Origin of the sequence: Kitasatospora cineracea (genome assembly GCF_003751605.1) — a bacterium.
Taxonomy (GTDB): Bacteria; Actinomycetota; Actinomycetes; order Streptomycetales; family Streptomycetaceae; genus Kitasatospora; species Kitasatospora cineracea.
The window spans coordinates 2,208,262-2,260,897 of the sequence record NZ_RJVJ01000001.1 but is presented as its reverse complement, the minus strand read 5'-3'; the positions used below and the strand labels follow the sequence as shown (position 1 = coordinate 2,260,897).

At 71.0% G+C, this 52,636-nt stretch carries 66 protein-coding genes (2 of these 66 running past the window's edge); 10 read left to right on the top strand and 56 right to left on the bottom strand.

The window, feature by feature from the left end; translation table 11 throughout:
• A protein-coding gene (locus EDD39_RS10505; RefSeq protein WP_123555041.1) for a class I SAM-dependent methyltransferase crosses the window boundary here: on the top strand, positions 1-735 show its 3' portion. 444 nt of this gene lie to the left of the window's left edge; the window shows 735 of its 1,179 coding nt (coding positions 445-1,179); the start codon falls outside the window, past its left edge; it ends in the stop codon at positions 733-735.
• On the opposite strand, the gene EDD39_RS10500 is transcribed toward EDD39_RS10505, so the two are convergent.
• From EDD39_RS10500 to tsaB, 5 genes are all read right to left on the bottom strand, one after another.
• Positions 711-1,595 (bottom strand): polysaccharide deacetylase family protein, encoded by an 885-nt coding sequence (locus EDD39_RS10500; protein ID WP_123555039.1) that lies wholly within the window; start codon positions 1,593-1,595, stop codon positions 711-713. The two genes, EDD39_RS10505 and EDD39_RS10500, sit on opposite strands and share 25 nt — an antisense overlap.
• Positions 1,596-1,676: 81 nt before the next feature.
• Positions 1,677-1,922, bottom strand: coding sequence for a hypothetical protein (locus EDD39_RS10495; protein WP_425269674.1), 246 nt, complete (start codon positions 1,920-1,922; stop codon positions 1,677-1,679).
• 11 nt (positions 1,923-1,933) lie between these two features.
• Positions 1,934-3,019, bottom strand: coding sequence for a tRNA (adenosine(37)-N6)-threonylcarbamoyltransferase complex transferase subunit TsaD (tsaD, locus tag EDD39_RS10490; protein ID WP_123555035.1), 1,086 nt, complete (start codon positions 3,017-3,019; stop codon positions 1,934-1,936).
• The gene (gene rimI / locus EDD39_RS10485; RefSeq protein ID WP_123555033.1) at positions 3,012-3,491 is read right to left on the bottom strand and encodes a ribosomal protein S18-alanine N-acetyltransferase; all 480 of its coding nucleotides are present in this window, start codon (positions 3,489-3,491) and stop codon (positions 3,012-3,014) included. The genes tsaD and rimI overlap by 8 nt, the downstream gene beginning before the upstream one ends.
• A 54-nt stretch (positions 3,492-3,545) precedes the next feature.
• On the bottom strand, positions 3,546-4,193 hold the full coding sequence (gene tsaB / locus EDD39_RS10480; protein ID WP_030457386.1) for a tRNA (adenosine(37)-N6)-threonylcarbamoyltransferase complex dimerization subunit type 1 TsaB: 648 nt from the start codon (positions 4,191-4,193) through the stop codon (positions 3,546-3,548).
• Positions 4,194-4,345: 152 nt separating this feature from the next.
• On the opposite strand from tsaB, the gene EDD39_RS10475 reads away from it, so the two are divergent.
• Positions 4,346-4,915 carry a L,D-transpeptidase gene (locus EDD39_RS10475; RefSeq protein ID WP_123555031.1) on the top strand — a complete coding sequence of 190 codons (570 nt, stop codon included), beginning with the start codon at positions 4,346-4,348 and terminating at the stop codon, positions 4,913-4,915.
• A 53-nt stretch (positions 4,916-4,968) separates the two neighbouring features.
• Here EDD39_RS10475 and EDD39_RS39465 read toward each other — a convergent pair whose 3' ends face one another.
• The 7 genes from EDD39_RS39465 to glmS all read right to left on the bottom strand — a co-directional run bounded on the left by EDD39_RS39465 (position 4,969) and on the right by glmS (position 12,143).
• Positions 4,969-5,130, bottom strand: coding sequence for a hypothetical protein (locus EDD39_RS39465; protein WP_162869986.1), 162 nt, complete (start codon positions 5,128-5,130; stop codon positions 4,969-4,971).
• Positions 5,131-5,232: 102 nt separating this feature from the next.
• Positions 5,233-5,742, bottom strand: coding sequence for a tRNA (adenosine(37)-N6)-threonylcarbamoyltransferase complex ATPase subunit type 1 TsaE (gene tsaE / locus EDD39_RS10470; protein ID WP_030457388.1), 510 nt, complete (start codon positions 5,740-5,742; stop codon positions 5,233-5,235).
• Between the two features lie 61 nt (positions 5,743-5,803).
• Positions 5,804-6,955: an alpha/beta fold hydrolase gene (locus EDD39_RS10465; RefSeq protein WP_123555030.1), complete on the bottom strand. Its 1,152-nt coding sequence runs from the start codon at positions 6,953-6,955 to the stop codon at positions 5,804-5,806.
• Positions 6,956-6,958: 3 nt separating this feature from the next.
• Positions 6,959-8,143, bottom strand: coding sequence for an alanine racemase (alr, locus tag EDD39_RS10460; protein ID WP_051816404.1), 1,185 nt, complete (start codon positions 8,141-8,143; stop codon positions 6,959-6,961).
• A 155-nt stretch (positions 8,144-8,298) separates the two neighbouring features.
• Positions 8,299-9,738, bottom strand: coding sequence for an NAD(P)H-hydrate dehydratase (locus EDD39_RS10455; protein ID WP_123555029.1), 1,440 nt, complete (start codon positions 9,736-9,738; stop codon positions 8,299-8,301).
• Positions 9,739-9,852: 114 nt separating this feature from the next.
• Positions 9,853-10,221 (bottom strand): holo-ACP synthase, encoded by a 369-nt coding sequence (locus EDD39_RS10450; RefSeq protein WP_123555028.1) that lies wholly within the window; start codon positions 10,219-10,221, stop codon positions 9,853-9,855.
• Between the two features lie 65 nt (positions 10,222-10,286).
• Entirely contained in the window at positions 10,287-12,143 is a 1,857-nt protein-coding gene (gene glmS / locus EDD39_RS10445) for a glutamine--fructose-6-phosphate transaminase (isomerizing) (RefSeq protein WP_123560303.1), read from the bottom strand.
• Between the two features lie 99 nt (positions 12,144-12,242).
• On the opposite strand from glmS, the gene coaA reads away from it, so the two are divergent.
• The 3 genes from coaA to EDD39_RS10430 all read left to right on the top strand — a co-directional run bounded on the left by coaA (position 12,243) and on the right by EDD39_RS10430 (position 15,943).
• A complete protein-coding gene (gene coaA / locus EDD39_RS10440; protein WP_123555026.1) occupies positions 12,243-13,235 on the top strand; it encodes a type I pantothenate kinase in 993 nt (330 codons plus the stop codon).
• Positions 13,236-13,467: 232 nt separating this feature from the next.
• Positions 13,468-14,787, top strand: a complete 1,320-nt coding sequence (locus EDD39_RS10435) for a glycosyltransferase family 2 protein (protein WP_123555025.1) — start codon at positions 13,468-13,470, stop codon at positions 14,785-14,787.
• Complete coding sequence (locus EDD39_RS10430; protein ID WP_148089424.1) at positions 14,780-15,943, top strand: glycoside hydrolase family 26 protein; 1,164 nt, start codon at positions 14,780-14,782, stop codon at positions 15,941-15,943. Before EDD39_RS10435 ends, EDD39_RS10430 begins: the two co-directional genes overlap by 8 nt.
• A gap of 85 nt (positions 15,944-16,028) precedes the next feature.
• Here the strand turns inward: EDD39_RS10430 and EDD39_RS10425 are convergent, their stop codons facing one another.
• From EDD39_RS10425 to rfbB, 44 genes are all read right to left on the bottom strand, one after another.
• Complete coding sequence (locus tag EDD39_RS10425) at positions 16,029-18,179, bottom strand: acyltransferase family protein (protein WP_123555021.1); 2,151 nt, start codon at positions 18,177-18,179, stop codon at positions 16,029-16,031.
• A gap of 137 nt (positions 18,180-18,316) precedes the next feature.
• Complete coding sequence (locus EDD39_RS10420) at positions 18,317-19,534, bottom strand: glycoside hydrolase family 26 protein (protein ID WP_148089423.1); 1,218 nt, start codon at positions 19,532-19,534, stop codon at positions 18,317-18,319.
• Positions 19,524-20,642 (bottom strand): DUF3824 domain-containing protein, encoded by a 1,119-nt coding sequence (locus EDD39_RS10415; RefSeq protein ID WP_123818202.1) that lies wholly within the window; start codon positions 20,640-20,642, stop codon positions 19,524-19,526. The genes EDD39_RS10420 and EDD39_RS10415 overlap by 11 nt, the downstream gene beginning before the upstream one ends.
• Before the next feature lie 122 nt (positions 20,643-20,764).
• The gene (gene glmM / locus EDD39_RS10410) at positions 20,765-22,129 is read right to left on the bottom strand and encodes a phosphoglucosamine mutase (RefSeq protein WP_030457399.1); all 1,365 of its coding nucleotides are present in this window, start codon (positions 22,127-22,129) and stop codon (positions 20,765-20,767) included.
• 136 nt (positions 22,130-22,265) lie between these two features.
• Positions 22,266-22,772, bottom strand: coding sequence for a 30S ribosomal protein S9 (gene rpsI / locus EDD39_RS10405; RefSeq protein WP_014136250.1), 507 nt, complete (start codon positions 22,770-22,772; stop codon positions 22,266-22,268).
• 47 nt (positions 22,773-22,819) lie between these two features.
• The gene (gene rplM, locus EDD39_RS10400; RefSeq protein WP_014136251.1) at positions 22,820-23,263 is read right to left on the bottom strand and encodes a 50S ribosomal protein L13; all 444 of its coding nucleotides are present in this window, start codon (positions 23,261-23,263) and stop codon (positions 22,820-22,822) included.
• 229 nt (positions 23,264-23,492) lie between these two features.
• Complete coding sequence (locus EDD39_RS10395) at positions 23,493-25,151, bottom strand: ABC-F family ATP-binding cassette domain-containing protein (RefSeq protein WP_123555017.1); 1,659 nt, start codon at positions 25,149-25,151, stop codon at positions 23,493-23,495.
• A 42-nt stretch (positions 25,152-25,193) separates the two neighbouring features.
• On the bottom strand, positions 25,194-26,111 hold the full coding sequence (truA, locus tag EDD39_RS10390) for a tRNA pseudouridine(38-40) synthase TruA (RefSeq protein WP_425269673.1): 918 nt from the start codon (positions 26,109-26,111) through the stop codon (positions 25,194-25,196).
• Between the two features lie 93 nt (positions 26,112-26,204).
• Positions 26,205-26,678: a 50S ribosomal protein L17 gene (rplQ, locus tag EDD39_RS10385; protein ID WP_123555015.1), complete on the bottom strand. Its 474-nt coding sequence runs from the start codon at positions 26,676-26,678 to the stop codon at positions 26,205-26,207.
• A 134-nt stretch (positions 26,679-26,812) separates the two neighbouring features.
• Entirely contained in the window at positions 26,813-27,835 is a 1,023-nt protein-coding gene (locus EDD39_RS10380) for a DNA-directed RNA polymerase subunit alpha (protein WP_030457404.1), read from the bottom strand.
• Between the two features lie 133 nt (positions 27,836-27,968).
• Entirely contained in the window at positions 27,969-28,376 is a 408-nt protein-coding gene (gene rpsK / locus EDD39_RS10375; RefSeq protein ID WP_014136257.1) for a 30S ribosomal protein S11, read from the bottom strand.
• 72 nt (positions 28,377-28,448) lie between these two features.
• The gene (gene rpsM / locus EDD39_RS10370; protein ID WP_123555013.1) at positions 28,449-28,829 is read right to left on the bottom strand and encodes a 30S ribosomal protein S13; all 381 of its coding nucleotides are present in this window, start codon (positions 28,827-28,829) and stop codon (positions 28,449-28,451) included.
• Positions 28,830-29,007: 178 nt separating this feature from the next.
• Positions 29,008-29,121 (bottom strand): 50S ribosomal protein L36, encoded by a 114-nt coding sequence (rpmJ, locus tag EDD39_RS10365; RefSeq protein ID WP_003956441.1) that lies wholly within the window; start codon positions 29,119-29,121, stop codon positions 29,008-29,010.
• Between the two features lie 35 nt (positions 29,122-29,156).
• Complete coding sequence (gene infA, locus EDD39_RS10360) at positions 29,157-29,378, bottom strand: translation initiation factor IF-1 (protein WP_003956442.1); 222 nt, start codon at positions 29,376-29,378, stop codon at positions 29,157-29,159.
• Positions 29,379-29,566: 188 nt separating this feature from the next.
• Positions 29,567-30,001 (bottom strand): large conductance mechanosensitive channel protein MscL, encoded by a 435-nt coding sequence (gene mscL / locus EDD39_RS10355; protein ID WP_123555011.1) that lies wholly within the window; start codon positions 29,999-30,001, stop codon positions 29,567-29,569.
• Between the two features lie 120 nt (positions 30,002-30,121).
• The gene (map, locus tag EDD39_RS10350) at positions 30,122-30,958 is read right to left on the bottom strand and encodes a type I methionyl aminopeptidase (RefSeq protein ID WP_123555009.1); all 837 of its coding nucleotides are present in this window, start codon (positions 30,956-30,958) and stop codon (positions 30,122-30,124) included.
• Positions 30,959-31,071: 113 nt separating this feature from the next.
• Entirely contained in the window at positions 31,072-31,731 is a 660-nt protein-coding gene (locus EDD39_RS10345; protein ID WP_030457407.1) for an adenylate kinase, read from the bottom strand.
• A complete protein-coding gene (gene secY / locus EDD39_RS10340) occupies positions 31,731-33,038 on the bottom strand; it encodes a preprotein translocase subunit SecY (RefSeq protein ID WP_030457408.1) in 1,308 nt (435 codons plus the stop codon). Before secY ends, EDD39_RS10345 begins: the two co-directional genes overlap by 1 nt.
• A 260-nt stretch (positions 33,039-33,298) precedes the next feature.
• Complete coding sequence (gene rplO, locus EDD39_RS10335; RefSeq protein ID WP_123555007.1) at positions 33,299-33,754, bottom strand: 50S ribosomal protein L15; 456 nt, start codon at positions 33,752-33,754, stop codon at positions 33,299-33,301.
• A 1-nt stretch (position 33,755) separates the two neighbouring features.
• Positions 33,756-33,938 (bottom strand): 50S ribosomal protein L30, encoded by a 183-nt coding sequence (gene rpmD / locus EDD39_RS10330; RefSeq protein WP_014136270.1) that lies wholly within the window; start codon positions 33,936-33,938, stop codon positions 33,756-33,758.
• Positions 33,938-34,558: a 30S ribosomal protein S5 gene (gene rpsE, locus EDD39_RS10325; RefSeq protein WP_014136271.1), complete on the bottom strand. Its 621-nt coding sequence runs from the start codon at positions 34,556-34,558 to the stop codon at positions 33,938-33,940. The genes rpmD and rpsE overlap by 1 nt, the downstream gene beginning before the upstream one ends.
• 48 nt (positions 34,559-34,606) lie before the next feature.
• Complete coding sequence (rplR, locus tag EDD39_RS10320; protein ID WP_014136272.1) at positions 34,607-34,990, bottom strand: 50S ribosomal protein L18; 384 nt, start codon at positions 34,988-34,990, stop codon at positions 34,607-34,609.
• A 3-nt stretch (positions 34,991-34,993) separates the two neighbouring features.
• Entirely contained in the window at positions 34,994-35,533 is a 540-nt protein-coding gene (gene rplF, locus EDD39_RS10315) for a 50S ribosomal protein L6 (RefSeq protein ID WP_030904898.1), read from the bottom strand.
• A gap of 22 nt (positions 35,534-35,555) precedes the next feature.
• Entirely contained in the window at positions 35,556-35,963 is a 408-nt protein-coding gene (gene rpsH, locus EDD39_RS10310) for a 30S ribosomal protein S8 (RefSeq protein ID WP_014136274.1), read from the bottom strand.
• Positions 35,964-36,229: 266 nt separating this feature from the next.
• Positions 36,230-36,415, bottom strand: a complete 186-nt coding sequence (locus EDD39_RS10305; protein ID WP_008747480.1) for a type Z 30S ribosomal protein S14 — start codon at positions 36,413-36,415, stop codon at positions 36,230-36,232.
• Between the two features lie 3 nt (positions 36,416-36,418).
• Positions 36,419-36,988, bottom strand: a complete 570-nt coding sequence (gene rplE, locus EDD39_RS10300) for a 50S ribosomal protein L5 (RefSeq protein ID WP_030457412.1) — start codon at positions 36,986-36,988, stop codon at positions 36,419-36,421.
• Positions 36,988-37,299 carry a 50S ribosomal protein L24 gene (rplX, locus tag EDD39_RS10295; protein ID WP_030457413.1) on the bottom strand — a complete coding sequence of 104 codons (312 nt, stop codon included), beginning with the start codon at positions 37,297-37,299 and terminating at the stop codon, positions 36,988-36,990. Before rplX ends, rplE begins: the two co-directional genes overlap by 1 nt.
• A 15-nt stretch (positions 37,300-37,314) precedes the next feature.
• The gene (gene rplN / locus EDD39_RS10290; protein ID WP_030300391.1) at positions 37,315-37,686 is read right to left on the bottom strand and encodes a 50S ribosomal protein L14; all 372 of its coding nucleotides are present in this window, start codon (positions 37,684-37,686) and stop codon (positions 37,315-37,317) included.
• A 102-nt stretch (positions 37,687-37,788) separates the two neighbouring features.
• Positions 37,789-38,061 (bottom strand): 30S ribosomal protein S17, encoded by a 273-nt coding sequence (gene rpsQ, locus EDD39_RS10285; protein WP_014136278.1) that lies wholly within the window; start codon positions 38,059-38,061, stop codon positions 37,789-37,791.
• Positions 38,061-38,285, bottom strand: a complete 225-nt coding sequence (gene rpmC / locus EDD39_RS10280; protein ID WP_014136279.1) for a 50S ribosomal protein L29 — start codon at positions 38,283-38,285, stop codon at positions 38,061-38,063. Before rpmC ends, rpsQ begins: the two co-directional genes overlap by 1 nt.
• Positions 38,285-38,704: a 50S ribosomal protein L16 gene (gene rplP, locus EDD39_RS10275; protein WP_030457415.1), complete on the bottom strand. Its 420-nt coding sequence runs from the start codon at positions 38,702-38,704 to the stop codon at positions 38,285-38,287. Before rplP ends, rpmC begins: the two co-directional genes overlap by 1 nt.
• Before the next feature lie 5 nt (positions 38,705-38,709).
• Positions 38,710-39,546 carry a 30S ribosomal protein S3 gene (gene rpsC / locus EDD39_RS10270; RefSeq protein ID WP_123555005.1) on the bottom strand — a complete coding sequence of 279 codons (837 nt, stop codon included), beginning with the start codon at positions 39,544-39,546 and terminating at the stop codon, positions 38,710-38,712.
• Positions 39,546-39,893, bottom strand: a complete 348-nt coding sequence (gene rplV / locus EDD39_RS10265) for a 50S ribosomal protein L22 (RefSeq protein ID WP_030457417.1) — start codon at positions 39,891-39,893, stop codon at positions 39,546-39,548. Before rplV ends, rpsC begins: the two co-directional genes overlap by 1 nt.
• 85 nt (positions 39,894-39,978) lie before the next feature.
• On the bottom strand, positions 39,979-40,260 hold the full coding sequence (rpsS, locus tag EDD39_RS10260; RefSeq protein ID WP_014136283.1) for a 30S ribosomal protein S19: 282 nt from the start codon (positions 40,258-40,260) through the stop codon (positions 39,979-39,981).
• An 11-nt stretch (positions 40,261-40,271) separates the two neighbouring features.
• The gene (rplB, locus tag EDD39_RS10255) at positions 40,272-41,108 is read right to left on the bottom strand and encodes a 50S ribosomal protein L2 (protein WP_030904886.1); all 837 of its coding nucleotides are present in this window, start codon (positions 41,106-41,108) and stop codon (positions 40,272-40,274) included.
• A 45-nt stretch (positions 41,109-41,153) separates the two neighbouring features.
• Positions 41,154-41,471: a 50S ribosomal protein L23 gene (gene rplW / locus EDD39_RS10250; RefSeq protein WP_014136285.1), complete on the bottom strand. Its 318-nt coding sequence runs from the start codon at positions 41,469-41,471 to the stop codon at positions 41,154-41,156.
• Positions 41,471-42,148, bottom strand: coding sequence for a 50S ribosomal protein L4 (gene rplD / locus EDD39_RS10245; protein WP_014136286.1), 678 nt, complete (start codon positions 42,146-42,148; stop codon positions 41,471-41,473). Before rplD ends, rplW begins: the two co-directional genes overlap by 1 nt.
• 5 nt (positions 42,149-42,153) lie before the next feature.
• Positions 42,154-42,801 (bottom strand): 50S ribosomal protein L3, encoded by a 648-nt coding sequence (gene rplC, locus EDD39_RS10240; RefSeq protein WP_014136287.1) that lies wholly within the window; start codon positions 42,799-42,801, stop codon positions 42,154-42,156.
• 14 nt (positions 42,802-42,815) lie between these two features.
• Complete coding sequence (gene rpsJ, locus EDD39_RS10235) at positions 42,816-43,124, bottom strand: 30S ribosomal protein S10 (protein WP_012785157.1); 309 nt, start codon at positions 43,122-43,124, stop codon at positions 42,816-42,818.
• A 427-nt stretch (positions 43,125-43,551) separates the two neighbouring features.
• Positions 43,552-45,321 (bottom strand): hypothetical protein, encoded by a 1,770-nt coding sequence (locus EDD39_RS10230; protein WP_123555003.1) that lies wholly within the window; start codon positions 45,319-45,321, stop codon positions 43,552-43,554.
• 5 nt (positions 45,322-45,326) lie between these two features.
• Positions 45,327-46,094 (bottom strand): glycosyltransferase family 2 protein, encoded by a 768-nt coding sequence (locus EDD39_RS10225; protein ID WP_123555001.1) that lies wholly within the window; start codon positions 46,092-46,094, stop codon positions 45,327-45,329.
• The gene (locus EDD39_RS10220; protein WP_030457422.1) at positions 46,091-46,489 is read right to left on the bottom strand and encodes a DUF2304 domain-containing protein; all 399 of its coding nucleotides are present in this window, start codon (positions 46,487-46,489) and stop codon (positions 46,091-46,093) included. The genes EDD39_RS10225 and EDD39_RS10220 overlap by 4 nt, the downstream gene beginning before the upstream one ends.
• Before the next feature lie 79 nt (positions 46,490-46,568).
• Positions 46,569-47,909 carry an MATE family efflux transporter gene (locus EDD39_RS10215; protein WP_123554999.1) on the bottom strand — a complete coding sequence of 447 codons (1,341 nt, stop codon included), beginning with the start codon at positions 47,907-47,909 and terminating at the stop codon, positions 46,569-46,571.
• Positions 47,910-47,932: 23 nt separating this feature from the next.
• Positions 47,933-48,910 (bottom strand): dTDP-glucose 4,6-dehydratase, encoded by a 978-nt coding sequence (gene rfbB, locus EDD39_RS10210; RefSeq protein WP_123554997.1) that lies wholly within the window; start codon positions 48,908-48,910, stop codon positions 47,933-47,935.
• A 169-nt stretch (positions 48,911-49,079) separates the two neighbouring features.
• Between rfbB and rfbA the strand changes: the two genes are divergently transcribed.
• From rfbA to EDD39_RS10185, 5 genes are all read left to right on the top strand, one after another.
• Entirely contained in the window at positions 49,080-49,955 is an 876-nt protein-coding gene (gene rfbA, locus EDD39_RS10205; RefSeq protein ID WP_030457425.1) for a glucose-1-phosphate thymidylyltransferase RfbA, read from the top strand.
• Complete coding sequence (gene rfbC / locus EDD39_RS10200) at positions 49,952-50,551, top strand: dTDP-4-dehydrorhamnose 3,5-epimerase (RefSeq protein ID WP_123554995.1); 600 nt, start codon at positions 49,952-49,954, stop codon at positions 50,549-50,551. The genes rfbA and rfbC overlap by 4 nt, the downstream gene beginning before the upstream one ends.
• Before the next feature lie 122 nt (positions 50,552-50,673).
• A complete protein-coding gene (locus tag EDD39_RS10195; protein ID WP_123554993.1) occupies positions 50,674-51,573 on the top strand; it encodes a glycosyltransferase family 2 protein in 900 nt (299 codons plus the stop codon).
• 31 nt (positions 51,574-51,604) lie between these two features.
• Positions 51,605-52,555 (top strand): NAD-dependent epimerase/dehydratase family protein, encoded by a 951-nt coding sequence (locus EDD39_RS10190; protein ID WP_123554991.1) that lies wholly within the window; start codon positions 51,605-51,607, stop codon positions 52,553-52,555.
• A gap of 31 nt (positions 52,556-52,586) precedes the next feature.
• Positions 52,587-52,636 carry the start of an acyltransferase family protein gene (locus EDD39_RS10185; protein ID WP_123554989.1) on the top strand. Its footprint extends 1,219 nt past the window's final position, so 50 of the gene's 1,269 nt are visible here — the first part of the coding sequence; its start codon is at positions 52,587-52,589; the stop codon falls past the right edge of the window.

The window sequence follows — 52,636 nt, the reverse complement described above, 5'->3', positions numbered from 1 at the left end:
GTCCGGCAGGCGGACGTCGCGGAGGTCGACACGGCGGGTTTCGACGCGGTGTTCACCGACCCGGCGCGGCGCACCTCGCGCGGCCGGGTGTTCGACCCCGAGGCGTACTCGCCGCCGCTGTCCTGGGCGGTGCGGGCGGCCCGCAGCGCCCCGTTCGGGGCGCTGAAGGTGGCGCCGGGCATCCCGCACGAGCTGGTGCCGGAGGGCGCCGAGGCGGAGTGGGTCTCGGACCGGGGCGAGGTGAAGGAGGCGGTGCTGTGGTTCGGCACGGACGCCGCCGAGCCGTACCGGGCGACGCTGCTGCCGGGCCCGCACTCGCTGTCCGGCGGCGCGCTGCCGGCCCCGCCGGTGGGCCCGGTGGGGCGCTACCTGTACGAGCCGGACGGGGCGGTGATCCGGGGCCGGATGGTCGCGGAGGTGGTGGCGGCGGTGAACGGGCGGCTGATCGACCCGATGATCGCCTACGTCACCTCGGACGAGCTGCGGCCGACCCCGTACGCGCAGGCGTACGAGCTGACCGACGTGCTGCCGTTCCAGGTGAAGCGGTTGAAGGCGCTGGTGAAGGAACGCCGGATCGGCACCCTGGTGGTGAAGAAGCGCGGGGCGTCGGTCGTCCCGGAGGAGCTGCGGCGGCAGGTGAAGCCGGCCGGGCCGAACGCGGTGACGGTGATCGTGGCCCGCACCGCGGCCGGCCCGGTGATGATGCTGGGTCAGCCGGCCGGCTTGGCGATGTAGTCGTCGAGGCGGGCGACGGTGAAGCCCTGTTCCCGGATCCGGGAGAGCAGTTCGCCGAACATCTGGGTCATGGTCTCGCCCTTGAGCTCGGACGGGCCGCGGAAGTGGGCGAGGATGATGTCGCCGTTCTTCAGCTTCTTGTCGGCGGCCTGGTACTGCATGTCGTGGATCTGCATGGACTCCCGCCACAGCACGACGGCGCGCGGCCCGCACTCCTGGACGGAGGTGTTCAGGGTGGGGGTGTTGGCGCCGTCGCCGTAGGGCGGGCGGAACAGGTACGGGGCGGTGCCGTACTGCTCGGTGAGGGCCGCCTGGTCGTCGCAGATCTGCGACTTCTGCTGGGCGGCGGTGAGCTTGCTCATCACCGGGTGGCTGACGGTGTGGTTCTGGATGCTGTTGCCGAGCGCCTGCAGCGGTTTGAAGTAGCCGTAGTTGCCCTTCACGATGTCCTTGGTCAGGAACATCGTGATCGGGACCTTGAGTTCGGTGAGCATCTCGACGAACTTCGGGTCCTTCTCGGCCCCGTCGTCGATGGTGATGAACACGACCTTGTCGGAGGTCGGGACTTCGCTGAACACCGGTACCTGGCCGGACTTGGTCAGCTTGACCGGGCGGTCGGCGGGCGGCGTGGGCGCCTTGGGCATCGGCTTGAGGCCCCACTTGGCCCAGGCGGCCTCGGGCACCGCGTCCTGGGCCGGGGAGGCGAACCCCCCGGCGGACGGCGAGCCGGCCGCGGAGGACGCCGCGGCGGGCCCGGCCGGGGCGGCGGACGACCCGGCCGGGGCCGGGTCGCTCCCGCAGCCGCTCGCCGCCAGCAGCACGGCCAGCGCGCCCGCCCCGTACCCGATCCGCTCCCGCATGCCCACCGGTGCCCCCGTCGCCTCTGCTGCCTCTACACGCGTGTCGATGTTCAGGACGCAGGCTACCGGTTCGGCGGTTGCCTACCCGGCATCCGTGCGGGTGAAGGTCCAGCGGTGCGCCGGGCGGGCCAGCAGCCCGGCGGGCGGCTCGGGCACCGGCTGCGGCTCGCCCGTCCACAGCGCGATCAGCAGCACCCGCTCGCCCGACGCGGTGAACAGCTCGACCCGCTCCAGGCCGGCCGCGCCGCGCACCGCGGGCAGCGCGGACTCCCGGGCCCAGGCGTGCAGTTCGGCGCCCCGGCCGTCCGCCGCCCGGGCCTCCCACATGGCCGCCAGGGTCACTTCAGGGCCTCGTGCGCGTGCGCGTGGAAGCTGCCGTGCTCGCCCGGGACGTGGGTCTCGGTGACCGGCAGCGAGGAGTCCGCCGACAGGTCGAAGGAGGACGGCGTGCGGCCCCGCCAGACCATCTCGGCGCCGAGCGCGGCCACCATCGCGCCGTTGTCGGTGCACAGGCCGGGCCGCGGCACCCGCAGCACGATGCCCGCCTTGTCGCAGCGCTGCTGGGCCATCTCGCGCAGCCGCGAGTTGGCGGCCACGCCGCCGCCGATCATCAAGTGGTCGACGTCGTTGTCCTTGCAGGCCCGGACGGCCTTGCGGGTCAGCACGTCGGTGACCGCCTCCTGGAAGGACGCGGCGACGTCCGCCACCGGCACCGGCTCGCCGGCCCGCCGCCTGGCCTCCACCCAGCGCGCCACGGCGGTCTTCAGGCCGGAGAACGAGAAGTCGTACGCCGGGTCCCCGGCGTTGTTCAGCCCGCGCGGGAAGGCGATCGCCTTCCCGTCGCCCTCCCGGGCCATCCGGTCCACCACCGGTCCGCCCGGGAAGCCCAGCCCGAGCACCCGCGCCACCTTGTCGAACGCCTCGCCCGCCGCGTCGTCGATGGTCGCGCCCAGCGGCCGCACGTCGGCGGTGATGTCGCCGCTGAGCAGCAGCGAGGAGTGCCCGCCGGAGACCAGCAGCGCCATCGTCGGCTCGGGCAGCCGGCCGTGCTCCAGCTGGTCCACGCAGATGTGCGAGGCCAGGTGGTTGACGCCGTACAGCGGCTTGTCCAGCGCCCACGCGTACGCCTTGGCGGCGCTGACGCCGACCAGCAGCGCGCCGGCCAGGCCGGGGCCCGCGGTGACGGCGATGCCGTCCAGGTCGCTCGCCTTCACCCCGGCGGTGTCCAGCGCCCGGCGGATGGTCGGGACCATCGCCTCCAGGTGCGCCCGGCTGGCGATCTCCGGGACGACGCCGCCGTAGCGGGCGTGGTCGTTGACGCTGGAGGCGACCGCGTCGGCCAGCAGGGTGGTGCCGCGGACGATGCCGACGCCGGTCTCGTCGCAGGAGGTCTCGATGCCGAGGACGAGGGGTTCGTCAGCCATTGTGATGATCCTTCAGGTCGCTTGCGTCGCTTGCCAGGTGGTCCAGACGCATCACCAGTGCGTCCACGTTGGCGGGCTGGTAGTAGCCCCGCCGGATCCCGACCGGCTCGAACCCGAACCGCTCGTACAACCGCTGCGCCCGGAGGTTGTCCACCCGCACCTCCAGCAGCAGCTCGGCGCAGCCGCGCCGGACCGACTCCTCGACCAGCTCGGTCAGCAGCAGCGTCCCGAGCCCCGCCCCCTGCCGGTCGGCGTCCACCGCGATGGTCTGCACGTCGCTGTCCGGCCCGACCGCCATCAGCCCGGCGTACCCGACGACCGCCCCGCCCCGGTCGACGGCCACCACGTAGTGCCGGCTCCCGCCGGGGAACGCCTCCGCCAGCTCCGACCAGTACATGCCCCGCGACCACGCGTCCTCGGGGAACAGCCGGTGCTCCAGCACCATGACGGCCTCGATGTCCCACCAGCGCATGGGCCGCAGCGCGTACTCAGCCACGCCGGCCGCCCGCCCGTCCGGGAGCGCCGGTCACGCCGGAAGCACCGCCTTGTAGCCCGCCGGGACCTGCGCGTCCGGCCGCCGCAGGTACAGCGGCGCGTTCGGCAGCAGCTCCCGGCCGGCGGCCAGCTCGCGGACCGCGAAGTCGGCCAGCGCGCCCGCCGAGACGTGCTCGGGGCCGCTCGCCGCGGGCAGTCCGTACAGCAGGGCGCCGGCGCCGACGGTCCGCTCGCCGGGGTCGGTCTCGGCCGGGCGGTCCACCGCGGGGCCGCCGGTCCGGGTGCCGTCCGCGGCGTAGGAGGCCCAGTAGACCTCCTTGCGCCGGGCGTCGGTGGCGACCGTGAACGCCCCCGTCAGGCCCTCGGTGCGGGCCTGGTGGGCGATCGCGTCGAGGGTGCAGACGCCGTGCACGGGCAGGCCGAGCGCGTCGCCGAGCGCGGCGGCGGTGACCAGGCCGACCCGCAGGCCGGTGTACGGGCCGGGGCCGACGCCGACCGCGAGGCCGGTCAGGTCGCGCTTGTCCGCTCCGGCGGCGCGCAGCACGGCCGCGATGGTGGGCAGCAGCAGTTCGCCGTGCCGGCGGGCGTCGACCTCGTAGGACTCGGCGAGCACCCGCTCTCCGTCGTGGACGGCGGCGGTGACGGCGGGGGTGGCGGTGTCGAAGGCGAGGAGGAGCACGGGTCCAAGGTTAGAGGGTCCGGCGCGGGGCCCGTGCGACCCGGTCCGGCCGGAACACACGTCCGGCAGGAGGCCGGAACGGCGGACCGCACCTGGCACGATGGGCTTCGCTGAGGTCGATACGGTGCGGCGCGGAGCGTTGAGGAGCTGACGTGGCGAAGCTGGGTCCTGGTGCGGTGGTCGGCGGGCTGACCCTGGGTGCCCTGGCGGTGATCGGGCTGCTGGCCTTCCAGGCGAACGGCGCGGCCTCGCGCGCGGTCGCGGCGGTGCCGTCCGCGTCGAGCGCGGCCCCGTCGGCCTCCGCCCCGGAGAGCGCCCGGCCGACCGTGCCGCCGCTGCCCGCCGAGTCCGGCACCGGCCTGCGGGTGGTGTACGCGCTGCAGGAGCACCAGGTGTGGCTGGTCGACCCGAAGAAGCCGAACCCGGTGGTGGCCGCGTTCAAGGTGGTGCCGGGCAACACCCTGCCGGCCGCGGGCACCTACACCGTCACCAGCCGGACCGCGGCGGGCACCGGCACGGACGGGCGGCAGATCGAGCACGTGGTGCGGTTCGCCCAGCAGTCCGGCACGGTGTTCGGGTTCAGCGCCCTGGTGGACGAGAAGGCGCCGGCCCCGACGCTGGACCCGAGGACGAAGACCGGCGGCCTCCGGGCGTCCCGGGCGGACGGCCAGGCACTGTGGGACTTCGCGCCGAACGGCACCCGGGTGGTGGTGATCGCCTGACCCGGGTCGCCGCCCCGGCGCCGCGCTCGGCCGTACCGTGCTCGGCGCTGTGCTCAGGCCGCGTCGCGCTCCGGCGGGGTGGAGACGGCCTCGGCGGCCCGGCCGGCCGCCAGCAGGGCGCGCATCGGCACCGGTGCGGCGGCGGCCCGCTCCGGCTCGGCGGCCGGCCGGGCCGCGGGGCGGTCCTCGGTGGTCCTGGGGGGTGTGCTCGCCATCGGGCGCCTCCCTAGTTAGGCATACCTAACCTGCTGGCGCCATCCCATCACGGCCCCGCCGTGCGCCGCAACCGTTTCCCGACACGCTGTCGGAAACCCGGGTCAGTTCTCACTCAAACCGGTGAGGTCCGCGGCGTCCCAGCGCCCGCCCAGCCCGGTGACGGTGACCCGCCGCCCGTCCGACTCGCCCAGCTCGTCCGCCGTCTCGCCGCCCAGGGTGCGCTCGATCCGGATCTCCAGCCGGTTCTCGGACAGCTCCTCGACCTTGCCCTCGCCCCACTCCACGACGACCACCGACTCGGGCAGCGACACGTCCAGGTCGAGGTCCTCCATCTCGTCCAGGCCGCCGGCCAGCCGGTACGCGTCGACGTGCACCAGCGCGGGGCCGCCGGTCAGCGAGGGGTGCACCCGGGCGATCACGAAGGTCGGCGAGGTGACCGCGCCGCGCACCCCCAGGCCCTCGCCCAGGCCGCGGGTCAGCGTGGTCTTGCCGGCGCCCAGCTCCCCCGAGAGCAGCACCAGGTCGCCGGGGCGCAGCAGGGCGGCCAGGCGCCGGCCGAGGCCGGTCATCCGCTCCGCGGTGTCGACGGTCAGAGTGGTCTGCGAGCCCATGGCGTCCTTCTTCGTTCGTTGCGGCCACCCCTAAGGTGCCACACCGGGCGAAGCGTTCCGCTCAGTCCTCGGGCCGCTCGGCTGCCAGCTCCCGCACCGCGTCCGGCAGCGGGCCGGTCCCGGCCCGGTCGGCGGCGCGCTCCAGCAGCGCGGCGAGCTCCCGGTCGACGGTGCCGGGGCGCTCCAGCATCACCAGGTGCCCGGCGTCCGGCACCAGCACCAGCCGGGCGGCGGGCAGTGCGGCGGCGATCGCCTCGGAGTACTCGGGCGGGGTGAGCAGGTCCTTGGTGCCGGCCAGGACGAGGACCGGCAGGCCGTCCATGGCGGCCAGCGCGGCCCGCTTGTCGTGCGCGGAGAATGTCGGGTAGAACTCGGCGACCACGTCGATCGGGGTGGCGTCCAGGAGTTGCTCGGCGAACCGGGCCACCGCCGGGTCGACGTCCTTGCCGCCGAACGAGAAGCGCCGGTAGAACACCGCGGCCAGGTCGGCGCCCCAGCGCCGGGTGGCCTCGACCAGTTCGACCTGGCGGCCCAGCAGCCGTATCACCCCGGGCGCGACCCGCTTGACCACCTTGGCGCCGACCGCGGGCAGGCCCAGCGGCACCGCGTCCCAGTCGCCCGCCAGGGTGCCGATCAGCGCGACGCCGGCCACCCGGCCGCCGGGGCCGAACAGTTCGGGGCGCCGGTCGGCCAGCGCCATCACGGTCATGCCGCCCATCGAGTGCCCGACCAGCACGATCGGCCCCTCGGGGACGGCCGCGTCCAGCACCGCCTCCAGGTCCGCGCCGAGCTGGTCGATCGAGGCGGGCTCGCCGCCCGCGTACGAGCGGGAGCGCTCGGAGCGGCCGTGGCTGCGCTGGTCCCAGAACACGGTGCGCAGCGCGCCGCGCAGCGCGGCCCGCTGGAAGTGCCAGCCGTCCTGGTTGAGGCAGTAGCCGTGGCAGAACACCACGGTCGGCCCGCCGGCCGCCGGGGCCTCGTCGACCTCGACGTACAGGCCGGTGCCGTCGGCGGCGGGCACCGTGGTGGCGGTGCCGCGCAGCGAGCCGAAGGCGGCGGCCGCGTCGAGCTCCTCGCGGGCCCGCTTGCGCATCGCCCGGCCGACCGTCATCCGCTCTATCGCCACCCCGGCCGCGGCGCCGGCCGCCAGCACGCCCAGCGAGATGCCGATCAGCCCGGCCCTGGACACCCCGCCGGTGGACTCCTCAGCCATCGGTCACCCCCGCAGTCCGCCGACGTAGCGTCGGGGGACCCGGCCCCCGATCCGGGTGATGATCTCGTACGCGATGGTGCCGCAGGCCCGCGCCCAGTCCTCGGCGGTGGGCTCGCCCCGCTCGCCGGAGCCGAACAGCAGCACCTCGTCGCCGGTCTCCGGGGTGTCCCCGCCGAGGTCGACGACGAACTGGTCCATCGCCACCCGGCCCGCCACCCGGTACCAGGTCGAGCCGATCTGCACCGGCCCGGTGTTGCTGGCGTGCCGCGGCACGCCGTCCGCGTAGCCGAGCGGGACCAGGCCGAGCGTGGTCGGGCCGGCCGTCGTGTAGTGGTGCCCGTACGAGATGCCGTGGCCGCCGGGCGCCCGCTTGACCAGCGCCAGCCGGGCCGCCAGCGACATCACCGGGCGCAGCCCGAAGTCGGCCGGGGAGCCGACGTCGGGGACGGGCGACAGGCCGTACATGGCCAGGCCGGGCCGGACCAGGTCGTAGTGCGACTGCGGCAGCAGCAGCGTCGCCGGGGAGTTCGCCAGGTGCCGCACCTCGGGGTCGACGCCGGCCCGCTCGGCGAACGCCAGGGCCTGCGCGAACGAGTCCAGCTGGGCCTGGATCGAGGGGTGTCCGGGTTCGTCGGCGGCCGCGAAGTGCGACCAGACGCCGACCACCCGCAGCAGGCCGTCGGCCTGCGCCTTGACGGCGTTCTCCACCAGGTCGGGCCAGTCGTGCGGCTGGCAGCCGTTGCGGCCCAGGCCGGTGTCGGCCTTCAGGTGCACCCGGGCCGGGATGCCGGTCTCCCGGACGGCGGCCAGCAGTTCGTCCAGCGCCCACTGCCCGCTGACCGAGACGTCCACCGACTCGCGCAGCGCCCGCGCCCACGGCCCGCCCGGCGTCCACAGCCAGCACAGGATCCGGGCCTGCTCCGGGCCGATGCCCGCGGCCCGCAGGGCGAGCGCCTCCTGCGGCGTGGCCGTCCCGAGCCAGCCCGCGCCCGCCGCGACCGCCTCCCGGGCGCACCGCAGCGCGCCGTGGCCGTAGGCGTCCGCCTTGACCACCGCCATCAGCTCGGGCCCGTTGGTGCGCGCGCGCAGCGCGGCCAGGTTGTCGCGCAGCGCGGCCAGGTCGATGGTCGCCTCGGCCCGCGCGCCCTGGGTCAGTGCGGGCGTCCCGGTGGTGTTCGCAGTCGTCATCGCGTATCAGTCTCCCAGACAGCGGCCACTCCCCCCAGCAGGGGCACGGCCCGCCGGGGGCGCGTCACCCGCCCGCCCCGCCCCGTCGGCCGTCCCGGGTGCTTCCACGCGGTGGCCCGCGTTCCGGTTCCGGTGTCGGGTCGGGCGGGCGGGCCTCAGCCGGTGAGCGAGCCCCAGGCGTGGTGCAGGGCGGCGGCGAGGTCGAGGGCGGTGATCGGGGCGCCGGGGCCCGCCGCGTGGCGCCCGGCCAGGCCGTGCAGGTAGGCGGCGGCGGAGGCGGCGTCCAGCGGGGCGAGTCCGGTGGCGAGCAGCGAGCCGGCCAGGCCGGACAGGACGTCGCCGCTGCCGGCGGTGCCGAGCCAGCCGGTGCCGGTGGAGTTGACCCGGGCCCGGCCGTCCGGGTCGGCGACGACCGTGGTGGAGCCCTTGAGCAGCACGGTCGCGCCGTAGCGGGCGGCGAGCAGCCGGGCCGCCCGCAGCCGCCGGGCGGCGACCGCGTCGGCGTCGGCGTCCTCGCCGACGCCCGCGAGCAGCCGGGCGGCCTCCCCGGCGTGCGGGGTGAGCAGGACGGGCGCGTCGCGGCCGGCCAGCGCGGCCGGGCCGAGGCGGGCGAGTTCGGTGAGGGCGTCGGCGTCGGCCAGGACGGGCGCGCCGGTGTCGAGCGCCTCGCGCAGGGTGCGTTCGGCGTCCTCGCCGCCGCCCGGGCCGACCACCCACGCCTGGACGCGTCCGGCCCGGGCCGGGCCGTCCTCGGTGACCAGCGTCTCGGGGTGCCGGCGGACCACCTCGGCGGCCGCGTGCCCGGTGTAGCGCACCGCCCCGGCCCCGCCGTGCAGCGCCCCGGCGACGGCCAGCACGGCCGCGCCGGGGTAGCGGGCGGACCCGGCGGCGACGCCGACCACCCCGCGCCGGTACTTGTCGCTCTCCGCGCCGGGGACGGGCAGCAGCGCGGTCACGTCGGCGTGCTGGAGGGCCCGGACGGGGGCGGGCGGCAGGTCGAGGCCGAGGTCGACCAGGTGGACGACGCCCGCGTACCGCGCGCCGGGGTCGATCAGCAGGCCGGGCTTGTGGGTGCCGAAGCAGACCGTGACGTCGGCGCGCAGCGCGGGCCCGGCGACCTCGCCGGTGTCGGGGTCCACCCCGGAGGGGACGTCCACGGCGACCAGGCGGCCTCGGCGCGCCATGGCGGCGAACGGGGCGGCGGCGGGGCGCAGCGGGCCGCGGCCGCCGATCCCGACGATGCCGTCCAGCACCAGGTCGGCCCGGCCGAAGGCGTCCGGGTCCGCGGTGGTCCGGCCGCCCGCGGCGAGCAGCGCGGCCAGCCCTCCGGCGTGCGCCTTGGCCGGGTCGAGCAGCAGCGCCTCGGCGCGGGCCCCGCGCCGGGCCAGCCGGGCGGCGGCGTACAGGGCGTCTCCCCCGTTGTCCCCGGACCCGGCCAGCACCAGCACCCGGCTCCCGTACACCCGCGGCAGCAGCCCCGCGCAGACGGCGGCCAGCCCGGCGGCGGCCCGCTGCATCAGCGCTCCCTCCGGCAGCCGGGCCATCAGCGCGGCCTCGGCGGCCCGGACCTGCTCGACGGTGTGGGCGTGACGCATGCGGGTTCTCCATTCTCGACGAGGGGCGTGTTCACGAGGGGCGTGTTCAGGGGCTCGGGGAACGGCGGGCCCCTGTTGTGGATCCCGCCGTTCTCACCGAAGCCCCCCTGCTGCTCACCCTTCCGCGATGACGACGGCCGAGGCGACGCCCGCGTCGTGGCTGAGCGAGAGGTGCCAGGAGGTGACGCCGAGCGCGGCGGCGCGGGCCTCGACGGTGCCGGTGATGTGGAGCAGGGGGCGGCCGGAGTCCTCGACCCGGACTTCGGCGTCCTCCCAGCGCAGGCCGGGGGGTGCGCCGAGGGCCTTGGCGACGGCCTCCTTCGCGGCGAACCGGGCGGCCAGCGAGGCGGTGCCGCGGCGCAGGCCGGAGGGGAGGATGAGTTCGGCGGGGGTGAAGAGGCGTTCGGCGAGCCCGGGGGTGCGTTCCAGGGACTCCCCGAACCGCCCGATGTCCGCCACGTCGATGCCGACCCCGATGATCACGTCCCGCTCCTTCGTCCGTGCCTGCACAGTGGCTACCCACTACGCAGGCACGGACGATACGCGTGCTACTCGACCGTGACGGACTTGGCCAGGTTGCGCGGCTGGTCGACCTCGTGGCCCTTGGCGGTGGCCAGCTCGCAGGCGAAGACCTGGAGCGGGACGGTGGAGACCAGGGGCTGGAGCAGGGTCGGGGTGACCGGGATCCGGATCAGGTGGTCGGCGTAGGGGACGACGGCCTCGTCGCCCTCCTCGGCGATCACGATGGTGCGGGCGCCGCGGGCCCGGATCTCCTGGATGTTGGAGACGATCTTGTCGTGCAGGATCGAGCGGCCGCGCGGCGAGGGCACCACGACGACGACCGGCAGGCCCTCCTCGATCAGGGCGATCGGGCCGTGCTTGAGCTCGCCGGCGGCGAAGCCCTCGGCGTGCATGTAGGCGAGCTCCTTGAGCTTGAGCGCGCCTTCGAGGGCCACGGGGTAGCCGACGTGCCGGCCGAGGAAGAGCACCGAGCGGGCGTCGGCCAGCGAGCGGGCGAGCGCGCGGACCGGCTCCATGGTGCCGAGGACCTGCTCGACCTGCCGGGGGGCGTCGCCGAGTTCGCGGATCACGGAGGAGATCTCGTCGCCCCACTTGGTGCCGCGCACCTGGCCCAGGTAGAGGGCGACCAGGTAGCAGGCGACCAGCTGGGTCAGGAACGCCTTGGTGGAGGCGACCGCGACCTCGGGGCCGGCGTGGGTGTAGAGGACGGCGTCGGACTCGCGCGGGATGGTCGAGCCGTTGGTGTTGCAGATCGCCAGCACCTTGGCGCCCTGCTCGCGGGCGTGCCGCAGCGCCATCAGGGTGTCCATGGTCTCGCCGGACTGCGAGATGGCGATCACCAGGGTGCGGTCGTCCATGATCGGGTCGCGGTAGCGGAACTCGCTGGCGACCTCGACCTCGCAGGGGACCCGGGTCCAGTGCTCGATCGCGTACTTGGCGATCATGCCGGCGTGGAACGCGGTGCCGCAGGCGACGATCACCACCTTGTCGACCTCGCGCAGCACCTGGTCGGGGATGCGCAGCTCGTCGAGGGTGAGCCGGCCGTCGGTGCCGATCCGGCCGAGGAGGGTGTCGGCGACGGCCTTCGGCTGCTCGGCGATCTCCTTGAGCATGAAGTAGTCGTAGCCGCCCTTCTCGGCGGCCGAGGCGTCCCAGTCGACGTGGTACTCGCGGACCTCGGCGGGGGTGCCGTCGAAGTTGGTCACCGTGACGCCCTCGGGGCGCAGTTCGACGACCTGGTCCTGGCCGAGCTCGACGGCCTCGCGGGTGTGCGCGATGAACGCGGCGACGTCCGAGGCGAGGAAGTTCTCGCCGTCGCCGACGCCCACCACCAGCGGCGAGTTGCGGCGGGCGCCGACCACCGTGCCGGGGGCGTCGGCGTGCACCGCGACGAGGGTGAAGGCGCCGTCGAGCTGGCGGCAGACGGCGCGCATGGCCTCGGCCAGGTCGCCGTCGTAGGCCTCGGCGAGTAGGTGGGCGACGACCTCGGTGTCGGTCTCGGAGCGGAGGGTGCGGCCCCGGTCGGTGAGGTCGGCGCGCAGCCGCGCGAAGTTCTCGATGATGCCGTTGTGGACGACCGCGACCTTGCGGTGGTCGTCGAGGTGGGGGTGGGCGTTGGCGTCGGTGGGGCCGCCGTGGGTGGCCCACCGGGTGTGTCCGATGCCCGTGGTGCCGGCCGGGAGGGGGGTTTCGGCCAGCGACTTCTCGAGGTTGACGAGCTTTCCGGCCCGTTTGTCGGTGGACAGGAGCCACTGCCCGTCGGCTCCTGCGGTCTGCACCGCGACGCCGGCCGAGTCGTAACCCCGGTACTCCAGCCTCCGCAGACCTGCGATCACTACGTCCAGGGCCGACTGAGGCCCGGTATATCCAACAATTCCGCACATGTGCGCCAGCATAAGTGCGCTTGTTCGGGCCCCGGGGGGTCGGATGACCACACCGGGTGACCGACACCACAACACCCGTCGCCCCGGAGACGGCCCACAATGGACACCGTGCTGACCGAACTCTGTACGAAGGGTGCGCCGTCCGCGCCCACTCCCTCCCCGTACGTGGATCTGGACCGCGCCGAGTGGAGTGCGCTGCGCGAGCGCACCCCGCTGCCGCTGACCGCCGAGGAGGTCGAGCGCCTGCGCGGGCTCGGCACCGCCCTGGACCTCGACGAGGTCCGGGACGTCTACCTCCCGCTGTCCCGGCTGCTGAACCTCTACGTGCACGCCACCCACGAACTGCGCGGCGCGATCGGGAGTTTCCTCGACACACCCGACACCGAGCGGGTCCGCACCCCGTTCATCATCGGCGTGGCCGGCTCGGTCGCGGTCGGCAAGTCCACCACCGCCCGGCTGCTGCAGGCACTGCTGGCCCGCTGGCCCGAGCACCCGCGGGTCGAACTGGTCACCACCGACGGCTTCCTGCTGCCCAACGCGGAGCTGCGCCGCCGCGGCCTGATGGCCCGCAAGGGCTTCCCCGAGTCGTACGACCGGCGGGCGCTGATGCGCTTCGTCGCGGACGTGAAGGCCGGCAAGGAGCGGGTGACCGCGCCGGTGTACTCGCACCTGGTGTACGACATCGTGCCGGACGAGCGGCTGGTGGTGGAGCGCCCGGACATCCTGATCGTCGAGGGCCTCAACGTGCTGCAGCCGGCCCTGCCCGGCACCGACGGGCGGACCAGGATGGCGGTCGCCGACTACTTCGACTTCTCGATCTACGTCGACGCCCGCACCGACGACATCGAGGCCTGGTACCTGGACCGGTTCCGCAAGCTGCGGCAGACCGCGTTCCAGGACCCGAACTCCTACTTCCGGCGGTTCACCGAGGTGCCGGAGGAGGAGGCGATGGACTACGGCCGGCAGGTCTGGCGGACCATCAACAAGCCGAACCTGCTGGAGAACGTGCTGCCCACCCGCGGCCGGGCCACCCTGGTGCTGCAGAAGGGGCAGGACCACAAGGTCCGCCGGGCGCTGCTGCGCAAGCTCTGAAACCCGTGGTTGGTCCGCACAGGATCCTCACGTTCCGGTAACCGTCCGCGCACGACCGGTATGCGTCCGTACGGCTCGACCGACGGCGCATCACGGCTTGGTCCCGATTGCCGCGTTTCCCCGCCCGGGGGGGCCGTTATGCCCTCCTTGCGAGGATTCACTCGACCGGCGGACGTCTATCATCAGGACCGCCTCACCAACATTCGGTCAAGTCAGGACGGCTTCGGGAGCCATGCTCGCTTTCTTGCTCCAGCTCCGCCAGTGGTGGACCGTCGGCACCGTCTACCCGTTCGCCGCCTTCATGACCGGCATATGGGTTCTCTGGTTCGTCAGGCTCGCCCTGGCCCGCCGCTACCGGCCCTGGAAGCGCCCCTACGAGGTGACCACTTCGGTGATCATCCCCGTGGTGGACGAACCCGCGGATCTCTTCCACTCGGTGCTGGACCGGATCATCGACCAGCAGCCCACCGAGATGGTGGTGGTCATCAACGGCCGCCGCAACGAGGTGCTCGAGCAGGTCTGCGACCAGCTCGGCGTGTACTGGCTGTGGACCGAGATACCCGGCAAGCGCAACGCCCTGAAGGTCGGCCTGGAGGCCTGCACCAGCGAGATCGCGGTGCTGGTCGACTCCGACACCGTGTGGACGCCCAGCACCCTCCCGGAACTGGTCAAGCCGTTCCGGGACGAGACGGTCGGCGGGGTGACCACCCGTCAGCGCATCCTGGAGCCCGGCCGCTCGGTGCTCACCCGCTGGGCGGACTGGCTGGAGAGCGTCCGCTGCCAGTACTCGATGCCCGCGATGAGCGTGCTCGGCACCGTCGGCTGCCTGCCCGGCCGGACCATCGCCTTCCGCCGGAAGATCCTGGTCGACTGCATGGACGACTTCCTGAACGAGAAGTTCCTCGGGGTGTTCCTCGAAGTCAGCGACGACCGGACGCTGACCAACTACACCCTCAAGCAGGGCTACCGCACTGTCTACCAGTCCACCTCCCTGGTGTACACGGACGCGCCGCTGCAACTGCGCAAGCTCACCAAGCAGCAGTACCGCTGGGCCCGCGGCTCGCAGTACAACACGCTGCGGATGCTGCCGTGGATGCTGCGCCGGGCGAAGATGCTGGCGCTGTTCTACCTGGTCGACATCCTGGTGCCGTTCGTGCTGCTCGGCTCCTTCGCCTCCTGGGGGAAGGCCCTGTGGCGCCACACCGGCCCCAGCCTGTACATGGACCTGCCGCTGCCCGGCGTCCACTGGAAGGCCATCGCCACCATCCTGGTGCTGGCCGCGGTGATGTCCCTGCTCTCGCTGGCCATCCGGTTCGGCCGGCACTTCGCCTACCGGGCACAGGACCTGGTGTTCCTCCCGGTGTTCATGGTGATCAACACCTTCATCCTGCTGCCGGTCCGGCTGCTGGGCTTCTTCCGGATGGGCCACAACGCTTCCTGGGGCACCCGCGCGGACAGCTTCGCGGGTGAACGGGTTCGCAGCGTCAAGGTGGTCATCCCCTATCTGCTGGGCAGCGCCATGCTGGCCGGGTCGGTGATGATGAGTGTCTGAGACGACGTCCGCGGAGAGCTCGGTCCAGGGCTCCCCCGCCACTCGGCGCCGCAAGAAGATGCACTGGTGGTCCCGCGGCAGCGGGATCCGGCTGCGGGTCTGGATGACCGTCAACGTCGTACTGCTGGGCGCCCTGTGCTGGGGGGTGATGGCCGCGCTGCGCCTGGACGACATGGGTCCCCGGTACTCCGGCCTCGGCCGCCCGGCCGCCGGCCCCGGCATGCAGCAGCTGATCCACCCGGCGCCGCCGCCGGTGCCCGACAAGTCGGTGTTCGCCACCCCGAACGGCAAGTACTTCGGCGTGGCGACCCCCGAGGCGCCGTGGTCCTCCGGCGAGGTCGACTCGATCGCCGACAAGGCCGGCGTCCGGCCCACCATGACCGAGTACTTCGTGCGCTGGACCGCCGACTTCGACCCCAAGGCGGTGTCCCGGGCGTACGAGCACGGCACCCTCCCGGTGATCTCCTGGGAGCCCTGGGACGGCGAGGACGCCGGGCACACCGAGCAGCCGACGTACGCGCTGCGGACCATCATCGGCGGCGCCCACGACGACTACATCCGGCGCTTCGCGCAGGGCGTCGCGGCCCAGAAGTGGCCGGTGGCGATCCGGTTCGCGCACGAGATGAACGGCGTCTGGTACCCCTGGTCGGAGGCCAAGAACGGCAACCAGAAGGGCGAGTACGTCGCGGCCTGGAAGCACATCCACGACATCTTCAAGGAGGTCGGGGCGGACAACGCCATCTGGGTGTGGAGCGCCAACATCGTCCGCCCGGTGCCGAACGTCGACCTGGCCTCGCTCTACCCCGGTGACGACTACGTGGACTGGGTCGGCCTGACCGGCTACGGCACCAAGAACGAGGCCACCGCCACCGAGACCTTCGGCCCGACCCTCGACATCATCCGCAAGATCACCAAGAAGCCGATACTGATCACCGAGACCGGCCGCGAGCCCAGCACCGCGCTGAAGGCGAAGTGGACCACCGACTTCTTCAGCTGGCTGAACCAGCAGCCGGACGTGCTCGGCTTCATCTGGTTCGAGCGCGACACCGACAACGGCGGCAAGGCCGACTGGCGCTTCGACGAGACCCCCGACTCGCAGCGCGCGTTCTCCACCGGCATCGCCACCGTCAAGCTCGCCGACGGACTCGGCGGCTGACCCGGCGTCAACCCCCGCAGCACGAAGGGGCCGGGCCCGGAGGGAATCCCTCCGGGCCCGGCCCCTTTCCCGTCCCCGCCGCCCGCTACTTCCAGGCGATCCGGTTGCGGTCGAACTCCTGCTTCAGCCGGTCCTGGAGGGCCGGCACCAGGGTCTTCACGTACGTCGCGGTGATGTGCGAGCCGTCCCGGTAGACCAGGGCCGAGCCGATCACCGCGGGGCAGCGCCCGCCCGGGCAGATCATCGGGTTGAGGTCGATGACGCCCGCGCCGACCTTCTTGGCCAGCTCGGTCTGCAGCTGCGCGGTCTCGTAGTTCGAGTCGAACGCGCACGCCGACAGCTTGGACTTGTTCTTGGCCACGCACTCGTACACCGGCGAGGGCACGCCGTTGACGTTGTTCAGCAGCACCGTCACCGGGATGCCGGCCTTCTGCAGCTTGGTCCAGCTGCGCTCCAGGCCGTCGCGCATCGGCGGCAGGTCGCCGGCGCCGGACCCCGAGGCGTCCGCCAGCGCGTGGGCCGAGTTCTGCGAGGTGAGCACCATCGCCGGGCGCAGCTCGAGGATCTTGGCCATCGCCTTCTTGTTCCAGTCGGCGCAGCTCTTGTAGGGCCGGTCGTTGAGCACCGCGACGGTGTCGGCGAACGCGCAGCTGGACTTGGTCACGGTGACGACGTGGATGCCGTGCGCCTTGCCGATCTCGTCCAGGGCCGGCTGCCACTGCAGGACCTTCGAGTCGCCCGCCATCACCACCACGGTGGCCGCCGAGGTGTCGCCGAAGTCGCAGCTGGCCACCGTGGTGGCCTCCTGGCCGGCCTGGCACTTCATGCCGTAGGCCGCCGGGACGTCCGCGGTCGCCTTCAGCGGATCCGGCTGCACCGTCGGGTACTTGTCGGTCTTCCACAGGTCGCTCTGCTGCTGGTCGCTCAGCCCGGTCAGCGCGGCCGCACCGGCCACCGGGCCGCCGCTGCCGCCGCCGGTGCCGAGGGTGAGCAGCAGGCCCGCCGCGACGGCCAGCGCGGTGGACGGCACGCCGACCGCCCAGGTGGCCTTGAACGGGCGGGACAGCGCCGCGGAGAACCGGATCGGGTTCTCGACCAGCTTGTGCGACAGCCAGGCCGGGACGACCGACACCGCCACCGCCAGGACGCCGACCTTGCCGCCGTCGCCCCACTTCGCCTGGGCGGCGACCAGCAGCGGCCAGTGCCACAGGTACAGCGAGTAGCTGATGCCGCCGACCCACACCATCGGCGGGAGGGCCAGCACCCGTCCGGCGCCGCTCGGGCCGCCGACCCCGCCGATCAGCACCAGGGCGGCGCCCACGGTGGGCAGCAGCGCCCAGTAGCCGGGCCAGGCGTAGCTGCCGTCGAGGAAGTAGCCGCCGCCCAGCACGGCCAGCAGGCCGAGCGTGGTGAGCGCCGCGCCGGCGCCCCGGCCGAGCCCGGCCAGCTTGGGCAGCGCCAGCGCGACGATCGCGCCGACCGCCAGCTCCCACAGCCGGGTCGGGGTGACGAAGAACGCCTGCGCCGGGGACTTGCCGGTGTAGTACACCGAGAAGGCCAGCGACGCGCCGGCCACCAGCGTGATCGCCACCGCCAGCATCCGGGTCAGCGACCAGCGCAGCCGCGGGGCGAGCCAGAGCGCCAGCACGATCAGCACCGGCCAGACCAGGTAGAACTGCTCCTCCACCGCGAGCGACCAGAAGTGCTGGACGGGCGAGGGCAGGACGTCCGCGGCCAGGTAGTCGACCGACCGGTCGGCCAGCCGCCAGTTCACCACGTACAGCGACGCGGCCAGCAGGTCCCCGCCGAAGGTGGAGCGCTGGGTCACCGGCAGGTAAAGGTACGTCAGCACCGCGGCGGCGAGCACCGCCAGGCAGGCGGCGGGCAGCAGCCGCTTCGCCCGGCGGGCGTAGAACGCGCCCAGCGAGAGCCGGCCGGTCCGGCCTATCTCCTTCACCAGCAGCGAGGTGATCAGGAAGCCGGAGATGACGAAGAAGACGTCGACGCCGACGAAACCGCCGCGCAGCGACTTCGGCACGGCGTGGTAGACCAGCACCAGCAGGACCGCGACCGCCCGCAGGCCCTCGATGTCCGGGCGGAACGCCCCCTTGTGGCCCTTCTTCCTGCGCCGGTCGGCTCTTCGCCCGCCCGGCACCGACGGCGCGGCACCGACCTCCGGTCCCGTCCGGGCGGCCGTCGCCAGCTCGCCCTGGACGGGTTGGTGGTAACTGCTCATGAACCCTCTTCCTTGCCCCGGTTCTCAAGCGAAGCAGTTCGCCGAGCCGCCGAAAGTCCTTCTCAGCAATGATTGGGTCCAGATCATATGGGTACGGCGTGTACGACTTGTGTGCGGGCCCGCGGGTTGACGGGCCGTCAGCGCATCGGCCCCGGGACCAGCGGCAACGACCCCAGCCCGTCCCGGAAGGCGCGCTGCGCCTCCGGCGAGGTGGTGAACCGCCAGTCGTAGCGCGAGCCGTCGGTGTCGGAGAACTGGAACCAGACGAAGCCGATCACCCGCGGGTGCGCGGACAGCCAGGAGAAGAAGTCCTTGATCAGCGGCGCCTTGACCGGCGACGGCCGCACGCCCGCCTCGCCGATGAACAGCGGCTTGTCCGACAGCGCGGTCAACTCCCGGTAGGTGGGCCCCAGCAGCTGCTCCGCGGTGGTCTCGCCGTCGCTGCTGTACGCCTCCGTCCCGATCCAGTCCACGTAGTCGTCACCGGGGTAGTACCGGGACAGCGGGGGCTTGCCGGGGCTCTGCAGGTCCGGGCACCAGAACCAGATCACGTTGGTCACGCCCTGCTGCCGGAACACGTCGTGGACGTGCCGCCAGGCCGCGACGTAGTCGCCCTTCCGGTTGCCGTTGCGGTCCTCCGACCAGGTGTACCAGGGCTCGTTCATCTCGTGCGCGAACCGCAGCACCACCGGCCGGCCGGACTTCTTCACCGCCTGCGCGAAGCGCTTGACGTAGTCGTCCTGCGACCCCGCGGCGATCTTCGCCAGCGCGAACTCCGGCTGGTCGACGGCCTTGTCGCCGCCCGACCACGGCTCCCAGGTGAGCAGCGGCACCCCGCCGAGCCGGTACGACTCGTCGAAGGCGGCCTGGTCGAAGTCCTGGTGCCACTTCAGGAAGTACTCCTGGACGGTCGTCCGCACCCCGGTGATCTGCGCCATGTTCGCGGCTTCCTCCGCGTTCGGGGCGCTGGGCGTGGCGATGCCGAACAGCGTCCCGGGCGGGCTGAGCAGCTGGCTCCGGGTGGCGGCGGTGCCGGGCTTGGCCGGGTCGTCGGGCGCCGCGGACGGGTCGGCCGGGGCCGCGGACGCCGCGGTCTGGGCGGCCGCCTGGTCCGGGGAGCCGTCGTCCAGCAGCAGCGCGGTGCAGCCCAGCACGAGGACCACCGCGAGCCCGGCCCGGCCCAGGACCGGGAAGCTCCGCCACCACCGGGTCACCGGGAGCGCGCGCAGCCGCTCCCAGCCCGGTATCAGGAGCGCCCGCAGCCGCTCCAAGCCCGGTATCAGGAGCGCCCGCAGCCGCTCCCACCAGGCGCGGAGCGGCAGCGGGCCGGGACGCCGGAAACGCTTAACCGGCATTCGTCATGGCGGCCTGGCCGCGGGCCTTCAGGTCGTCCAGTGCCTGCTTGGACACCCCGGCGGCGGCCTGCTTGGTCGCGGGCGTGCCGTCGGTCACCGCGCTCCCGTCCGCGTTGCCCGCGGTGGTGAACACCATGTACCGGCCGAACGCCTTGTTCGAGAACGTGCACTGGCTCAGGTCCGGGCAGAACCGCGGGGTCTGGTCCGAGCGCAGCGGCTTGATGTTGCCGACCACCTTGGCCTGCGCCCGGTCGGCCTGCGACTTGGAGTCGAACACCACGATGCCGACGGTGACCGCGGCCTTGTCGGAGACGTACGTCGCCAGGTAGATGTCCCGGCAGTTCTCGTTCTCCAGCACGGTGCCCAGGCCGCTGACGGTGCCCGCGCCGCACTGGTCGTCGTGCTCGGTCGCCTTCTTGGCCAGCGTCTGGCCCTCGACGCTCAGGCTGGCCTTCGGGAACAGCGTGTCGAGCGAGACCGGGGCCTTGTCGCTGGAGCCCCGGCTCAGCGCGTCCTCCGGGCTCTTCGGCTTCGTCCCGCCGGAGGAGGAGGACGAGGAGGACGGCGACGGGGAACCCGAGGAGTTGTCACCGGACGCCGAGGCGCTCGACGACGGGCCGGCGATCGGGTCGTTCTTCTTGTCGTCCTTGCCGAGCACGTTCATCGACACCACGACGATGCCGGCCAGCGCGACCGCGCAGACCAGGGCGATCCCGCCCAGCATCATCCGCTTCTTCTTCCGGGCGGCCGTCTCGTGCTGGTCGGCCATCGCCGTCCAGTCCGGCTCGTCGCCGTTCTGGAACGTCCCGGCACCGTACCGGCCCTGGACGGGCTGGCCCGGGTAGGGCTGCTGGCCCGGGTAGGGCTGGTTCGGCGGCGGCACCTGCCCCGGGTACTGCGGCGGGCCGTAGCCGCCCTGGTTGTACGGCGGGGGCACCTGCCCCGGACCCGCCGCCGGGGGCGGGTAGCCGTAGCCGGGCTGCGGCGGCCCCTGCGGGGGCTGTCCCTGCTGCGGGGGCGGGTAGCCGTAGCCCTGCGGCGGCACGCCCTGCGGCTGCCCCTGAGCCTCCGGTCCCCCCGGCTGCGCCTGCTGCTGACCATCGGTCATCTGAGTCTCCGCCACCCTTCACTCAACGCGCAGATCCTATCCGGAAACTTATCCGAGTCCATCGGCCCGCCCCCTCCAGGTGAAGGAGTTGCGAATCCGCAACTCCCCACCGGACACATCCCTCACCCCAGGTGCAGCCGGACCGCGTCCGCGAGCCGCTGGCAGACGTCCTGCGCCTGCTCCTCGCCGACCGCCTCGACCATGACCCGGACCAGCGGTTCCGTGCCGGACTTGCGCAGCAGGACCCGGCCGGTGCTGCCGAGTTCGGCCTCCGCCTCGGCGACCGCGGCCTGGAGCTCGACGCAGGACTCGACCCGGTTCTTGTCCACGCCCTTGACGTTGATCAGCACCTGCGGGAGCCGGGTCATGACCGAGGCAAGATCGGCCAGCGGCTGCTTGGTGGCGGCCAGCCGGGCGCCCAGCATCAGGCCGGTCAGGGTGCCGTCGCCGGTGGTGGCGTGGTCGAGCAGGATGACGTGCCCGGACTGCTCGCCGCCGAGCGCGTAGCCGTGCTGCTTCATCTCCTCCAGCACGTACCGGTCGCCGACCGCGGTCTGCACCAGCTCGACGCCCTCGCGCTCCATCGCCAGCTTGAAGCCCAGGTTGGACATCACGGTGGCGACCGCGGTGTTGCGGCGCAGCGTGCCGGCCTCCTTCATGGCGACCGCGAGGACGGCGATGATCTGGTCGCCGTCGACCTCGTTGCCGTCCGCGTCGGCGGCCAGGCAGCGGTCGGCGTCGCCGTCCAGGGCGATGCCCAGGTCGGCCCGGTGCTCCTTCATCGCGGCGCGCAGCTTGTCCAGGTGGGTGGAGCCGACGCCGTCGTTGATGTTCAGGCCGGTCGGCTCGGTGCCCAGGGTGTGCACCACCTCGGCGCCGGCCCGGGCGAACGCCTCGGGGGCGACCCGGGCGGCCGCGCCGTGCGCGCCGTCGATGACGACCCGGACCCCGTCGAGCCGGTTCGGCAGCACCGCGACCAGGTGCGCCACATACCGGTCGAAGCCCTCGTTGTACTGGCGGACCCGGCCGACCGCACCGCCGGTCGGGCGGTTCCAGGTCTCGTCGCCGACGCCGTAGCGGCGGTAGTGCGCCTCGATCGCGTCCTCGATCGCGTCGTCCAGCTTGTGGCCGCCGCGGGCGAGGAACTTGATGCCGTTGTCCGGCATCGCGTTGTGGCTGGCGGAGAGCATCACGCCGAAGTCCGCGCCGAGCGCGCCGGTCAGGTAGGCCACCGCGGGGGTGGGCAGCACGCCGACCCGCAGCACGTCGACGCCGGCGCTGGCCAGGCCCGCGATCACGGCGGCCTCCAGGAACTCTCCGGACGCCCGCGGGTCCCGGCCGACCACGGCCACCGGCCGGTGGCCCTCGAACGCGTTGGCGTCGCCGAGCACGTGCGCGGCGGCCACCGACAGGCCCAGTGCCAGCTCCGCGGTCAGGCCCTCGTTGGCCACACCGCGCACCCCGTCCGTACCGAAGAGTCGTGTCATGTCCGCGTTCGTCCGTCCTGTCGTGCCTGTACCGGGCTCGGGTGGTGCCGCCCCCGCGGACTCCGCACCGGCCCGGGAGGCACAACGCCCCGGAGCACTGGAGTGCTCCGGGGCGAGGATCGCATGAAGGGTGCGATTAGCGCTTGCTGTACTGCGGCGCCTTGCGGGCCTTCTTGAGACCGGCCTTCTTGCGCTCGACGGCGCGCGAGTCACGGGTCAGGAAGCCGGCCTTCTTGAGCGCGGCGCGGTTGTTGTCCACGTCCGCCTCGTTCAGGGCACGGGCCACGCCGAGGCGCAGCGCGTAGGCCTGACCGGACACGCCGCCACCCGCGATGCGGGCGATGACGTCGTAGCGGCCGTCCAGCTCGAGGAGCTTGAAGGGCTCGTTCACGGTCTGCTGGTGCACCTTGTTGGGGAAGTAGTTCTCCAGGGTGCGACCGTTGATCTTCCACTGGCCGGTGCCGGGGACGATGCGCACGCGGGCGATCGCCTCCTTGCGGCGGCCGAGGCCGGCGCCGGGAACGGCCTCGCCGAAGCGGCCGGCCAGCGACTCGGTGGTGTACTCGGTCTCGGTGGTGTACTCGTCGACGTTCTCGTCGTCGAACTCGACCTCGAGGGTGCTCTCGATGGCAGTCTCGGCCACGGTGTTCCTCAGCTCTTCTACGTCAGTTGGGGTGTGGGTGGCCGGAATTACTGCGCGACCTGGGTGATCTCGAACGGCACCGGCTGCTGCGCAGCGTGCGGGTGCTGGTCGCCCGAGTAGACCTTCAGCTTCGAGAGCATCTGACGGCCCAGGCTGTTCTTCGGAACCATGCCCTTGATGGCCTTCTCGACGGCCTTCTCCGGGTTGTTCGCCAGCAGGTCGTCGTAGCGGACCGAGCGGAGACCGCCCGGGAAGCCGCTGTGGCGGTAGGCCAGCTTCTGGGTCTTCTTGTTGCCCGAGAGGTGCACCTTGTCGGCGTTGATGATGATGACGAAGTCACCAGTGTCAACGTGCGGCGCGTAGATCGCCTTGTGCTTGCCCCGCAGGAGGTTGGCGGCCTGGGAGGCCAGGCGGCCGAGCACGACGTCGGTCGCGTCGATGACGTGCCACTGACGCTGGACGTCGCCGGGCTTGGGGCTGTACGTACGCACGGTCGTAGCCTTCGCTTTTCAGTGAGTGGGTCCTGACAGGAGCACCAAGGCCCGGGGCCTCCAGCCGATCCGCCCGGACGCAATTCGGGCAGCCGCTGGAGTTCGGCCTGTCGTCTCCGGCGTACCGACCTCTCACGTGAGATAGAGCGAGCCAATACGCACAACAGCGGCCAACCTTACCGGGCCGGTGGGGCGGAATCCAAACCGGCCCGGCGGGACGGACCTCGGCTCAGCGGTCCCGGACCACCCGGGTCTCGTCCCAGACCGGCTCCGGGGCCTCGTAGACCCGGCCGTCCGAGCCGAACACCAGGAAGCGGTCGAAGCTGCGGGCGAACCAGCGGTCGTGGGTGACGCACAGCACGGTGCCGTCGAACGCCTCCAGGCCCTGCTGCAGCGCCTCGGCGCTCTCCAGGTCCAGGTTGTCGGTCGGCTCGTCGAGCAGCAGCGCGGTCGAGCCGGACAGCTCCAGCTTGAGGATCATCAGCCGGGCCTGCTGGCCGCCGGAGAGCGACTCGAACTTCTGCTCCTCCTGCCGGTCCAGCTCGTAGCGGCGCAGCGCGGACATGGCCGCGCCGCGGGAGAGCGCGTGCTCCTCCTCGACGATCGAGCGCACCGTGCGGCCGAGCAGTTCGGGGTGGGCGTGGGTCTGCCGGAAGTGCCCGGGCACGACCCGGGCGCCGAGCTTCCACGTGCCGCCGTGCTTGACCGTGTCGTCGCCGGCCAGCAGCCGCAGGAAGTGCGACTTGCCGGAGCCGTTGGAGCCCAGCACCGCGACCCGCTCGCCGTAGAAGACCTCCAGGTCGAAGGGCTTCATCAGGCCGGACAGCTCCAGGCCCTGCATGGTGAAGGCCCGCACGCCGGTGCGGCCGCCCTTGAGCCGCATGGTGATCGACTGCTCGCGCGGCGGCGCCTCGGGCGGGCCGGCGTCCTCGAACTTCTTCAGCCTGGTCTGCGCGGCCGCGTACCGGGAGGCCATCTCGTGGCTGACCGCGGCGGCCTGGCGGAGCGTCAGCACCAGCTTCTTCAGCTTGGCGTGCTCCTCGTCCCAGCGGCGGCGCAGCTCCTCGAAGCGCTCGAAGCGGGCCTTGCGGGCCTCGTGGAAGGTGTCGAAGCCTCCGCCGTGCACCCAGACGCTGGAGCCGGTCGCGCCGGACTCCACCGCGATGATCTTCTCGGCGGTGCGGGAGAGCAGCTCGCGGTCGTGCGAGATGTACAGCACGGTCTTGCCGGTGGCCTTGATGGCCTCCTCCAGCCAGCGCTTGCCCGGCACGTCCAGGTAGTTGTCCGGCTCGTCGAGCAGCAGCACCTCGTCGGGGCCGCGCAGCAGCGCCTCCAGCACCAGCCGCTTCTGCTCGCCGCCCGAGAGGGTGTTCAGGCCGCGCCACTGGGCCCGCTCGAACGGCATGCCGAGCGCGGCCGTCGTGCACACGTCCCAGTCGGCCTCGTACTCGTAGCCGCCGGCGTCCGACCAGTCGGAGAGCGCCTGGGCGTAGGCCATCTGCGACTTCTCGTCGTCCTGGGCGATCATCGCCAGCTCCGCGGCGTCCACCGCGCGGGCCGCGTCGGCGATCCGCTTCGGGGCGACGGAGACCAGCAGGTCGCGCACCGAGGCGTCGGCGGGCAGCGCGCCCGGGGCGTCCTCGGCGCTCTCCCGGCCGGTGGTGCCGACGAACTGCCGCATCACGCCCAGCCCGCCGGTGACCGTCACCGAGCCGCCGTGCGGCTGGGTGTCCCCCGCGATCATGCGCAGCAGCGTGGTCTTGCCCGCGCCGTTGGCGCCGACCAGCGCGACGGCCGCGCCCTCGCCGACCCGGAAGGACGCGTCGTCGAACAGCACCCGCCCGTCCGGCAGGTAGTACTCAAGGTGCGAAATCTCGACGTGTCCCATGCCTTCGGATTGTGCCAAGGCGCGCGCCGCCGACCAAACCCTTTACCTTCCGGGAGCACCCGCGGGGGCCGGCTCCCCCAGCGTCCGCAGCCGCCGCGAGATCCGGTTGCGCTCGGCGAGCAGTTCGTCGGCCGGGTAGCCGACCTCCTCCAGCGTCAGCCCGTGCGGCCGGATCACGTTGACCGCCGAGTTGCGCACCCCGCCCGCCAGCACCTCGCCCGGGAACTCCACCGGCCGGTGCCCGTCGCCGACCAGCAGCATCGCCCCGACCAGCGCGCGCACCATGTTGTGGCAGAACGCGTCCGCCCGCACGGTGGCCACCGCCAGCGAGCCCTCCTGGGCCGCGTACGGGTCGATCGGCACCCGGTCCCAGTGCAGTTCCAACAGGGTGCGGATGGTGGTGGCGCCCTCGCGCTTCTTGCAGTACGCGGCGAAGTCGTGCTCGCCGACCAGCAGCGCCGCCGCCTCGTTCATCTTCGCCAGGTCGAGCGGCCGGTCGTGCCACAGCACGTGCCCGCGCAGCAGCGGGTCGACCCCGCCGGGGTGGTCGGCCACCCGGTACGCGTAGCGCCGCCAGACCGCCGCGAACCGGGCGTCGAAGCCGTGCGGCGCCTCGGCGACCCGGTACACCCGGACGTCGGCGGGCAGCCGCCCGGCCAGCCGGCGCAGCAGCTTGGCGCCGTGCTGGGCCCACAGCGCGTCCGGCAGGTCGACGTGCGCGACCTGGCCGCGGGCGTGCACCCCGGCGTCGGTGCGGCCGGCCACGGTCAGCGGGAAGTTCTCCTCGCTGCGCAGCACGATCCGCAGCGCGTCCTCCAACTCGCCCTGCACGGTGCGCCGTTCGCGCTGCCGGGCCCAGCCGGAGAACTCCGCGCCGTGGTAGGCGAGGTCCAGCCGGATCCGGGTGTGCCCGTCCGCCGGGCCGTCCTTCACCGGCGGCAGCTCCGCGCAGTCGTTCACCACTCCAACTCCCCTGTCTCCCAGCTGAGATGCGAACGGGCCCGCTCCCCCGACGAGCGGGAGGGCGGGCCCGGACGAAGACTACGCGGAGGCTCAGGCCTCGGTGGTCTCGGCGGCCTCGTCGGCCTTCGCCTCGGCGGCCTGGTCGGCCTCCTTGACGGCGCGCTTGGCAGCGGCCTCGGCCTCGGCGACGGTCGCCTTGGTGGCGATCTCGCCCTCGACCAGCTCGATCACGGCCATCGGGGCGTTGTCGCCGCGACGGCCACCGATCTTGGTGATGCGGGTGTAGCCGCCGGGGCGGTTCTCGAACCGCGGGGCGATCTCGGTGAAGAGGGTGTGCAGCACCGACACGTCGGTGATGGTCTTGCGCACCAGGCGACGGTTGTGGATGTCGCCCTTCTTCGCCTTGGTGATCAGCTTCTCCGCCAGCGGGCGCAGGCGACGGGCCTTGGCCTCGGTGGTGGTGATGCGGCCGTACTGGAACAGCTCGCGGGCCAGGCCGGCCAGCAGGAGCGGCTCGTGGGACGGGCCGCCGCCGAGACGGGCACCCTTGGTGGGACGGGGCATGGTTACTCCTCGTATCTCCGACTACGGCCGTACCAGGTACCGCAGCGGGCGTGCGGACACTGTGCCCGCACGACTTTCATGGCCCCGGGGGCGATCCACTGGGAACCGCCCCCGGCGTCAAGACTTCAGGGAACTCAGTACTGCTCGGTCTCCGCGTAGCCCTGGTCGTCCAGGTCGTCGGCGCCGAAGGCGTCGGCGGCGGCGGTCGGGTCGAACCCGGGCGGGCTGTCCTTGAGGGCCAGGCCCATGCCGGCCAGCTTCGCCTTGACCTCGTCGATCGACTTCGCACCGAAGTTGCGGATGTCGAGCAGGTCGGCCTCCGAGCGGGCGACGAGCTCACCCACGGTGTGGATGCCCTCGCGCTTGAGGCAGTTGTAGGAGCGGACGGTGAGTTCCAGCTCCTCGATCGGCAGCGCCAGGTCCGCGGCCAGGGCGGCGTCCGTCGGGGACGGGCCCATGTCGATGCCCTCGGCGTCGACGTTCAGCTCGCGGGCCAGGCCGAACAGCTCGACCAGGGTCTTGCCGGCCGACGCCATCGCGTCGCGCGGACGCATGGCCGGCTTGGTCTCGACGTCGACGATCAGCTTGTCGAAGTCGGTGCGCTGCTCGACGCGGGTCGCCTCGACCTTGTAGGTGACCTTGAGCACCGGGCTGTAGATGGAGTCGACCGGGATGCGGCCGATCTCCTGGCCCGAGGCCTTGTTCTGCACGGCGGAGACGTAGCCGCGACCGCGCTCGACGGTCAGCTCCATCTCCAGCTTGCCCTTGCCGTTCAGCGTGGCGAGGACCAGCTCGGGGTTGTGCACCTCGACACCGGCCGGGGGCGCGATGTCGGCGGCGGTGACCACACCCGGGCCCTGCTTGCGCAGGTACATCACGACCGGCTCGTCGTGCTCCGAGGAGACGACCAGCTGCTTGATGTTCAGGATGAGGTCGGTGACGTCCTCCTTGACGCCCGGCACGGTGGTGAACTCGTGCAGGACGCCGTCGATCCGGATGCTGGTGACGGCGGCACCCGGGATCGAGGAGAGGAGCGTGCGGCGGAGCGAGTTGCCGAGGGTGTAGCCGAAGCCCGGCTCGAGCGGCTCGATCACGAACCGCGAGCGGAACTCGTCGACGACCTCTTCGGTCAGCGAAGGACGCTGAGCGATCAGCATGTTCTGGATCCTCCAGTTGTCTTCGGCACCCACTATTTGATGCCGATAGAACTCAAGCGTACGGGCTCCCGCGACAAACGGGAGCCCGTACGAGGTTTAAAACACCGATCGCCTGGTGACCCCAGGCGTCGCGTCAGACGCGGCGGCGCTTCGGCGGACGGCAGCCGTTGTGCGGGGTGGGGGTGACGTCCTGGATCGAGCCGACCTCCAGGCCGGTGGCCTGGAGCGAGCGGATCGCGGTCTCACGGCCGGAGCCCGGACCCTTGACGAAGACGTCGACCTTGCGCATGCCGTGCTCCTGCGCGCGACGGGCAGCGGCCTCGGCGGCCATCTGCGCGGCGAACGGGGTGGACTTGCGCGAGCCCTTGAAGCCGACGTGGCCGGCAGAGGCCCAGGAGATCACGTTGCCCGAGGGGTCGGTGATCGAAACGATGGTGTTGTTGAACGTGCTCTTGATGTGGGCGTGCCCGTGAGCGACGTTCTTCTTCTCCTTGCGGCGGATCTTCTTCGCGCCGGCAGCCTGACGACCCTTGGGGGGCATAAGTCTGTTCTCCTACTGAGGTGGTCGGTCCGCTGACCCGCGGGCCGGAGGGATGTCCGGTGACGGGACGGACTACTTCTTGCCCGGCTTCTTCTTGCCGGCGATCGCGCGACGCGGGCCCTTGCGGGTACGCGCGTTGGTGTGGGTGCGCTGGCCGCGGACGGGCAGACCGCGACGGTGGCGCAGGCCCTCGTAGCAGCCGATCTCGACCTTGCGGCGGATGTCGGCGGCGACCTGGCGGCGGAGGTCACCCTCGACCTCGAAGTTCGCGTCCACGAACTTCTGCAGCTTGACGAGGTCGTCCTCGGTGATGTCGCGCACGCGGATGTCACCGCTCACGCCGGTCTCGGCGAGGGCCAGCTGGGCGCGGGTCTTGCCGATGCCGTAGACGTAGGTGAGGGCGATCTCGATCCGCTTCTCGCGGGGGAGATCAACGCCGGAAAGGCGTGCCATTCAAGGCTCCTGTGGTTCTTCTCAGAGGTCTGACGTGCCGCCTACTCGCTGTCTCTCGACAGGGAGCCCCGGCCTCTGACCGGGGGTGGCAGTCCGTCCGGGACGGACGGATCGGGCGGCCCGCTTATGACGTTGGTGCGCGTCGCGCGAAGGTCCTACGAGAAATGCGGGGGGTGGATCAGCCCTGGCGCTGCTTGTGGCGCAGGTTGTCGCAGATCACCATGACCCGGCCGTGGCGGCGGATCACCTTGCACTTGTCGCAGATCTTCTTGACGCTCGGCTTGACCTTCATGATTCAGGTTCTCCGGGGTCTAGATCTGGCGGTTGTTACTTGTAGCGGTAGACGATCCGGCCGCGGGTCAGGTCGTAGGGGCTGAGCTCCACCACGACCCGGTCATCCGGGAGGATGCGGATGTAGTGCATGCGCATCTTGCCGCTGATGTGCGCGAGGACCTTGTGACCGTTCTGCAGCTCGACCTTGAACATCGCGTTCGGAAGAGACTCGATCACGGTGCCCTCGATCTCAATGGCGCCTTGCTTCTTAGCCATGAACTGCGAGATCCACCCTTCGGGTCCGGCTACCGTATGCGGAACGCTCGTGCGAACCAGGCTTCACCTCTGCCACGGGGGATTCCCCTGGGCTGAGGGCGTGCGGGAACACGCTACGAGAGAGCCGACGCACCATCGTAAACCAAGCACCGCACCGGAGCGAAATCAGCCCGGCACGGCGCCGGGGTTCAGTACTTCACGGCGACCTGCACCGGGATGACCGGCTCCACCACGGCGGTGCAGGCCGAGCAGCGGCGGGCGGCCTCGGGGATCTCGGTCAGGCACTCGGGGCAGGGGCGCTTGGGCACCGAGGGCTTCTTCGGCAGGTACCGGGCGGTGGCCTTGGAGACCGGCAGCACCACGCAGAAGTACAGCACCGCGGCGGTCAGCACGAACGCGATCAGCACGTTCAGGAACTGGCCGTACGGGAAGTGCACGCCGGCCACCGAGAAGGTGTAGGCGCTGAAGTCGCCGGCCGCGCCGACCACCACGCCGACCACCGGGGTGAGGAAGGCGGTGACGAAACCGGTCACCACGCCGGTGAACGCGGCACCGATGACCACACCGACGGCCATGTCGATGACGTTGCCGCGCATCATGAAGTCGCGGAAGCCCTTGAGCACTGTCTCTCCCCTGGGGTTGCTGCGGGTGTCAGCTGATGAAAATAGGACAAGGGGCCCGGAGGTCCAAACCCCCCGGCCCCGATCCGCCCGCGGTGAGAGAAGTCCCTCAGATCATCCGGATCAGCCCAGCGGGTCCGGCGCCGCGGTGACGCCCAGCTTGGCCAGCTCGGCCCGGCCCCCGTCGAAGGCGGTCAGCACCAGCGGGCCCTGCTCGGTGACGGCCACCGAGTGCTCCCAGTGCGAGGCCCAGGTGCCGTCGGTGGTGACGACCGTCCAGTCGTCCTCCAGCACCGCGGTGTGCGGGGTGCCGAGCGAGACCATCGGCTCGATCGCCAGCACGGTGCCCGGGACCAGCTTCATGCCCTTGCCGCGGCCGGCCACGTAGTTCAGCACGTGCGGCTCCATGTGCATCGCGGTGCCGATGCCGTGGCCGCCGTAGCCCTCGGTGATGCCCCACTTGCCCTTCGGCGGCAGCGGCTGGCGGCGGACGAAGCCCTCGATCGCCCGGGAGACGTCGACCAGCCGGTTGCCCTTCTTCATCTGGGCGATGCCGGCCCACATCGAGCCCTCGGTGACCTTCGACAGCATCACGTTCTCGGCGGCGGTCTCGCCGACCGCGACGGTGATCGCCGCGTCGCCGTGCCAGCCGTCCAGGATCGCGCCGCAGTCGATCGAGATCAGGTCGCCGGCCTTCAGCACCCGCTCGCCGGGGATGCCGTGCACGACCTCCTCGTTCACCGAGGCGCAGATCACCCCCGGGAACCACAGACCGCCGTGGTCGGCGCGGAAGTTGGAGGTGGCGCCGTGCTTGGCGATGACCGCGTCGGCGACGTCGTTCAGCTCGCCGGTGGTCACCCCCGGGGCGACCGCCTCGCGGGCGGCCTTCAGCGCCTCGGCGACGACCAGCCCGGCCGCCCGCATCTTGGCGATCTGCTCGGGGGTCTTGATCTCCACCATCTGGTCAACGCCTTCCACGTTCTGATTTCGGACTGCCCTCCACCGTACGACGCACGAGACGGCCGGGCCGCCCGCTTCGGGGCGACCCGGCCGTCTCACGACGCGTCGTGGCGTCAGGCGTTCTTGTTCTGCTCCAGGGCGGCGACCGCGCGCTCGGTCACCTCGTCCACCTTGCCGAGGGCGGAGATGGTGACCAGCAGGCCCTGCGCCTGGTAGTAGCCGATGATCGGCTCGGTCTTGGAGTGGTACTCCTCCAAGCGGACCCGGACGGCCTCTTCGGTGTCGTCCGAGCGCTGGTACAGCTCGCCGCCGCACTCGTCGCAGACGCCCTCGACCTTCGGCGGGTTGTACACCACGTGGAACACGTGGGCGCCGTCGTTGCGGCACAGCCGGCGACCGGCGATCCGCTTGACGACCTCGTCCTCGGGGACCTCAAGGTCCAGCACGCCGTCCAGCGCGATCCCGTTCTCGGCCAGGATGGCGTCCAGCGCCTCCGCCTGGCCCAGGTTGCGCGGGAAGCCGTCCAGCAGGAAGCCGCCTGCGGCGTCCGGCTGGAGCATGCGGTCCTTGGCCATCCCGATGGTGACCTCGTCGGGCACCAGGCGCCCGGCGTCCATGTAGGACTTCGCCTCGACACCCAGCGGGGTGCCCTGGCTGATGTTCGCGCGGAACAGGTCACCGGTGGAGATGTGGGGAATGGACAGGGTCTTGGCCAGAACGTGCGCCTGAGTACCCTTCCCGGCCCCGGGGGGTCCGACGAGGACGATTCGCATCAGCGGAGGAACCCTTCGTAATTGCGCTGCTGGAGTTGGCTCTCGATCTGCTTCACAGTTTCGAGTCCGACGCCGACGACGATGAGCACGGAGGTGCCGCCGAACGGGAAGTTGGTCTGCTGTCCGAAGGCGACCAGGGCGACCATCGGGATCAACGCGATGAGGCCCAGGTAGAGGGAACCCGGCCACGTGATGCGGGTGAGCACGTAGTTCAGGTACTCGGCCGTCGGCCGGCCGGCCCGGATGCCCGGGATGAAGCCACCATACTTCTTCATGTTGTCGGCAACTTCTTCGGGGTTGAAGGAGATGGCGACGTAGAAGAAGGCGAAGAAGACGATCAGCACGAAGTAGGTCGCCATGTAGACCGGGTGGTCACCCTTGACGAAGTGGTTCCGGATCCAGATCGCCCAGCTCGCCTGCGAGTTGGTCAGCTGCACCACCAGCGCCGGGATGTACAGCAGCGAGGAGGCGAAGATGACCGGGATGACGCCGGCCTGGTTGACCTTCAGCGGGATGTAGGTCGAGGTGCCGCCGAAGGACCGGCGGCCCACCATCCGCTTCGCGTACTGCACCGGGATCCGGCGCTGGGCCTGCTCGACGAAGATGACCAGGCAGACCACGATGATGCCGACCGCGATGACCGAGGCGAACTCGCCCCAGCCGTCCAGCAGCTTGCCGGACTCCTTGATCGCCCACATCGAGCCGGGGAAGCCCGCAGCGATCGAGGTGAAGATCAGGATCGACATGCCGTTGCCGATGCCGCGGTCGGTGATCAGCTCACCCAGCCACATGATGACGGTGGTGCCGGCGGTCATGATGATGACCATGGTGGCGATCCGGAAGATCGACTGGTTCGGCACGATGTTGCCGCCCTCGGGGCAGCCCGAGAACAGCGCACCGCTGGACGCGGTCGCCAGGATGCCGGTGCCCTGCAGCACCGCGAGGGCGATGGTCAGGTAGCGGGTGTACTGGGTGATCTTCGCGGTGCCGGCCTGCCCCTCCTTCTTCAGGGCCTCCAGCCGCGGGATGACCACGGTGAGCAGCTGCAGGATGATGCTGGCCGTGATGTACGGCATGATGCCGAGCGCGAAGATGGTCAGCTGCAGCAGCGCGTTGCCGCTGAACAGGTTGACCAGCCCGAACAGGCCTTCCTTCTGCCCGTTGACGCACGCGTGGACGGCCTGGAAGTTGATTCCGGGCATGGGGACGTGGGCGCCCAGCCGGAACAGCACCATGATGCCCAGCGTGAACAGCAGCTTCTTGCGCAGGTCGGGCGTCTGGAACGCCCGCGCGAACGCACTGAGCACGGTGCCTCCTGCGCCTCCCGCGCGTCGTCGGCGGAAGGGTCGGTCCTGATGTGGGGAAAGGGAACTTCACGGACTCTAACAGTGCCCGGGGGCCGGAAAGAAGCGCGTGCGGCCGCTCCCCCACGCATGGGGTACGGCTTGCCCGGGTTTGACACACAAATCGAGCGTGTGCAAGGGGTGCCAACGGCACCGGGCCCCGGCCCCCCTTTCGCAAGAGGGGCTCGGGGCCCGGTGTCTGTCCGTGCGTCAGATCGATCGCGTCAGAGCAGTTCGGTGACCGAACCGCCGGCCGCGGTGATCTTCTCGGCGGCGGAGCCGGAGACGGCGTCGACCGTCACCTGCAGCGCCACCGCGATGTCGCCCTGGCCGAGGACCTTGACGAGCTCGTTCTTGCGAACGGCGCCCTTCGCGATCAGGTCGGCCACGGTGACCTCGCCACCGTTCGGGTAGAGCTCGGCCAGGCGGTCCAGGTTCACGACCTGGAACTGCTTGTGGGCCGGGTTCTTGAAGCCCTTCAGCTTCGGCAGGCGCATGTGGAGCGGCATCTGGCCACCCTCGAAGCGCTGCGGAACCTGGTAGCGGGCCTTGGTGCCCTTGGTGCCACGACCTGCAGTCTTACCCTTGGAGCCCTCACCGCGACCAACGCGGATCTTGTCCTTCTTGGCACCCGGGGCGGGCTTCAGGTTGTGGAGCTTGATCGGCGAGTTGTCCGCCATTTCAGTCCACCTCCTCGACCGTGACGAGGTGGCGAACGGTGTGGACCATGCCGCGGATCTCCGGGCGGTCCTCCTTCACCACGGTGTCGTTCAGCCGCTTCAGGCCGAGCGAACGCAGGGTGTCACGGTGGTTCTGCTTGCTACCGATGTACGACTTGGTCTGGGTGACCTTCAGGCGAGCCATCAGGCGCTCACCCCAGCCGCACGGGCCCGGAGCAGCGCGGCCGGGGCCACGTCCTCCAGGGGCAGGCCACGACGGGCGGCGATCTCCTCGGGGCGCACGAGGCCCTTCAGAGCGGCCACGGTGGCGTGCACGATGTTGATCGCGTTGTCCGAGCCGAGCGACTTCGACAGGATGTCGTGAACGCCGGCGCACTCCAGGACGGCACGCACCGGGCCACCGGCGATAACACCGGTACCGGGGGACGCCGGCTTCAGCAGCACGACGCCGGCGGCCTTCTCGCCCTGGATGGGGTGCGGGATGGTGCCCTGGATACGGGGGACCTTGAAGAAGTTCTTCTTGGCCTCCTCAACACCCTTGGCGATGGCGGCCGGAACCTCCTTCGCCTTGCCGTAACCGACACCCACGGTGCCGTCACCGTCGCCCACCACGACCAGCGCGGTGAAGCTGAAACGACGACCACCCTTGACAACCTTGGCGACACGGTTGATCGCGACCACGCGCTCGACGTAAGCGGTCTTCTCGGCGACGGGGGCGCCGCCCCGGTCGTCACGCTTACGGTCGCGCCGCTCGCCACCGGTGCCGCCGCCGGCGCCGCTACCGCGGCGCTGGGGTCCAGCCATTGGAATTACCTCTCTCGTTTACGTCCGCCGACAGAGTCGACGAGCGGCTTAGAAGTCGAGCCCGGACTCGCGGGCCGCGTCCGCCAGGGCGGCGATGCGGCCGGCGTACCGGTTGCCCGCGCGGTCGAAGACGACCGACTCGACGCCGGCGGCCTTGGCGCGCTCGGCGACCAGGCTTCCGACCTTCTTGGCCAGCTCGGTCTTGTCGCCCTCGGTGCCCTTGATGGACACGTCGAGGGTGGACGCCGACGCCAGGGTGTGACCCTTGGCGTCGTCGATGACCTGGGCGACCATGTGGCGGTTCGAACGCGTCACGACGAGGCGCGGACGCACCTCGGTGCCGACGACGCGCTTGCGAACGCGAATGGCGCGGCGCTTGCGGGCGGCGTTCTTGTAGGCGTTGCCCTTGCCGATCTTGACAGAGACGCTCATCGCTTACTTACCACTCTTTCCGACCTTGCGGCGGATGACCTCGCCCGCGTACTTGACGCCCTTGGCCTTGTACGGGTCGGGCTTGCGCAGCTTGCGGATCTTGGCGGCGATCTCGCCGACCTTCTGCTTGTCGGTGCCGTCCACGTGGAACTTGGTGGGCGTCTCGACGACGAAGGAGATCCCCTCCGGCGCGGTGACCAGGATCGGGTGGCTGTAGCCCAGCGCGAACTCCATGTCGGAGCCCTTCGCCGTGACTCGGTAGCCGACGCCGCTGATCTCCAGCGACTTGCGGTAGCCCGCGGTCACGCCGGTGATCATGTTCGCCACCAGCGTGCGCGACAGGCCGTGCAGGGCCTTCGACTGACGCTCGTCGTTCGGGCGGGTGACGACCAGAGTGCCGTCCTCGCCCTTGCCGATCTCGATCGGCGCGGCGACGACGTGGGTGAGCGAGCCCTTGGGGCCCTTCACCGAGACCGTCTGGCCGTCGATGGTGACGTCCACACCAGCGGGAACCTGGATGGGCAGCCGTCCAATGCGCGACATTGCTGTACCTCCGTTTCCCGAATTACCAGACGTAGGCGAGAACTTCTCCGCCTACGCCCTTCTTGGCGGCCTGCTTGTCGGTCAGGAGGCCGGAGGACGTGGAGATGATCGCCACGCCCAGGCCGCCGAGCACCTTCGGCAGGTTGGTGGACTTTGCGTACACACGCAGACCCGGCTTGCTGATGCGCTTGATGCCGGCGATGGAACGCTCGCGGTTGGGGCCGAACTTGAGCTCGATGGTCAGCTTCTTGCCGACCTCGTTCTCGGTGGGCTCCTCAACCTTGTAGGAGGAGATGTACCCCTCCTGCTGCAGGATCTCGGCGACGTGCGCCTTGATCTTGCTGGCCGGCATCGCCACGGAATCGTGGTACGCCGAGTTCGCGTTACGCAGACGCGTGAGCATGTCTGCGATGGGGTCGGTCATGGTCATGGTGGCCTCAGGCCTCTCCCGCCGTGGTTTCTCCGCACCAGGTCCCCCTCCGCGCACTCGCTGGAGTGCGAAAGGGGCACAAGCGCAGGGGACCTACGACGTAGTAAGACTGAATGTTCGCGGGCCCTCGCAGGAAGGCCGCGGCTCGCCCGGAGGGGGACGCCGCAGCAGGGGCCCGACCCCAACACCTTACGGGATCCCTCGCGGGAACCCAAAAGCGTCGAGGTCGGGCACCTACTCGCTGATGTCAGAACAGCTGGTAAGGACTACCAGGAGCTCTTGGTCACGCCCGGCAGCTCGCCGCGGTGCGCCATCTCACGGAGGCACACACGGCACAGGCCGAACTTGCGGTACACCGAGTGCGGACGGCCGCAGCGCTGGCACCGGGTGTACGCCCGGACGCCGAACTTCGGCTTGCGCTCGGACTTAGCGATCAGGGCCTTCTTCGCCATGGCTCACGCCTCCTTGAAAGGGAAGCCCAGAGCGCGCAGCAGCGCCCGGCCCTCATCGTCGGTCTGAGCGGTGGTCACGACGGTGATGTCCATACCGCGCTGACGGTCGACCTTGTCCTGGTCGATCTCGTGGAACATGACCTGCTCGGTCAGACCGAAGGTGTAGTTGCCACGGCCGTCGAACTGCTTGGGAGAGAGGCCGCGGAAGTCACGGATACGCGGCAGAGCCAGCGACACCAGACGGTCCACGAACTCCCACATGCGGTCACCACGGAGGGTGACGTGGGCACCGATCGGCTGGCCCTCGCGCAGCTTGAACTGCGCGATGGACTTGCGGGCCTTGGTGACGGCCGGCTTCTGACCGGTGATCGCGGTCAGGTCCTTGATGGCACCCTCGATCAGCTTGCTGTCACGGGCGGCCTCGCCGACACCCATGTTGACCACGACCTTGACCAGGCCGGGGATCAGCATGACGTTCTCGTACGAGAACTGCTCGTGCAGCTGACCCTTGACCTCGGAGAGGTACTTCTCCTTGAGGCGGGGGGTCACCTTCTCAACAGTCGTCTCAGACATCAGATGTCCTCACCGGTCCGCTTGGCAACGCGGATCTTGTTGCCCTGGTCGTCAAAGCGGTAGCCGACGCGGGTGACGACCTTCTTGCCGTCCTTCTCCACGACCAGCTGGACGTTGGAGACGTGCACCGGGGCCTCGACGGTCACGATGCCACCCTGCGTGCCGGGGCCCGGCTTGGTGTGCTTCTTGACCCGGTTGACACCCTCGACCAGGACCTTGTTGTCAGCGGGGATGGCCTGGATGACCTTGCCCTGCTTGCCCTTGTCCTTGCCGGTGATGACCTGGACCAGGTCACCCTTCTTGATCTTCATGCTGTTCGCCATGGGTTAGAGCACCTCCGGCGCCAGCGAGATGATCTTCATGAACTTCTTGTCGCGCAGCTCGCGGCCCACCGGGCCGAAGATGCGGGTACCGCGGGGGTCGCCATCGGTGTTCTTGAGAACCACAGCGGCGTTCTCGTCGAAGCGGATGTACGAACCGTCCGGACGGCGGCGCTCCTTGACGGTGCGAACGACGACGCACTTGACGACGTCGCCCTTCTTCACCGAACCGCCGGGGATCGCGTCCTTGACGGTGGCGACGATGACGTCCCCGATACCGGCGTAGCGGCGACCGGAGCCACCGAGAACGCGGATGCAGAGAATCTCCTTGGCACCCGTGTTGTCGGCGACGCGCAGTCGCGACTCCTGCTGGATCACAGCTTTCTCCTGATCGTCAACAAGTGTTGACGGGCCGGCCGCTGCTCACACCCGCGCCCCTGGGGGCCTGGTGCACATACGGCCGTACCGCGAACAACCTTGTTACTTGGCCTTCTCGAGGATCTCGACGACGCGCCAGCGCTTCGTCGCGGACAGCGGCCGGGTCTCCATCAGGAGGACACGGTCGCCGACACCGCACGCGTTCTGCTCGTCGTGCGCCTTCAGCTTGTTGGTACGGCGGATGACCTTGCCGTACAGCGCGTGCTTGACGCGGTCCTCGACGGCGACGACGACGGTCTTGTCCATCTTGTCGCTGACGACGAGACCCTCACGGGTCTTGCGGAAACCGCGCGTCTCGTTGGTGTTCTCAGTCATCAGGCGTTCTCCACCGTCTCGATGCCCAGCTCGCGCTCGCGCATCAGGGTGTAGATCCGCGCGATGTCCTTACGGACCAGCCGGAGCCGTCCGTGGTTGTCGAGCTGCCCGGTCGCCGCCTGGAAGCGGAGGTTGAACAGCTCCTCCTTGGCCTCACGGAGCTTGGCAACGAGACCCTCGTTGTCCAGTTCCCGAAGCTCAGCAGCCTTGGTAGCGGCCGACATCAGCTCTCACCGTCCTCGCGCCGAACGATCCGGCACTTCATCGGAAGCTTGTGCGCGGCACGCGTGAGCGCCTCGCGGGCAATCTTCTCGTTCGGGTACGACAGTTCGAACATGACCCGACCCGGGTGCACGTTCGCGATCCACCACTCCGGCGAACCCTTACCGGAACCCATGCGGGTCTCGGCCGGCTTCTTGGTGAGCGGGCGGTCCGGGTAGATGTTGATCCAGACCTTGCCGCCACGACGGATGTGACGGGTGATCGCGATACGAGCGGACTCGATCTGACGGTTCGTCACGTAGGCCGGGGTCACGGCCTGGATGCCGAACTGGCCGAACGCCAGCTCGGTGCCACCCTTGGCAGCGCCGCGGCGCTTCGGGTGGTGCTGCTTGCGGTGCTTGACCCGACGGGGGATCAGCATTGCGGTCAGGCCTCCGTTCCGGTGTTCTCGGCAGCCGGAGCCTCGACCGCGGCCGGGGCCGCGGGGGCCTCGGCAGCAGCGGCGGGACGGCGGCCACGGCCACCGCGCTCGCCACCACGGCCACCGCGCTCGCCACCGCGGGCGGGACGACCGCCCTCGGGACGGGCCGGGCGGTTGCCGGAGCGGGCAGCGGCGTTCTCAGCGCGGACCTCGGCGATGTTCTTGACGTCGCCCTTGTAGATCCAGACCTTCACGCCGATGCGGCCGAAGGTGGTCTTGGCCTCGAAGAAGCCGTAGTCGACGTTCGCGCGCAGGGTGTGCAGCGGCACACGGCCCTCGCGGTAGAACTCCGAACGGCTCATCTCGGCGCCGCCGAGACGACCGGAGCACTGGACCTTGATGCCCTTGGCGCCGGCCTTCATGGTCGACTGCATGCTCTTGCGCATGGCACGACGGAAGGAGACGCGGGAGGACAGCTGCTCCGCGACGCCCTGGGCCACGAGCTGGGCGTCCATCTCGGGGTTGCGGACCTCGAGGATGTTCAGCTGGACCTGCTTGCCGGTCAGCTTCTCCAGCTTGCCGCGGATCTTGTCGGCCTCCGTGCCACGGCGGCCGATCACGATGCCCGGACGAGCGGTGTGGATGTCCACGCGGACCCGGTCACGGGTGCGCTCGATCTCCACCTTCGAGATGCCGGCGCGCTCCATGCCCTGCGTCATGAGACGCCGGATGGCGACGTCTTCCTTGACGTAGTCCTTGTACAGCTTGTCGGCGTACCAGCGGGACTTGAAGTCCGTGCTGATGCCGAGGCGGAACCCGTGCGGGTTAACCTTCTGGCCCATTACCGGGTCCCTTCCTTGCTGCTGACGACCACGGTGATGTGGCTGGTCCGCTTGCGGATCCGGTAGGCACGGCCCTGGGCGCGCGGACGGAACCGCTTCAGGGTCGGGCCCTCGTCAACGTACGCCTCGGAGATGTAGAGGTCGTCCACGTTGGAGTGGTTGTAGTTGTGCGCGGCGTTGGCGATGGCGCTGTTGAGCACCTTGCCGACCGGCACGGTGGCGGCCTGCGGAGCGAAACGCAGGACCGCCTGGGCCTCCGTGGCCTGCAGGCCACGGATGAGGTCCACCACGCGGCGGGCCTTCATGGGCGTGACGCGGATGTACCGCGCCTGGGCCCTGGCTTCCATGGTTGTCCCCTTAATGGAGTAAGTCACTTCGTCGTTCTGGTTGCTACAGCTCGGAAGCCCCGAAGCGGAGCTTCAAAATCGATGCTTAGCGACGCTTCGACTTGCGGTCTTCCTTCACGTGCCCCTTGAAGGTGCGCGTGGGAGCGAACTCGCCGAGCTTGTGGCCGACCATCGACTCGGTGACGAACACCGGGACGTGCTTGCGGCCATCGTGAACCGCGATCGTGTGGCCCAGCATGGCCGGGGAGATCACGGAACGACGGGACCAGGTCTTGATGACGTTCTGCGTGCCCGCCTCGTTCTGCACGTCCACCTTCTTCTGAAGGTGGTCGTCGATGAAGGGGCCCTTCTTGAGACTGCGCGGCATCTGACCTGCTCCTAGCGCTTCTTGTTGGTCTTGCGGCGGCGCACGATGAGGGAGTCCGACGCCTTGTTCGGGCGACGGGTGCGGCCCTCGGGCTTGCCCCACGGCGAGACCGGGTGGCGACCACCGGAGGTCTTACCCTCACCACCACCGTGCGGGTGGTCGATCGGGTTCATGGCCACACCACGCACGGTCGGGCGGACGCCCTTCCAGCGCATACGGCCGGCCTTGCCCCAGTTGATGTTCGACTGCTCGGCGTTGCCGACCTCGCCGACGGTCGCGCGGCAGCGCGCGTCCACCAGGCGGATCTCACCGGAGGGCATGCGCAGGTGCGCCATGCGGCCCTCACGGGCGAGCAGCTGAATGCCGGAACCCGCGGAACGGGCCAGCTTGGCGCCACCGCCGGGACGGAGCTCCACCGCGTGGATGGTGGTACCGACCGGGATGTTGCGCAGCGGCAGGTTGTTGCCCGGCTTGATGTCGGCGCCAGCGCCGTTCTCGATCCGGTCACCCTGCGCGACGCCGCGGGGGGCGATGATGTAGCGCTTCTCGCCGTCCGCGTAGTGCAGGAGCGCGATGCGCGCGGTGCGGTTCGGGTCGTACTCGATGTGAGCGACCTTGGCCGGCACGCCGTCCTTGTCGTGACGACGGAAGTCGATCAGACGGTAGGCGCGCTTGTGACCGCCACCCTGGTGGCGAGCGGTGATACGACCGGCGTTGTTACGGCCGCCCTTGCTGTGCAGCGGGCGAACCAGCGACTTCTCCGGCGTGGACCGCGTGATTTCGACGAAGTCGGCCACGCTGGAGCCGCGGCGGCCCGGCGTAGTCGGCTTGTACTTGCGGATACCCATTTCTGTCCTCGTCCTTTACGACGATCGCAGTCCCTGACCCGAGGGTCAGGCGACCGGACCACCGAAGATGTCGATGCGGTTGCCCTCGGCCAGCGTCACGATCGCGCGCTTGGTGTCCTTGCGCTTACCGAAGCCCGTCTTGGAGCGCTTGCGCTTGCCCTGACGGTTCAGCGTGTTCACGGCCTCGACCTTGACCGAGAAGACCGCCTCGACGGCCTGCTTGATCTGGGTCTTGTTGGCACCGGGAGACACGACGAACGTGTACTTGTTCTCGTCGAGGAGCGAGTAGCTCTTCTCGGAGATGACCGGCTTGATCAGGACGTCACGGGGGTCCGTGAACGTCTTGGAGGTGATCTCGCTCATCAGGCGGCAGTCCCTTCGAGCTCGCCCTCAGCAGCAACGGCCTTGGCGGACGCGGCCGGACCGGCCACGAAACGCTCGAAGGCGGCCTGGGTGAAGACCACATCGTCGGAGACGAGCACGTCGTAGGTGTTCAGCTGGCCGGCGTCCAGGATGTGCACGTTCGGCAGGTTGCGAGCGGACAGGATGCCCAGCTCGTCCTCGCGCTCGACCACCAGGAGGAGGTTCTTGCGCTCGGAGATCTTGCCGAACAGGACCTTGGCGGCCTTGGTCGACGGAGCCTCGGTCGCGGTCACGCCGGTGACGACGTGGATGCGCTCGTGACGAGCCCGGTCGGTGAGCGCGCTGCGCAGGGCGGCGGCGATCATCTTCTTCGGGGTCCGCTGCGAGTAGTCGCGCGGCACGGGACCGTGCACGACGCCACCACCGGCGAACTGCGGGGCGCGGGTCGAGCCCTGGCGGGCGCGGCCGGTGCCCTTCTGGCGGTACGGCTTCTTGCCGCCACCGCGGACCTCGCCACGACGCTTGACCTTGTGGGTGCCCTGGCGAGCCGCGGCGAGCTGCGCCACGACGACCTGGTGCATCAGCGGGACGCTGACCTTGGCGTCGAAGATCTCGGCGGGCAGCTCGAGGCTGCCGGCCTTGTCGCCGGCCGGCGACAGGATGTCAATGGTGCTCATATCCTTCACAGCCCCTTCGCCGCGGTGCGGACGAGGACGAGGCCGCCGTTCGGACCCGGGATCGCGCCCTTGATGAGCAGCAGACCCTTCTCCGCGTCGACCGCGTGCACGGTCAGGTTCTGGGTGGTCACGCGCTCGTGGCCCATCCGACCCGCCATGCGCATGCCCTTGAACACACGACCCGGGGTGGCGCAGCCACCGATGGAGCCGGGCGAACGGTGCTTGCGCTGGGTGCCGTGACCGGCGCCGAGGCCCTTGAAGTTGTGACGCTTCATGACACCGGCGAAGCCCTTGCCCTTGGAGGTGCCGGTCACGTCGACCTTGACACCCGCCTCGAACAGCTCGGCGGTGATCTCCTGGCCCAGGGTGTACTCGGACGCATCCGCGGTACGGAGCTCGACCAGGTGGCGGCGGGGGGTGACACCGGCCTTGGCGAAGTGGCCCTGGAGGGGCTTGTTCACCTTGCGGGGGTCGATCTCGCCGAAGCCGATCTGGACGGCGTCGTAGCCGGCCGGGCTGTCGGCGGTGTGGACCTGGGTCACGACATTGGGCCCAGCCTTGACGACGGTCACCGGGACGACCCGGTTGTTCTCGTCCCAGACCTGGGTCATGCCGAGCTTCTCGCCCAGGATGCCCTTAATCTGCTTAGCCATCTTCGGTGCGCCTCTCAGAGCTTGATCTCGATGTCGACGCCCGCCGGCAGGTCGAGACGCATCAGCGAGTCAACCGTCTTCGGCGTGGGGTCGAGGATGTCGATCAGACGCTTGTGAGTGCGCATCTCGAAGTGCTCGCGCGAGTCCTTGTACTTGTGCGGCGAGCGGATGACGCAGTAAACGTTCTTCTCAGTGGGCAGCGGCACCGGGCCCGCGACCTGCGCACCAGTCCTGATCACCGTCTCGACGATCTTCTTCGCCGAGGAGTCGATGACCTCGTGGTCGTAGGCCTTGAGCCGGATGCGGATCTTCTGTCCCGCCATGGCTACTTCGTAGTCCTTTGTGTCGTACGTCGCTGCACGACTCCTCCTCCGACCCCCGCGCTCGGGCGTGTCGCCCTCGCGCTTGCAAAAAACCGGCGAAACATCTCGTCGGTTTCGAACTTCTGGGGTTGGGGTGAGCCGGGCCGGTACCCCGCACACGCTTCCCGGAAGATTCCCGTACTTTCGCCCCGCAGCTGCCGCGGTGTCGCTTACACACCACTGCACCCACACACAGCACGTGGGCACATGAACGGCCATTCACGGGAACGACGAGTACATGGGACTCGCTTCCGGTCCTCCCGGCGGGAGGCGCGCAGCATCGGTACTCAACCGAGCAACCCGGACATCCTGCCACAGGAGGAGCGCGATACGCCAATCGGGGCCGGTGCGGCGTCGCCGCACCGGCCCCGATCGGGCGAGGGGTCCGTCACCAGGGGCGGTTGCGCCCGCACTGCAGCGGCCACTGCTCCTTGTCGGCGTTGCCGCAGAAGATCCGGAGGTCGTCCGGGCCGAAGGTGTACTCGGCCAGCTCCATGTTGATGTCGCTGCAGTCACCGCCCGCGTACTTCGGGCAGGTGCCGTTCTGCTGCTTGATGTGGTGCGCGCGCAGCGCGTCCAGGCCCATGTCCTCGACGCCGGCCTCGGTGGTCGGCATGTAGCGGTTGGCCGACCAGGAGGCGCCCATGGTGGCGAACAGCGCCAGCGCGCAGACCGCGCCGGCCACGCCCCGGGCCACCGCCTGCGGGGTGATCGCCCGGGCCGGGCGGACCGCCTCGCCGACCCCGCGCAGCCAGCCCACCGAGCGCTGGGAGGCCATCATCAGGCCGAACACCGCCAGGATGATCAGGGTGTACATGATGATCCAGGTGGTGCGCGGGTACAGCTGCACCGCCTGGTCGTGCTGCATGTGCGAGGCGAACCAGAACCGCAGCAGCCAGGAGCTGATCAGCGCGGCGGCGGCGGTGCGCACCGCGACGTTGCGCAGCCCGAGCGCCAGCGCCAGGCCGACCGCGGCCAGCAGCAGCAGGGTGAAGGCGCTCTGCCCGGCCAGCTCCCCGGTCTGCGGGTACACGTGGTAGTTGGTGTGGCCCTCGCGGTCCGAGACCCAGCCCATCACGTACGCCGGGTCGATGTACGTCATCACGTACGCGTACCGGTCCTTGGTGGTCGCCCCCAGCCGGACCATCTGGTACAGCAGCGGCGAGCCGACGACGCCGGCCGCCAGCAGGGTCACCCCGAGGTAGGTCAGCGCGGGGCGCAGCCGGGCCCGGCCGCCGCGCCACGGCACCAGGAACACGGCCAGCAGCATCACGCCGGGCGCGGCCCAGATGAACCAGCCCGAGTACCACAGGAACAGGATGCCGAAGGAGGCGCCGAACCCGGCCGCGCGCAGCAGCAGCGAGCGGGTGGAGAGGGTGGACGCCCGGTGCAGCTCGCGCAGGCAGCCGGCCAGCACCGGGATCATCACCAGCATGGTGATGTGGCTGTACGGGCGGATCGGGTCCATGAACAGGATCGCCGCGGGGGCCGCCAGCAGGACCGCCCAGAACGGGCGCAGCAGCAGCCGCCAGGCCAGGTAGGTGGCCGGGCCGGCCACCGCGGTGACCACCAGTTGGAGGTCCTTCATGGCGTAGCCGACCCCGGAGACGCCGTGGTGGAAGACCTTGGCGACCACCGCGAGCGCGGCCGGGAACAGCGGCGGGTAGACGCCGGGCAGCAGCTTGTGCCCGGTCATCATGTTGTTCGCCATGCCCATCACGTTGCCCGGGTCGCCCTCCTGGCCGCCCAGGCCGAAGGGGGTGCCGTGCAGGGCGACCGCGATGCCGCCGGCCACCGCGCCGGTGGCCAGGCCGGCCACCGCGGCGCAGACCAGGCGCTGGACCAGCTGGTGGCGGCGCAGGCTGCCGCGGTAGGCGGTGTAGAGCAGCACCGCCAGCAGCGGCAGGCCGACCAGGGCGCCGTACTGCTGGACCTTGGCCAGGCCGCTGACCTGCCCGACCCGCTGCAGCGGGTTGACGCTGATGTGCATGCACAGCCGCAGGAAGAGCAGGGAGGCGCCGATGCTCACCACGAACTCGGCGGACCGCAGCTGCCAGGGCTTGAGGTCGTGCAGCCGGTCGCCGATCCGGCCCAGCCGGGAGTCGCGTCCGGGGGCGGCGGCCGCGGGGGCGGCCGGCTCGGTGGTCAGGTCTGTCATGCCGCTCACTGTCCAGTCAGGACGCGGCCGCTCCCGGCGCGTCGGGGGGCCAGGGCCTTGAGGTGCTTGGGCATCCGGCGGATCATCGCCAGCAGCAGGACCAGGCCGGCCCGGCCCAGGTAGACGGTGGCCTTGATCGGCGAGGCGCTGGGGGTGCCGGTGGTCCGCTCGCGCATGGCGACCGGCACCTGGCGCACGACGAAGCCGCAGCGGGCGGCGCCGACCATGCTCTCGATGGTGTCGCCGAGGTACTCCACCGGGTACCACTGCGCGAAGAACTCGATCAGCTGCTTGTTCGAGGCGCGGAAGCCGGAGGTGGTGTCGGTCAGCTTGGTGCGGGTGATCCGGGAGAGCACCACGGACAGCAGGCTCATCGCCCACTTGCGGGGGCCGCGCACCGTGTAGTCGCCCTGGCCGGCGAAGCGGGCGCCGATCACCAGGTCGGCCTCCTTGAGCTTCTCCAGCATCACCGGGACGTACGCCGGGTCGTGCTGGCCGTCGGAGTCGACCTGGATGGCGACGTCGTAGCCGTGCAGGAAGGCGTACCGGTAGCCCAGCCGCATCGCGCCGCCGACGCCGAGGTTGTACGGGAGTTGGGCGACCGGGGAGCCGAACTCCGCGGCGACCGCGGAGGTGCGGTCGGTGGAGCCGTCGTCGACCACCAGGGTGTCCACGCCCGGGAGGGTCGTGCGGATCTCCTTGAGGACGCCGGGGAGGCCGTCCTGCTCGTTCCAGGCGGGCAGGATGATGAGGACGCGCTTGCCGTCGATCATGAGTACACCTCGGTGTCGTCGGCGGTCTCCGCCTTGTTCTGCTTGCTGACCGGGTACCCGTGGTGCTCGACCAGGTGGGAGCGCAGCAGCGCGACCTCCTCGGCGAGGCTGCGGGTCTCGGCCTCCAGGCGGCTGGCCTCCCAGCTCAGGTGCAGGCAGACCAGCAGGACCATGACGAAGCCCGCGAAGAGCACCAGGCTGACGCCGGACGCGATGCCGACCCGGCGGGCGGTGGAGTCCAGCAGGTCGGGGAAGAAGCCGAGCGGGGCCACCGCGAGACCGATGGCCAGCCAGATCACCGCGTACTTCTCCCGGAGCTGCTGACGCCGCAGCAGCTCGAGGATGTACAGCAGCACCAGTACACCGGTGATGGAGGTGATGATCGTTAGTCGCACGACAAGATTCGCCTTTCAGCGGCGGTGGGCGCGGCGGTCGCAGCACGTTCTCCGTCGTGCCGTGCGAAACGTCCGACGCCTACCGCGCATAACGGTCCGAGGTACCGGGTACGGCCGGTGCGGGGTGCCGTTCGTCGGCCGCCCGGTCGGCTGCTGGGCGCCGGCCGTGGGACAGCGAACGAACCAGCGACCACAGCATGCCAGCAGCGCTGATCGCGGCACCAGCCAGGTAGCCGAATTCTGCCCGCGGTGCCACCTGCCCGGGCAACAGCGTCACGGCCGCCAGGACAATGGTGCCCGCCAGCCAGGAGAACAGCTGCTGCCGGTGCCGACCGACGGAGAGCAGGGCCTGGCCGAACACCGTGGCCAGCATGAAGAACAGCGTGCCCAGGACCAGCCAGAGGAAGTCCGCGCGGTCCAGCACCGGGGCCGCGTTGAAGGCCAACCGGATCAGGTCGGGCCCGAGCAGGACGGTCGGGAGGCCGGCCAGCGCGCACATCGCGGCCACGATCCCCCCCGTCCGGGTGAGGGTGCGCCGGAACTCCGCGTGGTCGCCCACCGCGGCCGCGCCGGAGAGCGCGGAGACCAGCGAGGCCTGGATCGCGGCGTAGGCGAACAGCGGGACCCGGGCCAGCACCACGGCGTTCAGCAGGGCGGAGACCAGGTCGTTGTCGTGCGGTGCGAGCAGCTTCACGCTGACCACCGCGGCGTTGACCATCAGCTGGGACAGCAGGGTCGAGCCGGTCAGCATGCCGACCCCGCGGACCACCGCGGGCCAGCTCGGCGCCGGGCCGCCGCGGCGGTCGGCCAGCACGCCGCGCAGGCCGATCACCGAGGCGGCCAGCGGCGCGGCCACCAGGATCAGGCTGAAGGCGACCGCCGAGTGCAGGCCGGCCAGCGGGAGCAGCGCGGCCAGCAGGATCCGCAGGCCGCCGTCGACGGCGAGCTGCCGGCCGTAGGGCTTGAACCGGCCGAGGCCGGCCAGCACGCCACGGACCACCGAGCTGACGGCCAGTCCGACCATCGCGCCGGCCAGGCCGACCACCAGTCCGAGGTCGCCGGAGAACAGCGCGTCGGCGATCGGCCGGGCGGCGGCGGCGATCACCGCGAGCACCAGGGCCAGCACGGCCCCGGTGAACACCAGGACCCGGCGGGCGGCGGCCAGCGGCCCCTGGCCGACCGCGTCGCGGGTGGAGACCAGCCGGTTGAGCTCCAGCTCGACCGGGGTGAACAGCCCGTAGCCGACGGACATGACCACGGTCCACAGCACCGAGATCCCCGCCACCTGGCTCTTGTCCAGGCTGTAGCCGGCCAGGGCCAGGTAGATGTACGAGGACGCGCCGAGGACGACGGTGCCCCCGGCGACCAGCCGGACGCCGGGGGGCAGCGCGCCGAGCAGCTTGCCGATCGGGTTGCTCACGGGAACGGTTCCCTCTCCGCGGCTCAGCCCTGGAGACCGGTGCGGGCCTTGAGCGGCTCCCACCAGTCGCGGTTGTCGCGGTACCAGGCGAGGGTGGCCGCCAGCCCGTCCTCGAAGCGGACCTGCGGGGTGTAGCCGAGCTCCTCGCTGATCTTGCTGATGTCCAGCGAGTAGCGCAGGTCGTGGCCCTTGCGGTCGGCGACCCGCTCGACCCGGTCCCAGTCGGCGCCGGCCGCTTCCAGCAGCAGGCCGGTGAGCTCCTTGTTGGTCAGCTCGGTGCCGCCGCCGATGTTGTAGACCTCGCCGGCCCGGCCCTTGTTCATGGCCAGTTCGATGCCGCGGCAGTGGTCGGAGACGTGCAGCCAGTCGCGGATGTTGCCGCCGTCGCCGTACAGCGGGACCTTCCGGCCGTCCAGCAGGTTGGTGGTGAACAGCGGGATGACCTTCTCCGGGAACTGGTAGTGCCCGTAGTTGTTGGAGCAGCGGGTGACCACCACGTCCATGCCGTGGGTGCGGTGGTAGGCCAGCGCCAGCAGGTCGGAGGCGGCCTTGGAGGCCGAGTACGGGGAGTTCGGGACCAGCGGCCAGGTCTCGGTCCAGGAGCCCTCGGAGATCGAGCCGTACACCTCGTCGGTGGAGACGTGCACGAAGCGGCCGACGCCGTGCTTGCGGGCGGCGTCCAGCAGGACCTGGGTGCCCAGCACGTTGGTGGTGACGAACGGGCCGGCGCCCTCGATGGAGCGGTCGACGTGCGACTCGGCGGCGAAGTGCACCACCACGTCGTGGCCGGCCATCGCGGCGTCGACGGCCTCCGGGTCGCAGATGTCGGCCTTTATGAAGGCGTAGCCCGCGTGGCCCGCGACCGGGGCGAGGTTGGCCTCGACGCCCGAGTAGGTGAGCTTGTCGAGGACGGTGATCTGGGCGGCCGGATCCGCGCCGAGGAGCTGGCGGACGAACTCCGAACCGATGAAGCCGGCTCCGCCGGTCACGAGGATGCGCATAGTGGCGGCAGTCTACCCGCCGGGCCCCGGGCCCCCGCCCTCGGTCTCCCCCGCCCCCGCCGGGCCCCGTAAGACCGACCGGCACGTGGAGGGATGGGGGAAGGAGCGGGGTGAGGGCCGAGTCCGGGCGGTGCCGCCCTCCATGTGCCGGTCGGTCTAAGCTGCCCGCATGCGTGGAATCCTCCTGGCAGGCGGCACCGGCTCGCGGCTCTGGCCGCTGACCCGGGCCGTCTCGAAGCAGCTGCTGCCGGTCTTCGACAAGCCCATGATCTACTACCCGCTCTCCACCCTGGTGATGGCGGGCATCCGCGAGGTCCTGATCATCACCACCCCGCAGGACCGGGACCAGTTCGAGCGGCTGCTCGGCGACGGCTCGCAGTTCGGCCTGCGGCTGGAGTACGCGGTGCAGGAGAAGCCCGAGGGCATCGCCCAGGCCTTCGTGCTGGGCGCGGACTTCATCGGCGACGAGTCGGTGGCGCTGATCCTCGGGGACAACATCTTCCACGGCTCCGGGCTGGGCACCCGGCTCGCCCAGCACACCTCGCCCGAGGGCGGCCGGGTCTTCGCCTACCCGGTGGCCGACCCGACCGCGTACGGCGTGGTGGAGTTCGCCGAGGACGGGCGGGTGCTGTCCATCGAGGAGAAGCCGGCGAAGCCGAAGTCCCGCTACGCGGTGCCCGGCCTGTACTTCTACGACAACCAGGTGGTCGGGATAGCGGCGGAGCTGGAGCCCAGCGCCCGCGGCGAGCTGGAGATCACCTCGGTCAACGAGGAGTACCTGCGGCGCGGCCAGCTCCACGTCACCACGCTGGACCGGGGCACCGCCTGGCTGGACACCGGCACCTTCGTGTCGATGGTGCAGGCCTCCGAGTTCGTCCGGGTCATCGAGGAGCGGCAGGGCTTCAAGATCGGCTGCCTGGAGGAGACCGCCTGGCGGGCCGGACTGATCGACGACGCGCAGCTGCGCGCCCTGGCCGAACCGCTCACCAAGAGCGGGTACGGCGAGTACCTGCTGGCCCTGCTGGACGAGGAGAACCCCCGGTGAAGTTCCGCGAACTGTCGATCCCCGGCGCCTTCGAGGTCACCCCGCAGCAGTTCGGCGACCCGCGCGGCCTGTTCATGGAGTGGTACCGCTTCGACAAGCTGTCCGAGGTGGTCGGGCACCCGCTGCGCCTCGCCCAGGGCAACCTGTCGGTCTCCGCGAAGGGCGTGGTGCGCGGCGTGCACTTCGCCGACGTGCCGCCCGGCCAGGCCAAGTACGTCAGCTGCGTGCGCGGCGCGGTGCTGGACGTGGTCGTCGACCTGCGGGTCGGCTCCCCCGCGTTCGGGAAGTGGGAGTTCGTCCGGCTCGACGACGCCGACCGCCGCTCGGTGTACATCCCCGAGGGCCTGGGCCACGGCTTCTGCGCGCTGACCGACGACGCGACGCTGTCCTACGTCTGCTCGGAGACCTACAACCCGACCGGCGAGCACGGCGTGCACCCGCTCGACCCGGAGCTCGGCATCGAGTGGCCGGTGGAGGACCCGCAGCTGTCCGCGAAGGACGCCGAGGCGCCCACGCTGGCCGAGGCGCTCGCCTCCGGCCTGCTGCCCGAGTACGGCAAGTGCCAGGAGTTCTACCGGAGTCTGCGGCAGGACTGAGCCGTCCCGGAGCCGCCCGCGCGCCCCGCCGCCGACCCGTTCGGCCACGGGGCGCGCACGTATGATGGGCCCGCCGCCGGGCCCCCGGGCCCTCCCACTCACCTCCGCGGATGTGCCCCGACATGACCACGCTCGATGTGCTGCTCCCCTACTACGGCAATGTCGCCCTGATGCAGGAGGCGGTACGGAGCGTCCTGGCCCAGACCGACCGGGACTGGCGCCTGACCGTCGTCGACGACGGCAAGGAGCCGGGCGTCCCGGAGTGGTTCGAGCAGCTCGGCGACCCGCGGGTGCGGTACTTCCGCAACGAGCAGAACCTCGGCGTGACCGGCAACTACCGCAAGTGCCTGGGGCTGGCCGAGTACGAGTACCTGGTGTTCATGGGCACCGACGACGTGATGCTGCCGAACTACGTGGCGAACGTCCGGACCTCGATCGAGGCCTTCCCCGGCGTGGCGATGATCCAGCCCGGCGTCGAGGTGATCGACGGCGACGGGAAGCCCGCCAGCTCGCTGGCCGACGAGGCCAAGCGGCGGCTGTACGCACCCCGGCGCACCGGCCGGTACACGATGGGCGGCGAGGAGCTGGCGGTCAGCCTGCTGAAGGGCAACTGGCTGTACTTCCCGTCGATCTGCTGGCGCACCGACGCGGTCAAGGGCACCGGCTTCCGGGACAACCTGGAGATCATCCAGGACCTGGCGCTGGTGATCGACCTGCTGCAGGCCGGCGAGGAGATGGCCATCGACGACGTGCGCAGCTTCCAGTACCGCCGGCACCTGTCGGTCTCCGCCACCTCGGCGTTCTCCGGGCACCGCTTCGCCGAGGCGCACCGCTACTTCCTGGACGCCGCCGACCGGCTGGACGCGCAGGGCTGGCACCGCGCCGCGAAGGCGTCCCGACTGCACATCTCGGCCCGCATCCACGCGCTGACCCTGGTGCCCGGGGCACTCAGGGCCAAGCAGTGGAAGGGCGCGAAGTCGCTGCTGAAGAACGCCGCGGCCGGCTCCGGCCGCGGCCGCTGAAGTCCCCCGTCCCCTAGGAGAGTTGCGCGCCATGTCCGTTCCCCCCTCCGCTCCCGCCCGGGTGGCCGTCCTCGGCGGCACCGGGTTCATCGGCCGGGTGCTGTGCGCCCGGCTGGCCGAGCGCGGCCACCAGGTGCTCACCCTGGCCCGGACGGTGCCCGCCGACCCGCCGGCCGGGCGCTTCGCCTCCGTGGACCTGTCCGCCACCGCCCCCGCCGAGCTGGCCGCGCTGCTGGACCGGGAGGGCGTCGACGCCGTGGTCAACGCGGCCGGCGGCATGTGGGGCCTGAACGACGAGCAGATGCACGAGGCCAACGTGGTGCTGGTCGACCGGCTGGTCGAGGCGGTCGCCGCGATGTCCCGCCCGGCCCGGCTGGTGCACCTGGGCACCGTGCACGAGTACGGCATGGCCCCGATCGGCACCAGCCGGCGCGAGGACGACGCGCCGGCGCCGGTGATGGAGTACGGCAAGCTGAAGCTGGCCGCCACCGAGACGATCACCCGGGCGGTCGCGGACGGCCGGATCGACGCCGTGACGCTGCGGCTGGGCAACGTGGTCGGCGCCGGCCAGCCCGGGCACAGCCTGCTCGGCGTGATGGCCGCGAAGCTGGACGAGGCCCGGCTGGCCGGGCGCACCGCGCAGCTGTCGCTGCAGCCGCTGACCGCGCAGCGCGACTTCGTCGACCTGGCCGACACCGTGGACGCGGTGCTGGCCGCGATCGGCGCCCGCACCACCGTTCCGGTGATCAACGTCGGCACCGGCCGGGCCACCGCCGCCCGGGTCCTGGTGGAGCTGCTGATCGAGGCCAGCGGGGTGCCCGTCGAGATCACCGAGGTGCCCGCACCCGACGGCACCGGCCCGGAGACGGAGTGGCAGCAGATGGACGTCTCGCTGGCCCGCGAGCAGCTCGGCTGGGCCCCCACCCGGACCCTGGCCGACGGCGTCGCCGACCTGTGGCGGGCCCGCACCGCCACCCGATAGCCCCCTGCCTCCCGATTCCACCGAGGAACACATGAGATCCAACGGACTGCTCCGCTCCCGCGGCACCCTGGCGGAGCTTTT

Excerpts from the sequence above, each read along its gene's own strand:
- EDD39_RS10500 (WP_123555039.1), bottom strand. The coding sequence starts at position 1,595 with ATGCGGGAGCGGATCGGGTACGGGGCGGGCGCGCTGGCCGTGCTGCTG.
- EDD39_RS10495 (WP_425269674.1), bottom strand. The coding sequence starts at position 1,922 with ATGTGGGAGGCCCGGGCGGCGGACGGCCGGGGCGCCGAACTGCACGCC.
- tsaD (WP_123555035.1), bottom strand. The coding sequence starts at position 3,019 with ATGGCTGACGAACCCCTCGTCCTCGGCATCGAGACCTCCTGCGACGAG.
- rimI (WP_123555033.1), bottom strand. The coding sequence starts at position 3,491 with ATGCGCTGGTGGGACATCGAGGCCGTCATGGTGCTGGAGCACCGGCTG.
- EDD39_RS39465 (WP_162869986.1), bottom strand. The coding sequence starts at position 5,130 with ATGGCGAGCACACCCCCCAGGACCACCGAGGACCGCCCCGCGGCCCGG.
- tsaE (WP_030457388.1), bottom strand. The coding sequence starts at position 5,742 with ATGGGCTCGCAGACCACTCTGACCGTCGACACCGCGGAGCGGATGACC.
- EDD39_RS10465 (WP_123555030.1), bottom strand. The coding sequence starts at position 6,955 with ATGGCTGAGGAGTCCACCGGCGGGGTGTCCAGGGCCGGGCTGATCGGC.
- alr (WP_051816404.1), bottom strand. The coding sequence starts at position 8,143 with ATGACGACTGCGAACACCACCGGGACGCCCGCACTGACCCAGGGCGCG.
- EDD39_RS10455 (WP_123555029.1), bottom strand. The coding sequence starts at position 9,738 with ATGCGTCACGCCCACACCGTCGAGCAGGTCCGGGCCGCCGAGGCCGCG.
- glmS (WP_123560303.1), bottom strand. The coding sequence starts at position 12,143 with ATGTGCGGAATTGTTGGATATACCGGGCCTCAGTCGGCCCTGGACGTA.
- coaA (WP_123555026.1), top strand. The coding sequence starts at position 12,243 with ATGGACACCGTGCTGACCGAACTCTGTACGAAGGGTGCGCCGTCCGCG.
- EDD39_RS10435 (WP_123555025.1), top strand. The coding sequence starts at position 13,468 with ATGCTCGCTTTCTTGCTCCAGCTCCGCCAGTGGTGGACCGTCGGCACC.
- EDD39_RS10425 (WP_123555021.1), bottom strand. The coding sequence starts at position 18,179 with ATGAGCAGTTACCACCAACCCGTCCAGGGCGAGCTGGCGACGGCCGCC.
- EDD39_RS10420 (WP_148089423.1), bottom strand. The coding sequence starts at position 19,534 with ATGCCGGTTAAGCGTTTCCGGCGTCCCGGCCCGCTGCCGCTCCGCGCC.
- EDD39_RS10415 (WP_123818202.1), bottom strand. The coding sequence starts at position 20,642 with ATGACCGATGGTCAGCAGCAGGCGCAGCCGGGGGGACCGGAGGCTCAG.
- glmM (WP_030457399.1), bottom strand. The coding sequence starts at position 22,129 with ATGACACGACTCTTCGGTACGGACGGGGTGCGCGGTGTGGCCAACGAG.
- EDD39_RS10395 (WP_123555017.1), bottom strand. The coding sequence starts at position 25,151 with ATGGGACACGTCGAGATTTCGCACCTTGAGTACTACCTGCCGGACGGG.
- rplQ (WP_123555015.1), bottom strand. The coding sequence starts at position 26,678 with ATGCCCCGTCCCACCAAGGGTGCCCGTCTCGGCGGCGGCCCGTCCCAC.
- EDD39_RS10380 (WP_030457404.1), bottom strand. The coding sequence starts at position 27,835 with ATGCTGATCGCTCAGCGTCCTTCGCTGACCGAAGAGGTCGTCGACGAG.
- rpsK (WP_014136257.1), bottom strand. The coding sequence starts at position 28,376 with ATGCCCCCCAAGGGTCGTCAGGCTGCCGGCGCGAAGAAGATCCGCCGC.
- rpsM (WP_123555013.1), bottom strand. The coding sequence starts at position 28,829 with ATGGCACGCCTTTCCGGCGTTGATCTCCCCCGCGAGAAGCGGATCGAG.
- rpmJ (WP_003956441.1), bottom strand. The coding sequence starts at position 29,121 with ATGAAGGTCAAGCCGAGCGTCAAGAAGATCTGCGACAAGTGCAAGGTG.
- infA (WP_003956442.1), bottom strand. The coding sequence starts at position 29,378 with ATGGCTAAGAAGCAAGGCGCCATTGAGATCGAGGGCACCGTGATCGAG.
- map (WP_123555009.1), bottom strand. The coding sequence starts at position 30,958 with ATGGTGGAGATCAAGACCCCCGAGCAGATCGCCAAGATGCGGGCGGCC.
- EDD39_RS10345 (WP_030457407.1), bottom strand. The coding sequence starts at position 31,731 with ATGCGAATCGTCCTCGTCGGACCCCCCGGGGCCGGGAAGGGTACTCAG.
- rplO (WP_123555007.1), bottom strand. The coding sequence starts at position 33,754 with ATGGCGGACAACTCGCCGATCAAGCTCCACAACCTGAAGCCCGCCCCG.
- rpmD (WP_014136270.1), bottom strand. The coding sequence starts at position 33,938 with ATGGCTCGCCTGAAGGTCACCCAGACCAAGTCGTACATCGGTAGCAAG.
- rpsE (WP_014136271.1), bottom strand. The coding sequence starts at position 34,558 with ATGGCTGGACCCCAGCGCCGCGGTAGCGGCGCCGGCGGCGGCACCGGT.
- rplR (WP_014136272.1), bottom strand. The coding sequence starts at position 34,990 with ATGAGCGTCTCTGTCAAGATCGGCAAGGGCAACGCCTACAAGAACGCC.
- rplF (WP_030904898.1), bottom strand. The coding sequence starts at position 35,533 with ATGTCGCGCATTGGACGGCTGCCCATCCAGGTTCCCGCTGGTGTGGAC.
- rpsH (WP_014136274.1), bottom strand. The coding sequence starts at position 35,963 with ATGACCATGACCGACCCCATCGCAGACATGCTCACGCGTCTGCGTAAC.
- EDD39_RS10305 (WP_008747480.1), bottom strand. The coding sequence starts at position 36,415 with ATGGCGAAGAAGGCCCTGATCGCTAAGTCCGAGCGCAAGCCGAAGTTC.
- rplE (WP_030457412.1), bottom strand. The coding sequence starts at position 36,988 with ATGTCTGAGACGACTGTTGAGAAGGTGACCCCCCGCCTCAAGGAGAAG.
- rplX (WP_030457413.1), bottom strand. The coding sequence starts at position 37,299 with ATGAAGATCAAGAAGGGTGACCTGGTCCAGGTCATCACCGGCAAGGAC.
- rpsQ (WP_014136278.1), bottom strand. The coding sequence starts at position 38,061 with ATGACTGAGAACACCAACGAGACGCGCGGTTTCCGCAAGACCCGTGAG.
- rpmC (WP_014136279.1), bottom strand. The coding sequence starts at position 38,285 with ATGTCGGCCGCTACCAAGGCTGCTGAGCTTCGGGAACTGGACAACGAG.
- rplP (WP_030457415.1), bottom strand. The coding sequence starts at position 38,704 with ATGCTGATCCCCCGTCGGGTCAAGCACCGCAAGCAGCACCACCCGAAG.
- rpsC (WP_123555005.1), bottom strand. The coding sequence starts at position 39,546 with ATGGGCCAGAAGGTTAACCCGCACGGGTTCCGCCTCGGCATCAGCACG.
- rplV (WP_030457417.1), bottom strand. The coding sequence starts at position 39,893 with ATGGAAGCCAGGGCCCAGGCGCGGTACATCCGCGTCACGCCCATGAAG.
- rpsS (WP_014136283.1), bottom strand. The coding sequence starts at position 40,260 with ATGCCGCGCAGTCTCAAGAAGGGCCCCTTCATCGACGACCACCTTCAG.
- rplB (WP_030904886.1), bottom strand. The coding sequence starts at position 41,108 with ATGGGTATCCGCAAGTACAAGCCGACTACGCCGGGCCGCCGCGGCTCC.
- rplW (WP_014136285.1), bottom strand. The coding sequence starts at position 41,471 with ATGAGCGAGATCACCTCCAAGACGTTCACGGACCCCCGTGACGTCCTG.
- rplD (WP_014136286.1), bottom strand. The coding sequence starts at position 42,148 with ATGAGCACCATTGACATCCTGTCGCCGGCCGGCGACAAGGCCGGCAGC.
- rplC (WP_014136287.1), bottom strand. The coding sequence starts at position 42,801 with ATGGCTAAGCAGATTAAGGGCATCCTGGGCGAGAAGCTCGGCATGACC.
- rpsJ (WP_012785157.1), bottom strand. The coding sequence starts at position 43,124 with ATGGCGGGACAGAAGATCCGCATCCGGCTCAAGGCCTACGACCACGAG.
- EDD39_RS10230 (WP_123555003.1), bottom strand. The coding sequence starts at position 45,321 with ATGACAGACCTGACCACCGAGCCGGCCGCCCCCGCGGCCGCCGCCCCC.
- EDD39_RS10225 (WP_123555001.1), bottom strand. The coding sequence starts at position 46,094 with ATGATCGACGGCAAGCGCGTCCTCATCATCCTGCCCGCCTGGAACGAG.
- rfbB (WP_123554997.1), bottom strand. The coding sequence starts at position 48,910 with ATGCGCATCCTCGTGACCGGCGGAGCCGGCTTCATCGGTTCGGAGTTC.
- rfbA (WP_030457425.1), top strand. The coding sequence starts at position 49,080 with ATGCGTGGAATCCTCCTGGCAGGCGGCACCGGCTCGCGGCTCTGGCCG.
- EDD39_RS10195 (WP_123554993.1), top strand. The coding sequence starts at position 50,674 with ATGACCACGCTCGATGTGCTGCTCCCCTACTACGGCAATGTCGCCCTG.
- EDD39_RS10190 (WP_123554991.1), top strand. The coding sequence starts at position 51,605 with ATGTCCGTTCCCCCCTCCGCTCCCGCCCGGGTGGCCGTCCTCGGCGGC.